Source organism: Streptomyces sp. KL116D (genome assembly GCF_030766975.1).
Taxonomy (GTDB): Bacteria; Actinomycetota; Actinomycetes; order Streptomycetales; family Streptomycetaceae; genus Streptomyces; species Streptomyces longispororuber_A.
The window spans coordinates 229,903-287,573 of the sequence record NZ_JASERH010000035.1 but is presented as its reverse complement, the minus strand read 5'-3'; the positions used below and the strand labels follow the sequence as shown (position 1 = coordinate 287,573).

General features: G+C 70.4%; 43 protein-coding genes (1 of these 43 running past the window's edge). 18 read left to right on the top strand and 25 right to left on the bottom strand.

Features of this window, described 5'->3' with window-relative positions; translation table 11 throughout:
* The first annotated feature begins 51 nt into the window (after positions 1–51).
* Positions 52–399: an NYN domain-containing protein gene (locus tag RBJ77_RS14435; protein WP_372345380.1), complete on the top strand. Its 348-nt coding sequence runs from the start codon at positions 52–54 to the stop codon at positions 397–399.
* On the top strand, positions 396–1,376 hold the full coding sequence (locus RBJ77_RS14430; protein ID WP_372345379.1) for an endonuclease/exonuclease/phosphatase family protein: 981 nt from the start codon (positions 396–398) through the stop codon (positions 1,374–1,376). The genes RBJ77_RS14435 and RBJ77_RS14430 overlap by 4 nt, the downstream gene beginning before the upstream one ends.
* A 10-nt stretch (positions 1,377–1,386) precedes the next feature.
* Here RBJ77_RS14430 and RBJ77_RS14425 read toward each other — a convergent pair whose 3' ends face one another.
* The 5 genes from RBJ77_RS14425 to RBJ77_RS14405 all read right to left on the bottom strand — a co-directional run bounded on the left by RBJ77_RS14425 (position 1,387) and on the right by RBJ77_RS14405 (position 11,691).
* Positions 1,387–4,128 (bottom strand): CDP-glycerol glycerophosphotransferase family protein, encoded by a 2,742-nt coding sequence (locus tag RBJ77_RS14425; protein ID WP_372345378.1) that lies wholly within the window; start codon positions 4,126–4,128, stop codon positions 1,387–1,389.
* Positions 4,129–4,178: 50 nt separating this feature from the next.
* On the bottom strand, positions 4,179–5,654 hold the full coding sequence (locus RBJ77_RS14420; protein WP_372345377.1) for a glycosyltransferase family 2 protein: 1,476 nt from the start codon (positions 5,652–5,654) through the stop codon (positions 4,179–4,181).
* 21 nt (positions 5,655–5,675) lie between these two features.
* A complete protein-coding gene (locus RBJ77_RS14415; protein ID WP_372345376.1) occupies positions 5,676–8,429 on the bottom strand; it encodes a glycosyltransferase in 2,754 nt (917 codons plus the stop codon).
* Positions 8,426–10,183 carry a stealth family protein gene (locus RBJ77_RS14410; RefSeq protein ID WP_372345375.1) on the bottom strand — a complete coding sequence of 586 codons (1,758 nt, stop codon included), beginning with the start codon at positions 10,181–10,183 and terminating at the stop codon, positions 8,426–8,428. The genes RBJ77_RS14415 and RBJ77_RS14410 overlap by 4 nt, the downstream gene beginning before the upstream one ends.
* 377 nt (positions 10,184–10,560) lie before the next feature.
* Positions 10,561–11,691, bottom strand: a complete 1,131-nt coding sequence (locus RBJ77_RS14405; protein WP_372345374.1) for a hypothetical protein — start codon at positions 11,689–11,691, stop codon at positions 10,561–10,563.
* Positions 11,692–12,018: 327 nt separating this feature from the next.
* Here RBJ77_RS14405 and RBJ77_RS14400 point away from each other — a divergent pair, with 327 nt between their 5' ends.
* Positions 12,019–13,113, top strand: coding sequence for an LCP family protein (locus tag RBJ77_RS14400; RefSeq protein WP_372345373.1), 1,095 nt, complete (start codon positions 12,019–12,021; stop codon positions 13,111–13,113).
* Here RBJ77_RS14400 and RBJ77_RS14395 read toward each other — a convergent pair.
* The 10 genes from RBJ77_RS14395 to ngcE all read right to left on the bottom strand — a co-directional run bounded on the left by RBJ77_RS14395 (position 13,093) and on the right by ngcE (position 26,832).
* Complete coding sequence (locus RBJ77_RS14395; RefSeq protein WP_372345372.1) at positions 13,093–14,619, bottom strand: ArnT family glycosyltransferase; 1,527 nt, start codon at positions 14,617–14,619, stop codon at positions 13,093–13,095. The genes RBJ77_RS14400 and RBJ77_RS14395 overlap by 21 nt on opposite strands.
* An 83-nt stretch (positions 14,620–14,702) precedes the next feature.
* On the bottom strand, positions 14,703–16,229 hold the full coding sequence (locus RBJ77_RS14390) for an amino acid permease (protein WP_372345371.1): 1,527 nt from the start codon (positions 16,227–16,229) through the stop codon (positions 14,703–14,705).
* A 131-nt stretch (positions 16,230–16,360) separates the two neighbouring features.
* A complete protein-coding gene (gene dxs, locus RBJ77_RS14385) occupies positions 16,361–18,283 on the bottom strand; it encodes a 1-deoxy-D-xylulose-5-phosphate synthase (RefSeq protein WP_372345370.1) in 1,923 nt (640 codons plus the stop codon).
* 201 nt (positions 18,284–18,484) lie between these two features.
* The gene (locus tag RBJ77_RS14380; protein WP_372345369.1) at positions 18,485–19,774 is read right to left on the bottom strand and encodes a sugar ABC transporter permease; all 1,290 of its coding nucleotides are present in this window, start codon (positions 19,772–19,774) and stop codon (positions 18,485–18,487) included.
* Positions 19,771–20,562, bottom strand: a complete 792-nt coding sequence (locus RBJ77_RS14375; protein WP_372345368.1) for an ATP-binding cassette domain-containing protein — start codon at positions 20,560–20,562, stop codon at positions 19,771–19,773. The genes RBJ77_RS14380 and RBJ77_RS14375 overlap by 4 nt, the downstream gene beginning before the upstream one ends.
* A 193-nt stretch (positions 20,563–20,755) precedes the next feature.
* Positions 20,756–21,880 (bottom strand): sugar ABC transporter substrate-binding protein, encoded by a 1,125-nt coding sequence (locus tag RBJ77_RS14370; protein WP_372345367.1) that lies wholly within the window; start codon positions 21,878–21,880, stop codon positions 20,756–20,758.
* Positions 21,881–22,001: 121 nt separating this feature from the next.
* Positions 22,002–23,201 (bottom strand): ROK family transcriptional regulator, encoded by a 1,200-nt coding sequence (locus RBJ77_RS14365; protein WP_372345366.1) that lies wholly within the window; start codon positions 23,199–23,201, stop codon positions 22,002–22,004.
* A 250-nt stretch (positions 23,202–23,451) separates the two neighbouring features.
* The gene (locus RBJ77_RS14360) at positions 23,452–24,360 is read right to left on the bottom strand and encodes a carbohydrate ABC transporter permease (RefSeq protein WP_372345365.1); all 909 of its coding nucleotides are present in this window, start codon (positions 24,358–24,360) and stop codon (positions 23,452–23,454) included.
* The gene (locus RBJ77_RS14355; protein ID WP_372345364.1) at positions 24,357–25,418 is read right to left on the bottom strand and encodes a carbohydrate ABC transporter permease; all 1,062 of its coding nucleotides are present in this window, start codon (positions 25,416–25,418) and stop codon (positions 24,357–24,359) included. Before RBJ77_RS14355 ends, RBJ77_RS14360 begins: the two co-directional genes overlap by 4 nt.
* Before the next feature lie 7 nt (positions 25,419–25,425).
* Entirely contained in the window at positions 25,426–26,832 is a 1,407-nt protein-coding gene (gene ngcE / locus RBJ77_RS14350; RefSeq protein ID WP_372345363.1) for an N-acetylglucosamine/diacetylchitobiose ABC transporter substrate-binding protein, read from the bottom strand.
* Positions 26,833–27,811: 979 nt separating this feature from the next.
* Here ngcE and RBJ77_RS14345 point away from each other — a divergent pair.
* Positions 27,812–31,675, top strand: a complete 3,864-nt coding sequence (locus RBJ77_RS14345; RefSeq protein ID WP_372345362.1) for a GH92 family glycosyl hydrolase — start codon at positions 27,812–27,814, stop codon at positions 31,673–31,675.
* Positions 31,676–31,689: 14 nt separating this feature from the next.
* Here RBJ77_RS14345 and RBJ77_RS14340 read toward each other — a convergent pair whose 3' ends face one another.
* Positions 31,690–33,132, bottom strand: coding sequence for an MFS transporter (locus RBJ77_RS14340; protein WP_372345361.1), 1,443 nt, complete (start codon positions 33,130–33,132; stop codon positions 31,690–31,692).
* Positions 33,133–33,282: 150 nt separating this feature from the next.
* Here RBJ77_RS14340 and RBJ77_RS14335 point away from each other — a divergent pair, with 150 nt between their 5' ends.
* Complete coding sequence (locus RBJ77_RS14335; protein ID WP_372345360.1) at positions 33,283–33,591, top strand: ArsR/SmtB family transcription factor; 309 nt, start codon at positions 33,283–33,285, stop codon at positions 33,589–33,591.
* Between the two features lie 141 nt (positions 33,592–33,732).
* On the opposite strand, the gene acnA is transcribed toward RBJ77_RS14335, so the two are convergent.
* A complete protein-coding gene (acnA, locus tag RBJ77_RS14330; RefSeq protein WP_372345359.1) occupies positions 33,733–36,447 on the bottom strand; it encodes an aconitate hydratase AcnA in 2,715 nt (904 codons plus the stop codon).
* A gap of 275 nt (positions 36,448–36,722) precedes the next feature.
* Here acnA and RBJ77_RS14325 point away from each other — a divergent pair, with 275 nt between their 5' ends.
* The 3 genes from RBJ77_RS14325 to RBJ77_RS14315 all read left to right on the top strand — a co-directional run bounded on the left by RBJ77_RS14325 (position 36,723) and on the right by RBJ77_RS14315 (position 39,346).
* Positions 36,723–37,496 (top strand): MBL fold metallo-hydrolase, encoded by a 774-nt coding sequence (locus RBJ77_RS14325; RefSeq protein ID WP_372345358.1) that lies wholly within the window; start codon positions 36,723–36,725, stop codon positions 37,494–37,496.
* Between the two features lie 49 nt (positions 37,497–37,545).
* Entirely contained in the window at positions 37,546–37,743 is a 198-nt protein-coding gene (locus RBJ77_RS14320; RefSeq protein ID WP_255973719.1) for a DUF4236 domain-containing protein, read from the top strand.
* 73 nt (positions 37,744–37,816) lie between these two features.
* Entirely contained in the window at positions 37,817–39,346 is a 1,530-nt protein-coding gene (locus RBJ77_RS14315; RefSeq protein WP_372345357.1) for a helix-turn-helix domain-containing protein, read from the top strand.
* A 95-nt stretch (positions 39,347–39,441) separates the two neighbouring features.
* On the opposite strand, the gene RBJ77_RS14310 is transcribed toward RBJ77_RS14315, so the two are convergent.
* On the bottom strand, positions 39,442–40,173 hold the full coding sequence (locus RBJ77_RS14310) for a cysteine hydrolase family protein (RefSeq protein ID WP_372345356.1): 732 nt from the start codon (positions 40,171–40,173) through the stop codon (positions 39,442–39,444).
* Positions 40,173–40,757, bottom strand: coding sequence for a cysteine hydrolase family protein (locus RBJ77_RS14305; protein ID WP_255973724.1), 585 nt, complete (start codon positions 40,755–40,757; stop codon positions 40,173–40,175). Before RBJ77_RS14305 ends, RBJ77_RS14310 begins: the two co-directional genes overlap by 1 nt.
* 203 nt (positions 40,758–40,960) lie before the next feature.
* Here RBJ77_RS14305 and RBJ77_RS14300 point away from each other — a divergent pair, with 203 nt between their 5' ends.
* On the top strand, positions 40,961–41,956 hold the full coding sequence (locus RBJ77_RS14300) for a GlxA family transcriptional regulator (protein ID WP_372345462.1): 996 nt from the start codon (positions 40,961–40,963) through the stop codon (positions 41,954–41,956).
* Between the two features lie 15 nt (positions 41,957–41,971).
* Here the strand turns inward: RBJ77_RS14300 and RBJ77_RS14295 are convergent, their stop codons facing one another.
* From RBJ77_RS14295 to RBJ77_RS14285, 3 genes are read right to left on the bottom strand one after another with little or no spacing between them, the layout of a single operon-like run.
* On the bottom strand, positions 41,972–42,820 hold the full coding sequence (locus tag RBJ77_RS14295; RefSeq protein WP_372345355.1) for an alpha/beta fold hydrolase: 849 nt from the start codon (positions 42,818–42,820) through the stop codon (positions 41,972–41,974).
* Positions 42,821–42,851: 31 nt separating this feature from the next.
* A complete protein-coding gene (locus RBJ77_RS14290; protein WP_372345354.1) occupies positions 42,852–43,256 on the bottom strand; it encodes a RidA family protein in 405 nt (134 codons plus the stop codon).
* Positions 43,246–44,373, bottom strand: coding sequence for an acyl-CoA dehydrogenase family protein (locus RBJ77_RS14285; protein ID WP_372345353.1), 1,128 nt, complete (start codon positions 44,371–44,373; stop codon positions 43,246–43,248). Before RBJ77_RS14285 ends, RBJ77_RS14290 begins: the two co-directional genes overlap by 11 nt.
* A 148-nt stretch (positions 44,374–44,521) precedes the next feature.
* Between RBJ77_RS14285 and RBJ77_RS14280 the strand changes: the two genes are divergently transcribed.
* The 8 genes from RBJ77_RS14280 to RBJ77_RS14245 all read left to right on the top strand — a co-directional run bounded on the left by RBJ77_RS14280 (position 44,522) and on the right by RBJ77_RS14245 (position 52,295).
* Positions 44,522–46,138, top strand: coding sequence for an AMP-binding protein (locus RBJ77_RS14280; RefSeq protein WP_372345352.1), 1,617 nt, complete (start codon positions 44,522–44,524; stop codon positions 46,136–46,138).
* Between the two features lie 4 nt (positions 46,139–46,142).
* Entirely contained in the window at positions 46,143–46,952 is an 810-nt protein-coding gene (locus RBJ77_RS14275; protein ID WP_372345351.1) for a PaaX family transcriptional regulator C-terminal domain-containing protein, read from the top strand.
* 110 nt (positions 46,953–47,062) lie between these two features.
* Positions 47,063–47,953 (top strand): sulfotransferase, encoded by an 891-nt coding sequence (locus tag RBJ77_RS14270; protein ID WP_372345350.1) that lies wholly within the window; start codon positions 47,063–47,065, stop codon positions 47,951–47,953.
* Complete coding sequence (locus tag RBJ77_RS14265) at positions 47,935–48,363, top strand: hypothetical protein (protein WP_372345349.1); 429 nt, start codon at positions 47,935–47,937, stop codon at positions 48,361–48,363. Before RBJ77_RS14270 ends, RBJ77_RS14265 begins: the two co-directional genes overlap by 19 nt.
* On the top strand, positions 48,360–49,589 hold the full coding sequence (locus RBJ77_RS14260; RefSeq protein ID WP_372345348.1) for a glycosyltransferase family 4 protein: 1,230 nt from the start codon (positions 48,360–48,362) through the stop codon (positions 49,587–49,589). Before RBJ77_RS14265 ends, RBJ77_RS14260 begins: the two co-directional genes overlap by 4 nt.
* On the top strand, positions 49,586–50,158 hold the full coding sequence (gene cysC, locus RBJ77_RS14255) for an adenylyl-sulfate kinase (RefSeq protein ID WP_372345347.1): 573 nt from the start codon (positions 49,586–49,588) through the stop codon (positions 50,156–50,158). The genes RBJ77_RS14260 and cysC overlap by 4 nt, the downstream gene beginning before the upstream one ends.
* Complete coding sequence (gene cysD / locus RBJ77_RS14250; protein WP_372345346.1) at positions 50,155–51,072, top strand: sulfate adenylyltransferase subunit CysD; 918 nt, start codon at positions 50,155–50,157, stop codon at positions 51,070–51,072. The genes cysC and cysD overlap by 4 nt, the downstream gene beginning before the upstream one ends.
* A gap of 2 nt (positions 51,073–51,074) precedes the next feature.
* Positions 51,075–52,295 carry a sulfate adenylyltransferase subunit 1 gene (locus RBJ77_RS14245; protein ID WP_372345345.1) on the top strand — a complete coding sequence of 407 codons (1,221 nt, stop codon included), beginning with the start codon at positions 51,075–51,077 and terminating at the stop codon, positions 52,293–52,295.
* A 454-nt stretch (positions 52,296–52,749) separates the two neighbouring features.
* On the opposite strand, the gene RBJ77_RS14240 is transcribed toward RBJ77_RS14245, so the two are convergent.
* Both RBJ77_RS14240 and RBJ77_RS14235 read right to left on the bottom strand, forming a co-directional pair.
* Positions 52,750–55,053 carry a bifunctional salicylyl-CoA 5-hydroxylase/oxidoreductase gene (locus tag RBJ77_RS14240; RefSeq protein WP_372345344.1) on the bottom strand — a complete coding sequence of 768 codons (2,304 nt, stop codon included), beginning with the start codon at positions 55,051–55,053 and terminating at the stop codon, positions 52,750–52,752.
* The gene (locus RBJ77_RS14235; RefSeq protein WP_372345343.1) at positions 55,038–55,868 is read right to left on the bottom strand and encodes an enoyl-CoA hydratase family protein; all 831 of its coding nucleotides are present in this window, start codon (positions 55,866–55,868) and stop codon (positions 55,038–55,040) included. Before RBJ77_RS14235 ends, RBJ77_RS14240 begins: the two co-directional genes overlap by 16 nt.
* Before the next feature lie 353 nt (positions 55,869–56,221).
* Here RBJ77_RS14235 and RBJ77_RS14230 point away from each other — a divergent pair, with 353 nt between their 5' ends.
* Positions 56,222–56,677, top strand: a complete 456-nt coding sequence (locus RBJ77_RS14230) for an ATP-binding protein (RefSeq protein ID WP_372345342.1) — start codon at positions 56,222–56,224, stop codon at positions 56,675–56,677.
* Here the strand turns inward: RBJ77_RS14230 and RBJ77_RS14225 are convergent.
* Positions 56,631–57,671, bottom strand: partial view of an amino acid permease gene (locus RBJ77_RS14225; RefSeq protein ID WP_372345341.1) — the 3' portion only. It continues 411 nt past the right edge of the window; only the last 1,041 of its 1,452 coding nucleotides appear in the window; its start codon lies beyond the right edge, outside the window — the gene reads right to left on this strand; it ends in the stop codon at positions 56,631–56,633. The two genes, RBJ77_RS14230 and RBJ77_RS14225, sit on opposite strands and share 47 nt — an antisense overlap.

Below are 57,671 nucleotides of genomic sequence, written 5' to 3'. Positions count from 1 at the left end.
GTACTCCACTCTAAGCGGAGGCGTCGGCGCGCCCCGTGGGACCCTGGAAGCATGGGTGAACTGCTGGTGGTCGACGGGGCCAATGTCGTCGGATCCGTCCCGGACGGGTGGTGGCGGGACCGGCGGGGCGCGGCGGAGCGGCTGCGGGACCGGCTGGTGGCGTACGCGGAGCGGACCGGGGCCGAGGTGATCCTCGTCGTCGAGGGCGCCGCGCGGGGTGTCGGGTCGGTGCCCGGGGTACGGGTGGAGTCGGCCGACGGCAGCGGTGACGATCACATCGTGGAGCTGGTGGCGCGGCTCGGGCGGCCCTGCACCGTGGTCACCGCCGATCGTGAACTCCGGCGCAGGGTCGGCGCGTTGGGGGCGTCGTGCGTCGGTCCCCGGACGGTCCGGCCGTGAATCCGGCCGGCCGGCCGTCGTGGAGCCGCCTGCGCACGGGGCGGATCGTCCTGCTGTCGTTCCTGCTCACCGCGTCCACGCTGCTGACCGCTGCCCCGCCCGCGTCCGCCGCGCTGCCCACGTACCGGCTGTGGCACTGGAACATCGCCGGGAACACCCTGCACCACGGCTCGGTGTCCGACGGGCTCGTCGACGCCCTGGTCTCCTCGGTCCGCAACCGCAGGGCCGATCTGGTCTCGCTCAACGAGGTCTGCCACGGCCAGTACGAGGCGGTTCGGGACCGGCTGCGCAGGGCCGGCTGGCCTGCCGACCGGGGCGACTTCGCCCGGTTCTCCCCCACGCTGAGCGCGCGCACGGGGCTGTGCCGGGGCTCGGAACCGTACGGCATCGCCCTGTTCAGCAAGTGGCCGCTCGGGCGGGCGACCGCTTACGTGCTGCCGTCGGACGGTACGGCGGAGCGCCGCGTGCTGCTGTGCGCACCGCTCGCCGCCCGGCCAGGCGTGACGTTCTGCACGACGCATCTGACGCCCCGGGCCGCTCCGAGGAACGGCCGGTCGCCGAACGAACGCCAGGTCGCCGCGGTGCGTGCCCGGCTCGACGCCTTCGCCGCGGCGCACCGTTCCTACCTGGTGGCCGGGGACTTCAACGCCCAGCCGCACCACCGCAGCCTGAACCAGATGTACGGGACGGCCGTCGACTCCGCGGTGAACGGCGGCAACCGGGGTGCGCATCGCGAGCTGGACGACGCCGACCGGGGCCACTGTGCGGGTCACGGCGAGCGGACCTTCACCGGGACCGCTTCCCCCGGCCCGTGCGGGACCGGCGTCAAGCTCGACCTCCTCTTCGCCCGCGCCGCGCAGATCACCGGGGCCCACTCGGCGGACTCATTGGCGCTGCCGACGTCGTGCGCCGGTCTGCGCCACTGCTCCGACCACCGTGCCCTGACCGGCGTGGTGACGCTGCGCGCCGGCCGGTGAGCCGTGCCGCTCAGCCGTCCGACGCCGCGAGCTCCGCGATGGCCGCCGTCGCACGGGCGCAGTTCTCGCGGTCCTCGAAGGCGAAGAAGGAACGCGCCCGGCGGTCGTACTCCGGCTCGCGGACGCATCCGTTGCCGAGGTAGCGGATCACTTCGGTCACCACGTCCTCGACGTTTCCGCACACCGGCCCGAAGCCGTCCTGCGACGCCTCGAAGTAGCCCTTCCTGGCGTGCTTGGCCCAGTACTCGTCCGGGTCGAACCGGGCGTAGACGAGCGGCGTGCCGAGATAGGCCATGTCGAAGTGGACCGAGGACCAGTCCGTGATGAACAGATCGCACTGGCGCAAGGCCGTCTGGACGCTGACCTTCGTCTGGTCCAGGCGCTGCACCCGCGGGTGGTCGGGGACGACTCCGTCGACCATGTTCCGCATCTCGTAGTGCGGCAGGAAGTCGAGTACGTAGTCGTAGTACTCCAGTGCCTCCATGAGCTTGGGGTGCCGCAGCAGCTGCACCATGAACGCCCGGTAGGTCGACTCCCGGAAGATCTCCTCGACGGCGTCCTGATCCGCGCCCTCCTGCTGGAGGTAGGAGGGGATCGTGAGGTACTTGCGCCAGGTCGGCATCAGCAGGACCCGGCGTCGGCCGCGGTCCGGCTGCAGCGCGTCGAAGCGCGGGAAGCCCAGCGCCCTGGCCCGGTCCCCGTAGTGCATGTGGTCGGCGAAGTACTGGGCCTCCCGGTCGCTGGTCGCGAACACGAGGTCCACACCGGTCCGGTTGCGGTGCAGGGCCTTGCTGCCGTCCTCGTCGGTGACCCCGTGCTGGAGGAAGACCCGCCGGGCACCCACGCGCCAGTTGAGGTGCTTGAGGTACTTGGTGCGGTCCCAGCCGTCGGGGAGCATGTACGAGTCGATGTCGTACGCGTTGATGAGCAGCGAGGCGTGCAGCATGAGCAGCTTGTGCTTCCACGAGCTGTGCGCCACCACGTTCCCCAGGCCCTTCAGTTTGGCCCGGTCCGCGCTGCCCTTCTCGATGACGTAGTAGGCCTTGCGTCGACGATCGTGCTTCCGCAGGTACGTGAACAGGTGCAGGCTGTTGTCCTGCGCGGTGTCCTTGCGCTCGCCTATCAGCCAGATCTCCTTGCGGCGGAAGAACCGGAGCGTGGCCCGCCGGATGGCCCGGGCGCGCCAGAAGGGGGCCTTCCGCTTCTTCTGCTCCCGGTCCAGCCCCTCGAGGAAGTCCTCCCAGTCCTTGTCGCCGCCCCGGCCGTCGGCCTGCCGGACGGTCAGAACGGCGTTGTCCTTGCCCTTCGACAGTGGCAGGACCCAGTGGTCCGCGACCTTCAAGGGCCGGGCGCCGCGCAGCATCGCCGTGGTGGTCATGCACGGCCGGGAGACGTCCCGGCCCGACGTGCAGAACACCAGCTTCAGCGGGAACTCGCCGTCCTTGACGGTGCGCACGGGGACGACCGCCTCGAAGCCGCCCCAGGCGAGATCGTCGCGCGTCGCGCTCAGGTCACTGCGCCACACCTGACGCGCCGACACCATCTGACCGCTCTTCTCCACCCACAGCTGCATGGCGTTGCGCATGGGCCGTGTCATCGGCAGGCCGTTGAGGACGAACCGGCCGGCGACCACGATTCCGTCGGAGGCCGGGTCGGCCTGGATGCGCTCCACGTGCACGCTGGTGGAGGAGACCTTCGTGAGCGGGAGCAGCGCGCTCGGCACGTTGAGGTCGAGGTAGAGGTCGCCACCGCGTCCGTACACTCCGGTGAGCACCTGGTCCGGGCGCGCGAACAGCTCGTACCAGTTCATGTACATCGCGAGGAACGGGACCCGGTGGCGGGTGTCGTGGGTGGACGCCACGATCGCGTCGGGTGTCACCTGCGTGTAGACGGCGCGGGCCCGCTGGAAGAGCTGGAAGAGCTCCGCCTCGGGCAGGGCCTGCGGTGCGCGCAGAGCGAAGCCCTGGTAGCTGCGCACCAGGAAGCGGTTGAGGACCTCCACCCGGTGACCGGAGAGCCGGGGGCGGAGCGTCATCAGGTACTCCTCCAGGAGGAGGTGGTCCCAATAGTTCGCCGTGCGCTCCCACAGCTTGTCCATGGTGGAGTCCTCGGCCGCGCGCTTGCGGTACCGGTAGACCGTGTTCGGCACCATCGCGATGCGGTCCGCGAGCAGCATCGCGGGGACCGAGAAGAACGCGTCCTCGAAGTGCACGCCCTCACGGAACCGGATGTTGTTCGCGCGGATGAACTCGACGTCGAAGAGCTTGTGACAGGCACTTCCGCCGTGGATCATCTCCGGGATGTTCTCGATGCCCGGGTGCACCTGGACCTGCGTGCCGAAGTAACGGAGCCAGGGCCAGCTGGTCTCCTCCGGGAACGTCTCCATCCGTCCGATGGTGAGCGGGACGCGTTCCTTGACCGCGGTCCGCCACATGTTCTCCAGGGCGTCGTCGGGCAGGACGTCGTCGGAGTCGCAGAACGTGATGTAGCGGGCGCTGACCAGGTCCATCCCCGCGTTCCTGGCGCCTCCGGCCTTCCCCTCGGGGTGCACGAACGCCCAGACGTTCTGGTGCAGCGCGGCGAAGGCCGCGGCGACGGCCGGCGAGCCGTCGCTGCTGCCGTTGTCGACCAGGATCACCTGGCAGCGGTCGAAGATCGTCTGGCGGGCCAGCGAGTCCAGGCACTCCTGGAGGTATCTCTCCACGTTGAAGATGGGCACGACGACGGCGACGTCGTAGATGGGGTCGTACACGTGTGACTCCTGATTTCTGCCGAATACCCCATTTCTGGAGCGGATCTCGATCAGTGCTGGGTGGACTCGATGACGAGCTGGGCGTTCCCGCCGTCGGCCGTGATGCGGGTGACCCCCTGGAACCCGCTGACCGGAGGCTGCTGCACCAGCCCCGGGGAGACGGTGCAGGGGCGCGAGACGTCCCTGCCCCGGGTGCACAGCACCAGCCGCACGGGGAAGGAGCCCGAGGGGAACTCCTGGGGGTCGACGGTGACGCTGAAGACGGCGCCCGTCTCACCCGGCCTGTCGTGCGTCTGCCCATGGTTGACCGCCGGGAGCGTCTTGCCGCTGCGTTCGAACCAGACCTGCAGTTCGAGCTTGGCCAGCAGTTCGTCGGGGACGCCGTTGACCGAGAACCGGCCGTGCACGACGGCCGTGCCTGCCTCGCCCGCCGTAACGCCCTCGATGCGGGCCGGTACGGAGGTGACCTTGGTGAGCGGCAGCCCCCAGGACGTCCCCGGGTAGTCGACGTAGAGATCCCCTTCGCGGCCGAAGACCGAGCCGAGGACGGCGGCCGGGCGGTAGAAGAGGTCGAAGTCCCCGAAGTGCAGCGCCAGGTAGGCGAGCCGGTGCCGGGTGTCGTTCGTGCTGCGGGCGAACTGCTCCGCGGTGATGCCCCAGTACAACTGCCTGCACCGCTCGAACAGCTGCCGGCAGTCGCCCTCCGACAGCACCCGGGGGGCCCTGAGCAGGAACCCCTGCATGCTGCGGACGAGGAACCGCTCCAGGGTCTCCTGCTGGTACGGGGAGAGGGTCTGGCGCATCCCCGCGAGGTACTCCAGCATCACGAGCTGGTCGACGTAGTTCCGCGGGAGGTCCCAGATGGTGTCCATGACGGAGGTGCCGTCGCCGCGCCTGCGGTACTCGTAGACGGGAGCGTCGACCATCGCGATGCGCTCGGACAGCAGCAGCGCGGGCAGGGAGACGTAGGCGTCCTCGAAGGCGGTGCCGGTCCCGAACCGGATCCCCTGGGAGCGCAGCAGGTCGAGATCGAAGATCTTGTTCCAGCAGGACGCCGAGTGGATCAGGTCGGGGACGTCGACGACGCTGCCGACCGTCTTGACGTTCTTGCCGAAGTACTTGTGCCACGGCGCCTTGACCGGCTTCGGGACGTGCTTCTCGCGGCCCACGACGATCGTGGCCCTGGTCTTCACGATGGTGTTGCGGAGCACTTCGAGGGACCGCTCGGGAACGATGTCGTCGGCGTCCCAGAAGACGATGTACGGCGTCGAGGCCATGTCCATGCCCGCGTTGCGCGCATCACCTGCCCTGCCCTGCGGCTGCTGGATCAGGTCGACGTTGGCGTGGCGGGAGGCGAAATCGCTCGCGATGGCCACCGACCCGTCGCTGCTGCCGTTGTCGACGAGGATCACCTGGGCACGCGCGAAGGCCGTCTGAGCGGCCACCGAGTCCAGGAACTCGACGAAGAAGTTCTGGACGTCGCGGAACGGTACGACGACGGTCACGTCACGACTGGCTTGGGACATACTTCCTCCTGGCACACCACATCACTGATTCAACCCCCGGACGAGACGGTCGATCGCCTCCGAAGCCCTCGCGTTGTTCTGCCGGTCCCGGTGCTCGAAGAACTTCTCCACGCGCCGCAGGTACTCGGACTCCCGTTCACACCCTCCCCGTAGGTAGCGGACCACTTCGCCCACCACTTCTCCGACCGTTTCGCCGACGGGACCGAAGCCGTCCCGGCGGGCGTCGAAGTAGCCCTTCTGGTAGTGGCCGTCCCAGTACTCCTCGGCGTCGAACTGCGCGTAGACCAGGGGAGTTCCGAGGTACGCGACGTCGAACGCGGTGGACGACCAGTCCGTGACGAAGAGATCGCAGCGCCGCATGGCCTCCTGCACGCTGATCTCGTTCTGGTCGATGATCCGGACCCGGTCGTGGCCCGGCACCATCTCCCCGACCATCGCGCGCATCTCGTAGTGCGGCAGGAAGTCGAGCGTGTAGTCGTATCTGTCCAGGGCCGCCAGGAGATCCGGGTCGTTCAGGAACCGCGTCATGAAGTCCCGATAGCCGGACGCGGCGAAGCGGTCGCGCATGGCCTGCCGTGCTTCGCTCCCGCCCCCGTCACGGCTGTACGAGGCCACGGTCAGGTAGGCGCGCCACGTCGGCATGAAGAGGATCCGGCGACCACCGCGGGCGGGGACCAGCGCGTCGAAGCGGGGGAAGCCGATGACCTCCACCTGCCCCTGGTAGCCGAGCTCCTCCGAGAGGAACCAGCCCTCGTGCCGGCTCACCGCGAGGATCAGGTCGACGCCGGTGCGGTTGCGGTGCAACCCCTTGCTGACGTCCTTGTCCGTCACACCGTGCTGGAGGAAGACCCGGCGGGCGCCCACCCGCCAGTTGAGGTGCTTGAGGTAGCGGGTCCGGTCCCAGCCGTCGGGCAGCATGTAGGTGTCGATGTCGTACGCGTTGATCAGCGCGGACGCGTGCAGCATCAGCAGCTTGTGCTTCCACGAGCTGTGCGCGATGACGTGTCCGAGGCCCGCCAGACGGTCGCGGTCGGGGCTGTCCGCCCGGATGACGTAGTAGGCCCCGCGCCGCTTGTCCACGGTGCGGACGTGCCGGAACAGGTGCCAGCCGTTGTCCTGGGCGGTGTCCCCCCGCTCCCCGAACAGCCAGACGTCCCGGCCGAGGAACAGCCGCTTCAGCGGCTTGGTGAGCAGCCGCAGCAGGCGCTGCTTCCAGAACGGCCGACGGCGCAGGACGTGCTTGGCGTCCTTGGCGAGCAGCCCGCCGAGGACCGCCCGCCGGCCGGGCCGCCGAGGGGTCCCGAGGACCATCAGGATCGCCCGGTTCTTCCCCTTCCAGTGGGGCACGACCCGGATGCCGCCGTGCCGGACGACGCGTGCCCCGCGCAGGTAGCCCGCGGCTACCAGGCACGGGGTGGCCGCCTGGCCGGTCTCGGTGTCCAGGACGAACTCGAGGGCGTGGACGCCCGGGCGCAGGGAGTCGAGGGGCAGGTCGACGTCGAAGCCGCCCCACTCGGTGTCGGGCCGGGTGTTGCGCAGGTCCCGTCGGCGCACCTGGGTGGCGGAGACGCTGAGCCGGCTCCCCCGCACGCGCAGACCGAGACGGGCGGGCAGCGGCCGGACCAGCGGCATGCCGCCGATCTCGAACCGTCCCGAGAGCCGCAGCGTCGCGGTCCCCGGCACCCTGCGGACGTGCTCCAGGTGTGCGGTGAAGGGGGTCGCCCCGGCCAGCGGTTCCAGCGGCTGCGGCAGCCCGTCGGTGAGGTACGGGCGCCCTTCTCGCACCACCACCGTGTCCAGCCGGGCGGCCCGGTCCGCGAAGAGTTCGAAGTCTCCCGTGAGGAAGGCGAGATAAGCCACCCGGTGACGGGCGTCGGCGGTGGCTTCGAGGACCACGTCGGGCGAGACGTTCCAGTAGACCGCGCGGCACCGCGTGAAGATGTCCGCCAGCTCCGCGCCCTGGAAGAGTTCGGGTGCCCGCAGGGCGAACCCCTGGTAGCTCCGCACCAGGAAGAGGTCGAGCACGGCGCGCGAGGGCGCGGGCAGCCCGGCTCCGAGCTGGTGCAGGTACTCCACCAGTCGCAGGTGGTCCCAGTAGTTCTGGCGTCTCGTCCAGATCGCGTCCATCGTCGAGTTGCCCGCGGCGCGCTTGCGGTACCGGTAGACGCACGCGTCCACCAGGGCGAGCCGGGTGGCGAGCACGAGCGCCGAGACGCCGACGTAGGCGTCCTCGAAGTGGACGCCCTCGGCGAAGCGGATGCCGTGGGACCGCAGGAAGGCAAGGTCGAACAGCTTGTTGCAGGCGCTCGCGCTGTGCACCAGCTCGGGCATCTCGGACACGCTGGTGAACGTCCGGTCGCCCTTGCCGAAGTGTTCCTTCCAGGCCCAGTTGGTCGGCTTGGGGAACGTCTCCATCGCGCCCACCACGACCTGCGCGCCCGTCGTCAGCGAGGCGTCCAGCATGCGTTCGAGCGCGGTGGGCGGCAGGACGTCGTCGGAGTCGAGGTAGGTGATCCGCGCGCCGCTCGCCCGGTCCGTCCCGAGGTTGCGCGCGGCTCCGGCGCCGCCGCCGTGACGGACGAGGACCGTCACGTTGGCGTGCCGACGGGCGAACTCGGCACAGAGCCGGTACGAGCCGTCCGTGCTCCCGTTGTCGACGAGCAGCACCTCACAGCGGTCGAACACCGTCTGCGCCTCGATGGAGTCCAGGCACTCCTGAAGGTACTGCTCCACGTTGTAGACCGGCACGACCAGGGTGACGTCATAAGGATTCATGCTCGGGGGGACTCACTCGCGAGGATCTGCTCCGGCTCCGCACGCCACTCGAGGAGATGCGCCTCGTCGTCGAGTTCATAGGGGCTGGGCACCGGGAAGTACGCATTGAGGAAACGTTCCAGCATGATCCGCTGCGCCTCCGGGTCGGTCGTCTCGACCGTGTCGTTGAGGCAGAAGGTGTCCATGTTCCGGTTGGCGAGGAGCGTGTTCAGGCGCCGCTCGGCAAGATCGGCCGAGAGGTCGATGTACCGGTACTGGATCTCACCCACCGTCGCGCGCGCTGAGTGGTACGCGAAGTAGTGGTGCAGCGACGAGGCGATCGGGACGTCCTCGGGGGAGCGGAAGCGGGAGTTCTGCGTGCCCGCGTGCTCGTCGGGGAAGGTCTCCTCGATCTCCTGGAGCACGCTCCTGCGCAGCGCGTGCGGCGTGTGCTTCATCTTCTGCGAGATGGCAGTGCCGAACTTCTGCGCGATGAGCCAGCGGCTGTTCTTCCCGGCCGCGTTGACCGGGAGGTCGGCGGACGACACACCGCCGCCGGGGATGAGCGCGGGCGACGTGAAGAACTTGGTGATGCCGTTCGGATGGAAGAAGTGCGCCGGTGTGACCGGACGGCCGAAGAAGACGTCGTCGTTCAGGTAGAGGAAGCACTCCGAGAGGCCCGGCACGTGGTGCAGCTGGCTCTCGATGGCGTGCGAGTTGAACGTGGGCAGCGCGGCAGGGTCGGAGAAGATCTCGCGGTGGTCCACCACCCGGAGGTTCGGGTGCTGCGTGTTGAGCCACGACGGAACCTGGCCTGCCGTCACGAGGTGGACGTTGCGCACCCACGGGGCGTTCTGGTGGAGCGAACGCAGCGAGTAGCGCAGCTCGTCACGGCTGGTGAACCGCGAGTCGTTCGCCGCCTGCTCGTGGAGCTCGTCCGGGCGGAACCACTTGCGCACGCGGTCGCGGGACTCCCGCCACACCGGGTCCGAGTCGTCGACCCACGTGTAGACGACGTCGATCGGGAACTGGTGGTCCTCGGGCAGCGGCACGGCGAACTCGGCGAGGGTCCGGGTCTCCCCGGTCTGGTATGCCGGGGGAATCGCGCTGAACAGGCCCTGCGGCACCGCCTTGCGCGGAGCCTCCACCGGAACGGCGTCGATGACCCGGTTGGGACGGGGGGCCTTCAGCTCCCCGTCGCGTTCGGTCCACACCTCGATGTCGCATCCGGTGGACGCTCCGAAGACGAGCTGCTGGGTCGGGTCGCACACGTACCAGGCGACCCGCAGCACCTTGTGCTTGCGCAGCTGCCGCCACGACCGTTCGTCGTCGCCGGGTTCCATCCGCGCCTCGTTGCCGCCGGCCGGGCCCACGTAGCCGGGCGCCTGAGAGAAGGCCAGCTGCAGCAGCTCCTCGACCTTCGGACGGGACTCGGCGGGGACGGCCACGGCGGGCAGTCCGCTGTTGGTGCCCCGCACGCAGAAGTAGTCGATGCCCGCGGTCTCCAGAACGGAGACCACGATGTTCAGGTTGCGGGCGCGGGCCGCCCAGTCCGTCGCGCCCTCGACCAGGAGGGCGCGCATGTGGCGGCGCCCCACGCGCACGACGCGCTGGCTGTAGGCGGCACTGTGCCGGGGGGCGTTGCGCTTGCCGCCCATCGCCCAGACGACCGCCGCGGAACGCACGGAGTCGGCGGCGGTGAGCGAGGACTTCACAACCTTGCGGACCGGGGTGGGCACCCCGCTGACGATCCGTCGCCTCGCGCCGGCCGGCACAGCAGAACGGTACGCGGAGACCAGCGCACCGGCTTCCGGGTTGTCCGAGCCACCCACGAGGCATCCACCATCCACACCTAGCAGCCCTGCCTACCAGGGGAGTCGCAGATCTCGCGATGTGCGCCCGTGGCCAGAGAAGCTCGCTTACCACAAATATGTGGCTATCGCCCATATTTCACTGAGAAACCCGGCACGCCGGGAATCCGTTAAACCTTCACATGAAGGTTTCTTAAAAGTACAGCTGGCGACAGACTCTGATCACCTTCGGATGCGTGAGAAGCATCACCAATCGCCAGTACAACCTTTTCCACCTCTTGATTCCCGGCAGAAATGGGTGTACTGGCGCCTCGCCAAACGGATCAGACGCAGGAGCCGACTCAGTTGGCCGGGAGACGGTCCCAGTCGGACAGCACGAGCCCGGCCTCCGGCCGCTGGCGGCTCACCAGCACGGTCCGGTCCGCGGTGACCGTCGCCATGACGACACACCCCCGCCCGTCCAGCGCCAGTGCGGGAGTGCCCGTGCACGCCACCCCGGTGTCGGTCCACCACAGCCCGGCGGCCTCCCCGCCGGTGCCGCAGAGCCCGAAGACGGCCGTCCCGGTCCGCCCCTGGTGGGCCAGGACCGTGCAGTCATAACCGTCGACGACCGCGCGAAGCGCGCAGTGCGGGCCCGCTCCCGGGGCTCCGCCCACGGGAAACGCCCATTCGCCGGGCCGCTGCGCGTAGACGCCCGTCCCGGTCTGCTCGGTCCAGTAGGCGGTGAAGACCCCGGGGGCGGCCTCCAGGAGCGCCGCCGATCCGGGGGCCGGAGCGGGCCCGAGGTCCTGCGCCCTGCGCAGGTCCGCCCCCTGCTCCGTCTGCACCCAGCGCATCACCGACCGGTGCCCCGGCGCCAGGAGCTCCACGCATCCGGTCGAGGTGGCCGAGGCCGCGAGACCGCCCGCCACCTCGCCGCCCCGCAGGTCCTTCCAGGCCTCCCACGCCCCGCTCTTTGACTCGCGGCGCAGCAGGATCCCACCGGGTCCACCGGAGACGAAGACGTGCACGGTTCCCTGCCCGTCGACCGCGCCGGTCGGCGCACCGAGCGTCTCGGCACCTCGCGCATCCCGGTAAGGGTTGCCCAGCGAACGCCACTCCCCCAGCGTCCGGCCCGACTGGTACTGGACCGCGTAGACCACGTCGGCCTTCGGCGCCCCCGCGCCCTGCCGCTTCTCCCTTCGACCGATGAAGTGCGCATAGCGATTGGTGCCCTGGACGACCGCGAGATCGGTCAGCCCGTCGAGGGGGAAGAAGTCCGGCCGGGTCCAGCGCCCACTGCCGACCGCGGTCTCCGTCCAGCGCTGCACACCGCCCTCGACCAGCGCGTACACCGCGAGACGGTCGTCGTTCCCGCGCAGCAGCCAGGAGCCGGAGGCCGCCGTCGCCGCGAGCGCCCTATGGGGCCGAACTGCCGCGTCGGCCTCGGGCCGGGACCGCCGGTCCACCGCCTGCGCACCTCTGCCGCGCATGTGTACCGTCCCTCCCACCGGGCCCGTTTTCACGGAAGACTCCAGAATCCGGCACATCATAAGCCTGTACGAACACGTGTCCCGTCGCGGCGAGGGTGCCGCACCAACCACAGGTCAACGCCGCCAGAACCGGTTCAGGAGCCCCTCGCCCAGGGGCCGCACGGGGCCTCCGGTCCGTGACCAACCGGGCACATCGCTCAAATGAGCTTTCGAGTACATGTCTATAGTTCTGCCATTCAAGCGTCAGCCGAGCAGCACCGACCCGGCCCCTCACGGGAGCGGCCTGCTGCCCTTGCCCTCTCTGGGCACGAGTTGCGAGGACCCGCCGTGAGCCACGACCTGAGCACCCCTGTGCCGCCTTCCCGCAGAGCTGATCCGGGGAAGCCGCGCAGCCGCAGGGCGACGAAGAAGAAGCGCCGCACCGGACGGATCGTGCTCCTGTCCCTGCTCGTTCTGGTGCTGGCGCTCGGCGGCACCGGCTACTGGCTCTACAGCAACCTCAACGGCAACATCAAGGGCGTCGACCTCGACAAGGCGATCGGCACCGACCGCCCCGAGAAGCTGCCGACCTCCGGTCAGAACGTCCTGGTGCTCGGCTCCGACTCGCGGTCCGGCGCCAACGCCGGCCTGGGCACGGGCAAGGTGGCGGGCGCCCGCTCCGACACGGCCCTCGTGATGCACATACCCGAGGGACGCACGCGGGCCACGGCGATCAGCATCCCGCGCGACACCCTGGTCACCCGGCCCGAGTGCACCAAGAAGGACGGTGGCACGCTGCCGTCGGCCAAGCGCGTCATGTTCAACTCCGTCTACTCCGTCGCCGGTCCGGCCTGTGTGGTCAAGACCGTCGAGGCCATGTCGGGTGTGCGCATGGACCACTTCATGGAGATCGACTTCTCCGGGTTCAAGGACTTGGTGGACGCGATCGGCGGCGTGGACGTGACCGTCGACAAGCCGATCCACGACAAGTCCAGCGGCCTCGATCTGACCGCCGGCACCCACAAGCTCGACGGCACCCAGTCCCTCGCCTTCGTCCGCACCCGGCACGGCATCGGTGACGGCAGCGACCTCGGCCGGATCGGCCTGCAGCAGCAGTTCATGATCGCTCTGCTCGGCGAGATCAAGAAGCAGGACCTGCTGGGCAGCCCCACCAAGACCTACAAGATCGCGGACAGCCTCACCACGTCGCTCACCACGGACTCCGGGCTCGCCTCGCTGACCTCGCTCGGCAAGTTCGCGCGCAGCATGAACGGCGTGGACCCGGCGACCATGGAGACGATCATGCTCCCGGTGGCCTACGACAAGATCGACCCGAACCGGGTCGTGGCGGCAGAACCCCAGGCGAGCACCCTGTGGAAGGCGATCCGCTCCGACTCCACGATCCCCGAGTCCGCGAAGAAGTCACCCGCGACCGGCGGCTGACCCTCCGCCGCCGAGGGGCCGGGCCCGCTCTGCCGGCCCCTCGGGCGCGTACACCACGGCGCCGTCGACGCGCGCCACTTCCCGGTAGCCGCCGAGCAGCCGGCGCAGCGAGGCCACCCGGCCGGGCCCGTACGCGGCGCCCCGGGAGTCGTCGACGACGAGCGCGGGCGGACCGGCCGCCAGCTCGGCGCGGAACACGGGCCACGTGCCCGCCACCGCGTACCGCTCCCCCACCTGCGGCCCCTCCCGCCCCCCGCTGTAGTTCGTCAACAGCCCCGCCGTGAGGAACCGGCTCGCCGGTGCGCGGTCCGCCAGCCAGTACGTCTCCGGGTGCATGCCCCAGATCAGGACGCGGTCGGACGGGGCCGAGTGGTCGCGGACCGCCGTCGCGACGCGCTGGGCGTGGGTGAGCTCGGGGCGGGGGGCGAGCAGGCCCCAGGCCAGGAAGAGGGCGCAGGCGCAGGCCGAGGCGAGGAGGGCGTCCACCAGGCGTTCGCGCGGCAGGATCTGCAGCGACGCCGTGGCCAACAGGGCCAGGGGCGGGACGAGTTGGAGGTAGTAGTGGCCGAAGAAGTGGAAGCCGGCCAGGACCGCGACCGCTGACGCGCCCAGCCACAGCCACAGTTCGGCCGATCCGGTGCGGGCCAGCCGCAGCACCCGGACGATCGGCGGCAGGATGCCCGCACAGGCCACCGCGAGGATCGCCGCGTTCGTCAACCCCCGCACCAGGACGTGGAGTTCGGAGCCGGTGAAGGAGGCGTAGGCGCCGGAGCCCGTCACCGTCCAGAACAGGAAGCCCGCCGGGTCCGTGGCGAGCGCCGCCGCGAGGACCGGCAGCGTCACCCCCACCGCGCACCGCAGCACGTCCGTTCGCGGTGCTCCGCCGCGCCACAGCAGCCAGACGACGGGGAGCAGCACCGCTGCCCCGGTCTGCTTGGCGAGGAACGCCCCGGCGACCGCGATCCCGCACCACCCCCAGCGGCGGCGGTCCGCGCACCACAGCGCCGCCGCGGTCCACGGCAGCATGAACACCTCGAACGTGGCGGCCTGCGCGTCCTCCGGGTTGAGCCCGACGGAGGCGAGGAGGTACAGGACCCCGGCGGTGCGGCCGGCCGCGTCGGTCCAGCGGCGGCGGGCGATCGAGGCGAGCAGGACGGCGGTACCGAGCTGGGCGGCGATCGCGGCGAGCCGCAGCGGGGTGAGCGAGCCGGAGCCGAAGACCGCGAACGCGGCCTCGTACAGCCAGGGCACGAGCGGCGGTTTGCGGTCGACGACGGTCTCGTAGAGCGTGCCGCCGTGCGCCAACATCCTTGCCTGGACCGCGAGATAGCCCTCGTCGGGGTTCCACAGCGGGTGGGCGAAGGACGGGACGCGCGTCACGCAGGCGAGGACGGCGAGGAGCGGGACGAGGCGGCGCCAGTAGTGCGGGGCGGACGGTCTGCGGGCCGAGGTGCTGCGGCGGTTCCCGGATACGTACGGTAGTGACGGCGGTGCCTCGGTGAGCATGGGCGTCAAACTATCCGGCCCCGCAGTTCCCGTCGAAGCGGGACATACGGGGCCGGGTGAAAGCCGGGTGAAAGCGGTGACGATTACCGGGAGTTGCCCCGTGCGGACGCCGCCGCGCGGCTGTGGCCGCGCCCGTACACGAAGTAGATGACGACGCCGACGACCATCCAGATCGCGAACCGCAGCCAGGTCTCCACCGACAGGTTGAGCATCAGCCAGACCGAGCAGGCCACCGAGGCGACGGGCAGGACCGGCACCCACGGCGCCCTGAAGCCGCGCGGCAGCTCGGGGCGGGTGCGGCGCAGGATCATGACGCCGAGCGCGACGACGACGAACGCGAAGAGCGTGCCGATGTTGACCAGCTTGGAGAGCTCCTCCAGGGAGATGAAGCCGGCGACCAGCGCGGTGACGAAGCCCAGGATGATCGTGGAGCGGTACGGCGTGCGGAACCGCGGGTGCACGGCGCTGAACACCGGCGGCAGCAGTCCGTCGCGGCTCATCGCGAAGAAGACCCGGCTCTGGCCCAGCAGCAGGATCATGCAGACGACGGTCAGGCCGACGACCGCGCCGAACGAGATGACGCCCGCCCAGAAGGGGTGGCCGACGGACTTGAAGGCCTCGGCGAGGGGGGCGCTCGGGTCGAGGTCCTTGTAGTTCTCCATGCCGGTGACGACGACCGCGACGGCGCAGTACAGCACGGTGCAGATGGCGAGGGAGCCGAGGATGCCGCGCGGGACGTCCTTCTGCGGGTTGCGGGTCTCCTCGGCGGCGGTGGCGACGACGTCGAAGCCGATGTACGCGAAGAAGACGACGGCCGCGGCGGTGAAGATGCCCATCACGCCGAAGTTGGACGGGGTGAAGCCCGCGATGGCTTCGAGGAGCGTCCTGCTCAGGCCGGAGCCGCCCTCGGTCGGCTTGCTCGGCGGGATGAACGGGGTGTAGTTGGAGCCGTTGATGAAGAAGGCGCCGACCGCGATCACGATGAGGACGACGGTGACCTTGATGGCGACCACCACGGAGGTGACCCAGGCCGACAGCTTCATGCCGATGACGACGACCGTCATCACGGCGAGCACCAGCAGGAACGCGGCGATGTTGAAGCTGAAGCCGCTCTGTCCCGAGCCGGGGCCCTGCAGCGCCGCGGGCAGCGGGACGCCCCAGCTGTCGAGCAGCGACTGGACGTAGCCCGCCCAGCCGACGGCGACCGTGGCGCACCCGAGGGCGAGTTCGAGGATCAGGTCCCAGCCGATGATCCAGGCGGGGAACTCGCCCAGCGAGGCGAAGGCGAAGGTGTACGCGGATCCGGCGACCGGCACCGTCGAGGCGAACTCGGCGTAGCACAGGGCGGCGAGCGCGCACACGACGGCGGCGACGGCGAAGGAGAGGGTGACGGCCGGGCCCGCGTACTCGGTGGCGGCCGTTCCGGTGATGACGAAGATGCCGGAGCCGATGACGACGCCGACGCCGAAGACCGTCAGGTCGAGGGCCGAGAGGGACTTCTTGAGCCGGTGCTCCGGCTCCTCGGTGTCCTGGATGGACTGCTCGATGGACTTGGTCCGGAACAGGCCGTTGCGGGTCCGTCCCTGGCCCGTGTCTGGCTGGGTGGTCACCGGTATACCTCCGTTGGCTGCGTCGTCCTCGACATGATCGAGACGAGTAGCCTCCGGCGTGCCGGTCAGTCCTGCAGGTTCACGCGAATGGGGCCGGTCGGACCCACCCGTTGGGTGAGTCCGACCCCCACTCAGTCGCGGGCCGGCTCCATCTCCTGGGCCGCCGAGCGCTCGACGCGGCCGTCCAGCTTCGCCACCAGGCCGGTGACCTGGCGGGCGATGTCGGGGGACGTCAGACCGATCTCCGCCATGACCTCCTTGCGGGAGGCGTGGTCGAGGAAGCGCGGCGGGATGCCGAAGTCGCGCAGCGGGACGTCGACGCCCGCGTCGCGCAGGGCCTGGGCGATCGCCGAGCCGACGCCGCCCACCCGGGAGTTGTCCTCGACCGTGACGACGACCCGGTGGCGCTCGGCGAGCGGGGCCATCGCCTCGTCGACCGGCTTGACCCAGCGGGGGTCGACGACGGTCGTGGTGATGCCCTGCTTGTCCAGCAGGTCGGCGATCTCCAGGCACATCGGCGCGAGGGCGCCGACCGAGACGAGGAGGACGTCCGGGGTGTCCGTGCCCGGCTCGCGCAGCACGTCCATGCCGCCGACCGTGCCGACCGCCTCGACGGCGGGGCCGACGGCGCCCTTGGAGTAGCGGACGACGGTCGGGGCGTCGTCGACCTGCACGGCCTCGCGCAGCTGGGCGCGGACCTGGTCGGCGTCGCGCGGGGCGGCGATCCGGATGCCGGGGACGACCTGGAGGATCGACATGTCCCACATGCCGTTGTGCGAGGCGCCGTCGGTGCCGGTGACGCCGGCCCGGTCCAGGACGAAGGTGACGCCGCACTTGTGCAGGGCCACGTCCATCAGGAGCTGGTCGAAGGCGCGGTTGAGGAACGTCGCGTAGACGGCGAAGACCGGGTGCAGGCCGCCGGCGGCCAGGCCCGCGGCCGACGTGGCGCCGTGCTGCTCGGCGATGCCGACGTCGTAGACGCGCTCGGGGAAGGCGTCGGCGAACTTCTTCAGGCCGACCGGCTGCAGCATGGCCGCCGTGATGGCGACGATGTCCTCGCGCTCCTTGCCCAGCTGCACCATCTCGTCGCCGAAGACGGAGGTCCAGTCGGCGCCGGACGCCTTGATCGGCAGGCCGGTGTCGGGGTGGATGGGGCCGATGCCGTGGAAGCGGTCGGCCTCGTCCTGGAGGGCCGGGGTGTAGCCGCGGCCCTTCTCGGTGAGGCAGTGCACGATGACCGGGCCGCCGAACCGCTTGGCGCGGGTCAGCGCGGACTCCAGGGCCTCGATGTCGTGGCCGTCGATCGGGCCGACGTACTTCAGGCCGAGGTCCTCGAACATGCCCTGCGGCGCGATGAAGTCCTTGAGGCCCTTCTTGGCGCCGTGCAGCGTCTCGTAGAGGGGCTTGCCGACGACCGGGGTGCGCTCCAGGAGGTCCTTGCCGCGGGCCAGGAAGCGCTCGTAGCCGTCGGTGGTGCGCAGGGTCGCCAGGTGGTTGGCGAGGCCGCCGATGGTGGGCGCGTACGAGCGCTCGTTGTCGTTGACCACGATGACCAGGGGGCGGTCCTTGGCGGCGGCGATGTTGTTCAGCGCCTCCCAGGCCATGCCGCCGGTGAGGGCGCCGTCACCGATGACCGCGACGACGTGGTCGTCCCGGTCCTGGATCTCGTTCGCCTTCGCCAGGCCGTCGGCCCAGCCGAGGACGGTGGAGGCGTGCGAGTTCTCGATCACGTCGTGGTCGGACTCGGCCTGCGAGGGGTAGCCGGACAGGCCGCCCTTCATCTTCAGCCGGGAGAAGTCCTGGCGGCCGGTGAGCAGCTTGTGCACGTAGGACTGGTGGCCGGTGTCCCACAGGACCTTGTCCTTGGGCGACTCGAAGACGCGGTGCAGGGCGATCGTCAGCTCGACGACGCCCAGGTTGGGGCCGAGGTGGCCGCCGGTCTTGGAAACGGCGTCGACAAGGAAGGTCCGGATCTCTCCTGCCAGCTGGTCCAGCTGCTCCAGGCTGAGCCGGTCCAGATCGCGCGGTCCCGTGATGCGGGTCAGCAGCGGCACCCGTGCCTCCTTGCAGTAGAGCTGTGAGTAGCTGGTTGAGCTGTTCGAGCTTGCCGGGCTCGTCGAGTCTAATGTTCCGCCGCCGCGGGCGGCGGGCGGGCCGGGCGTTCGGAGCATGACTGTGCCCGGCGTCACCGTTGACGCCGGGCACAGTCAGTCCAGGTGGCCCCGGTCAGGACCGGTCAGGACGGCTGGGCGCGGTCAGGCGCGGCCGGCCGACTTCTGGGTCTTGCGGGTGATCGAGTCGATGACGACCGTGGCGAGCAGCACACCGCCGGTGATCATGTACTGGATCGGGGTGGCGATGCCCTGGAGGGCGAGGCCGTACTGGATCGACGTGATGACCAGCACACCGAGCAGCGCGTTCCAGGTGCGGCCCCGGCCGCCGAAGAGGCTGGTGCCGCCGATGACGGCCGCCGCGATGACGTTCATCAGGAGGTCGCCGGCGCCGGCGCTCTGGTTGGCCGCCGCGATCTTGGAGGCCCAGAAGAGGCCGCCGACCGCCGCGAACAGACCCGCGACGGCGAAGACCGAGACGCGGACCGCGGTGACGTTGATACCGGCACGGCGGGACGCCTCGACGCTGCCGCCGAGCGCGAAGATCTTGCGGCCGTACGAGGTGCGGCGCAGCACGAAGTCGCTGCCGACCAGGACGATCGCGAAGAGCAGCACCGCGAGCGGCAGGCCCTTGTACTGGTTGAAGATGACCGCGACGCCGAAGACGGCGACGGCCAGCAGCACCGTGCGCATCACGATGTCGCTCAGCGGGCGGGACGGGATGCCCGCGGCCTCGCGGCGGCGGTTGCCGAGGAAGGCCGGGACGAAGTAGCCGAGGATCGCGACGACGGCCAGGGCGTACGCGGCGGCGACGTCGGAGAAGTAGTAGCTGGTCAGCTTGCCGACCACGCCGTCGCTGTCGATGTTGATCGTGCCGTTGGAGCCCAGGATCTGGAGCATGAAGCCGTTCCAGAACAGCAGGCCCGCCAGGGTCACGGCGAACGCGGGCGCGCCGATCCGGGCGAAGAAGAAGCCGTGCAGGGCGCCGATGACCGCGCCGGCGGCGAGCGAGGCCAGGACGGCGACCCACTCGTTGACGCCGTGCGTGACGCTCAGTACCGCGGTGATCGCGGAGGAGACACCGGAGACGGAGCCGACCGACAGGTCGATCTCGCCGAGCAGCAGCACGAAGATGATGCCGACCGACATCATGCCCGTGGCCACCATGGCGACGAAGATGTTGTTCAGGTTCTCCGCGCCCAGGAACGCCGAGTTGAGGCTCTGGAAGATCGCGCAGATGACGATCAGGCCGATGACGACGGGGATGGCCCCGAGGTCGCCGCCCTTGATCTTGCGCTTGAACTCGCTCACGTACCCCGCGAAGCCCTGCTCGCGGACGAGGAGGCGGGGGTCGACGGCGGTCACGGACGCGCCCGCCGCGGCGGGGGCGGCGTCGACGGCGGTCTGCGGCTTGTCGGTCTTTTCGATGCTCACTTCTGAGCCTCCGCGTTGGTGCGCGCCGCACGACGGGTCACGGCGTTGTCCGTGGCACCGGTGATGGCGGAGATGATCTCTTCCTGGGAGGTCGTCTTGACCTCGAACACGCCGTTGTTGCGGCCGAGGCGCAGCACGGCGACCTTGTCGGCGACGGCCTTCACATCGGCCATGTTGTGGCTGATGAGGATGACCGCGTGCCCGCGCTCGCGCAGTCGCTCGACGAGGTCGAGGACCTGCGCGGTCTGCTCGACGCCGAGGGCCGCGGTGGGCTCGTCGAGGATGACCAGCTTGGGCTCGCCGAGCATGGAGCGGGCGATGGCCACGACCTGGCGCTGACCGCCGGAGAGCGAGGCGATCGGGATGCGCACGCTGGGGATGCGGATCGACAGGGTCTCGAGCAGCTCGCGCGAGCGGCGCTCCATCTCGACCTCGTCGAGGACGCCGCGCCGCTTGATCTCGCGGCCCAGGAACAGGTTGCCGACGACATCGATGTTGTCGCACAGCGCGAGGTCCTGGTAGACGGTCGCGATGCCCAGGTTCTGGGCGTCGTGCGGCTTGTTGACCGCGACGGCCTTGCCGTCCCACTCGATGACACCGTCATCGATGGGGTGGACGCCGGCGATCGTCTTGACGAGCGTGGACTTTCCGGCGCCGTTGTCGCCGACCAGGGCGACCACCTCACCAGCGTGGACTTCAAGCTCTACGTCGGTGAGCGCCTGCACGGCACCGAATCGCTTGGAGACCCCGCGCAACGCCAGCACGGGCGTAGCGGACACGTGAACCATCTCCTTCGCCGCCAAAGGCCTGACCCGGCGGGAGGTTGAACAGAGAGAAGACTGAGGGGGGTGTTCCGTCCGGCGCCCCGCCGTTGAGCTTGCGGGGCTGTCGGCGGCGGGGCGCCGGACGTGCTTACACAGGAGCGCTACCGGAGCCGGCGCGCAAGTCCCGTGTGGGAGAGGGGAGTTGCCCCTGGAGGAGTTACTTCAGACCGATCTTGTCGCAGGCCGCCTTGTACTTGGCGGTGCAGATCTCGTCGAGGGTGTAGTAACCCTCCTTGATGACCGTGTCCTTGATGTTGTCCTGGGTCAGGGAGACGACCGGGACGATGACCGCGGGGATGCCCTTGTCGGTGTCGCTGTCGACGGTGCCCGTGGCGATGGAGCTGTCGAGCTTGCCGGTCTTGGCGATCGAGACGGCCATCTTGGCGACGGTCTCGGCCTCCTGCGGGTACGACTTGAACACGCTCATGTTCTGGTCGCCGGTGACGATGCGCTGCACGCCGGCGAGCTCGGCGTCCTGGCCGGTGACCGGCGGGAGCTTGCTCAGGCCCGCGCTCTTGAGCGCGGTGATGATGCCGCCCGCCATGCCGTCGTTGGCGGAGTAGACGCCCTTGATCTTGTCCTTGCCGATCGCGGAGATCGCGCCTTCCATGTTGGTGTTGGCGTTCTCCGGCTTCCACTCCTTGGTGTCGTAGGACTTGGCGATGTCCACCTTGCCCTTGAGGACGGAGAGGGCGCCCTTCTTGAAGTCGGCGGCGTTCGGGTCGGTGATCGCGCCGTTCATCATGACGATCTTGCTGCTGGCCTTGGCGTCCGAGCCCATGGCCTTCAGCAGGGCCTCACCCTGCGTCTTGCCGACCTCCTGGTTGTCGAAGGAGGTGTAGGCGGCGATCGGGCCCTGCGCGAGGCGGTCGTACGCGACGACCGGGATGCCCGCGTCCTTGGCCTTCTTCACACCGCTGGCGACGGCCTTGTAGTCGACCGCGTCCAGGATCAGCACGTCGACCTTCTTGGTGATCATCGTGTCGATCTGCTGCGACTGGAGGGTCGCGTCCTGCTTGGCGTTGAGGTACTCGACCTTGCCCTTGCCGTTGGTCAGCGTGGATATCTGCTTCGAGATGATCGGCTTGTCGAACTTCTCGTAGCGGGCGGTCTGGTTCTCCGGCAGCAGCAGGCCGACGGTGATCGCGTCGCCCTTCTTCGCGGAGCTCTCCTTGTCGCCGCCCTTGTCGCCGGACTCCTTGGCGGAGCCGCAGGCGGCGAGAGAGACAGCCATACCGGTGGCACAGAACGCAATGGCGGCACGACGCATACGCGTGTTCACTTCACAAACCTCCCTGACGAGGCCGCGTCGTTGCGGCCGAGGTGGCTGGAAGTCAACTCGGCCGCAACCCCAGCGTCAAGGAGTAAATCCTTAACGAGATGGCAACGGTGTCATGCGTTCTCTAAGTGAAGGCAGGTGTGGGAGCGGGAACGGATCCGTCCAAAAGGGTCGAATCGCCCATCTCGCTGAGGGCCAGCGCGAGCGCCCCGAGCACCTCGGCGCGGCCGCCCAACGCCCCAGGAAGGACGGAGAGTTGACGGGCGGCGCTGGGGATCGCGTAGCGGCTCACGGACTCCCTGATGGGCCCCAGGACCAGCTCTCCGGCCTCCGCCAGATCGCCCCCGAGGACGACCCGGCTGGGGTTCAGCAGGTTGCACAGGTTCGCGACGCCGGAGCCGATGTGCCGGCCCACGTCCGCGATCACCCGGCGGCAGCCCGGATCGCCGTCGCGCGCGAGCCGCACGACGCCCTCCATGGTCAGATCGGTGCCGTGGGAGGACTGCAGCAGGGGCAGGACGTACCGGGCCGCCGTGAAGGTCTCCAGGCAGCCCCGGTTGCCGCAGCGGCACACAGGGCCCGATTCGTCGAGCGTGATGTGCCCGATCTCCCCCGCCGTGCCGCCCGGGCCCCGGTAGATCTTCCCGTCGATCACCAGACCGGCGCCGACACCGCTGGCGACCTTGATGTACGCGAGGTCCTTCACGCCCCGCCCGCTGCCCCAGACGAGCTCGCCGAGCGCGCCCAGGTTCGCGTCGTTGTCGACGTGCACGGGGACGCCCAGGCGGCGACTGAGCTCCTCGGCGGGCCTGGTGCCGGTCCAGCCCGGCAGGATCGACGTCGACCCGAGGGTGCCGCTCTCCACGTCGATGGGCCCCGGCACGCCGAGCCCCACGCCCGCGACCTTGGACCGGTCGACCCCGGTGGCCGCGACGAGGCGCTCGACCAGCTCCTCCGCCCGGTCGAAGCCCTGCGCGGCGCTCGCGTCCACGTCGAGCGGCTCGGACTCCTCGGCGAGCACCTGGTGCGCCAGGTTGCCGATCGCCACCCGCAGGTGGGTGTGGCCGAAGTCGACGCCGATCACGATGCCGGCGTCGCCGCTCAGCGACACGCTGCGGGCCCGGCGGCCGCCGGCCGAGGTGGGCGTGACCTCGACGGTCCCGCCGTCCTTGAGCTCCCGGACGATGTTGGAGACCGTCGCCGCGGACAGGCCCGTCGTCCTCGCGATCTCCGCCTGCGTGAGCGAACCGGCGAGCCGCACGGCGCGTACGACCCGCTCCAGATTGGCCCGGTGCAGCGACGACTGCGACCCCGGAGTCTCCATTGACCCACCCTTATCCGTGGTCCGCGTCACCCAGGGTGACCGAACCTTGTACAAGTTATGAACTCCAAACTCCGCCGAACCGCCCAGTGGCGTCAAGCCCTTGACAGAAATCGGTTCCAGGCCGTGTCCACCCGGGACTACCGGCGGTACGCACAGGGGTCCGGCCCCGGAGAGGGAGCTCTCCGGGGCCGGACCCCTGTGCGTACCGGGTGAAGCAACGGGTGAAACAGCGACTACGCGCCGCCGGACGTCAGCGGAAGGTGCCCTGCGACACCGACCCGGCGATCCGGCGCTGGAAAATGACGTAGACGACCAGCACGGGCACGACCGTGACCACGATCGCCGCGAACAGTGCGCCGTAGTCGATGTCGTAGACCTGCGAGGACGCGTAGGCGGCCATTCCCTGGGTCAGCACCCATTTGTCCTGATCCGTATTGAGCGCCACCGGCAGCAGGAACTGGTTCCACAGCCCCAGGAAATTGAAGATCGCCACGGCCGCCATGCCCGGCCGCGCCATCGGCAGCATCACCTGGAAGAACGCCCGCCAGTCCCCGGCACCGTCGATCAACGCGGCCTCGTAGACGTCGTGCGGCAGTGACCGGAAGAACGAATAGAGGAAGAACATCGTGAACGGCAGCGCGAACGCGACATAGGTCAGGATCAGTCCCGGACGCGTGTTCAGCAGCCCGAAGTTCTGCAGCTGGAAGAAGAGCGGGACGATCGCCAGGAAGACGGGGAAGGTCAGCCCGGCCAGCATCACGTAGTAGATCAGCCGGCGCCCGGGGAATTCGAACCTGGCCAGGATGTAGGCGCACATCGCGCCCAGCAGCATCACCAGGAACAACGCGGAGACGACGACGATCACGGAATTCAGGAAGTACTTCCCGATGTTCGCGTCGGTCCACGCGTGCGCGTAGTTCTCGAACCGCCAGTGGTCCGGCAGCGCGAAAGGCGACGAGAGGATCTCGCCGGTCGACTTGAACGACGACACGAGCACCCACAGCATGGGCACGATCACGATCACGGACCACAGGATCAGCATGGTGTGCGCGATCGCCGCGAACCTGCGGTCGCTGCTCGCGACGGCTCTCGTCAGCTTCCGGTCGCTCGCCGGCTTCCGGTCGCTCGCGGACTTCCGGTCGGCAGCTACGGCGCTCACAGGGCACCTCCCTTGGCTCCGGCACGCCGAGCCTTCAACCCACGCGCTTTCTTGTTGCCCTCGCCCTCGCCGCCGCCGGTGAGGCGGTTGACGAGGAACACCAGCGCCGCGAACACCAGGGTGACGACGGCGAGGACGACTCCCATCGCGGTGGCGTATCCGAACTGCTGCTTGGCGAAGGCGACGTTGAACAACCGCTGGCTGATCGTCAGGGTCGAGTTGTCGGGACCGCCGTTCGGCAGCATGGCCTGTACGTAGACGAACGAGTCCAGAGCGGCGATGCCCAGGTAGATGTACGCCGTCTGCACGCTGTCCCGGATCGCCGGCAGGGTGATCGAGATCGTGGTCCGGAACCGGCCGGCTCCGTCGATCTTGGCCGCCTCGTACAGCTCGCCGGGAACTCCCTTGATCGCGGCGATGAAGAGCACCGCGTAGAACCCGACGAGCCCCCAGACGATGACGAACATCAGGGCCGGCATCGCGCTCGACGTCTCGCCCAGCCAGGCGAACGTGTCGAACTGGTCGAGGCCGAGCGCCGTGAGGACGCCGTTCACCAGGCCGGCGTTCGGGTCGTACATCTGCGCCCAGATCAGGCCGACGATGATCGCCGGCACGACGTAGGGGAAGAACGAGACGATCCGGTAGAACGACGCTCCCTTGATGCCCCGGACGGGGCCCTTGCTGGGCCCGCCCAGGGTGATGGCCACCGCGACCCCGAGGGCGAGCGTCAACGTCACCAACGGCACGCAGACCGCCAGCAACGCGACGTTTCTCAACGCCTTCATGAAGATGTCGTCCTGGAACATCTTGGTGAAGTTGTCGAAGCCGACGAAGGTGTAGTCCGGGCTGAAGCCGCGCCAGTCCGTCATCCCCCAGTAGATCGCCTGGACGAAGGGGATCAGGACGAAGGTCACGAAGATGGCCAGCGGGACACCGAGGAACGCGAGGAAGAACGTCACCCGGTCGAAGGTGAGCTTGCGGCGTCGGGGCCGCCCGCCGCGAGCGGCCGGCGTGGGCCGGCGGCTCGCGGTGTCGGAGGTGGTGGTCTTTTCTTTCATCGCAGTGCTAGCTGACCTTGATCTTGTCGACGGAGTCGTCTTCCCGGATCTTGTCGGAGATCTTCTGGAGGGCCGAGGTCAGCGCCTTGGCGTCGATGTCACCGGCGAGGAACGAGTTCCACGGCACCAGCATGTCGGTGTTCATGCCGTAGGCGGAGACGAAGTTCCAGGTGAAGATGTTCTCGCCGGCGTCGGCGAGCATCTTCGACTGCGAGACCAGCGCGGAGGATCCGTAACCGTCCGAGGGCACGGTGTCCTTGACGATGGTCGGGGCCAGCTTCGTCTTGGAGAAGTTGGCGGCCGCGTCCTTGGACAGCATCGCCCGCAGGACTTCCTTGCCGCCGGCCGGGTTCTTGCCCTGCTTGGGCACGATGAACGGCTCGCCGGCGGCCGCGTGCACGGCCTCGTACGGCATCTTCGGCTTGGCGCTGAGCGTCATCTCCGGGATGCCGGTCATCTGGAAGTCTTCCTTGGTGGCCTTCTTCATCTCGTTCTCGATCCAGCCACCGGTCGGGTAGAGCAGCGCCTTCTGGTCGTTGCTCCAGATCGCCTGCGCCTTCTGGAACTGGGTGCCGGAGCCACCGGGGACGAACATCTTCTCCTTGACCATGGTCTCCATGATCTTGAGAATGCCCTGGATGGCCGGGTGCGACCAGGAGTCCTTCTCCAGGTTCTCGAGGGCGATGCGGACCTCGTCGCCGCCCTCCTTGATCGCTCCGCCGATGAGCAGCGTCTGGTAGTAGGTCGCCGCTTCCTTGCCGTGGACGAAGAGGTACTTGCCCTTCTTCTTCGCCTTCTGGCCGAGGTCGAGCGCCTCGTCCCACGTCTTCGGCGGGGTCCAGCCGTTCTTCTCGAACAGGGTCTTGGAGTACCAGACGCCGTAGACCGTCATCACGTAGTTCAGCGCGACGAACTTGTCCTTGAACGTACCGGGGTCCTTGACGCCGGCGTAGACCGTGTCGGCGATCTTCTTGCCCTCGTAGTTCTGGGCCTCGAAGACGTCGTCGAGCTCCTCGAGCTGGTCGAGGATGCCGAGGAAGCCGATCTGGTCCTCACCGGAGTTGTCGATGAGGTCCGGCGGGTTGCCGCCGACGAAGCGGGGCTGGAGCTCGGGGGCGATGTCGACGACCGGCTTGACCTTGACCGTGACGCCCTTGACCTGCTTGCCCATGACCTGGTTCGCGTAGTCGACGTAGTCGGTGCCGTAGCCGCCGTCGAAGATGGCCGCGTCGACCTTGGAGTTCGCGGCGACGCCGAACGGGTTCTTGGCGCTCGTCTTGCCCTTCGGGGTGTCGCTGTCGCTGTCCTTGCTGGAGGGAGAGCCACACGCAACCGCGAACGAGCCCATGGCTGCCGTTGCGATCGCCCCGCGCAGGAGCGTCCGCCTGTCAAGAGAGCCGGCACGAATGGTCATCTCTGCATCCTCACTGATCGATTGGATCTGTACGGGTTTGCTGCGTGTTCGGCTGCCGGGCCCGGGTGGCCCCGTGCGTGCCGCACTTCTCGTTGAGCGCGTCCTGGTGCGGGTCTCCGCCTGCGATGTCGGCGGAGCTGCGCACCGGGGCGTTTCGCCGTCGTCCCGGTGCCGTTCGGCGGCACCGAGGGTGATCAGCTGAGCGATGCAGGAAAAGCAGTCGCCGCGGCCGGAGCTGCTTGCGCGCTCCGCTCGATCGGATCGCGATGGCCTACGCCGGGTGTGGATCCCATGCTCAAGTCCTCGCCTTCTCCAGGACTCAGGCGGTGAACCGGATCCTCCCCGGCACCGCGGTGATGTGCTGTGTCGTGCCCCGCAGAGGGGAACGAAGGTGGAGCGGTGAAGCTGAATGGAGCTGTGGTGGAGCGAGTGGAGCCGAATGACGCTGCGTGGTGCGAATGACCGGGATCGCGGAGGGGACACGGATACGGGGACGCATGCTCCGCCCCCTGCCGATTTCCCCCGTCCCCCGTGCCCGACCTCGGCTTGCGTACGTTCCGGGCCGGACGCCGACAGGTATAGTCCACTCCCTGTGAGCTGGGCAAGATCGAATGCAGGTTTGGGCGTCGGTCTTTTCCGAGTTGAGACCTCCCGGAAATAAGCCGCACCACGGGCGATGTTGATCTTCCCAACTCCACTGCCTACAAAGGGTGGAGAGATATACGGGGGAACCGCCCCGGATTTTCCGTTCAGTTGTTGAAGGGTGCGGGGGATCCATCAGGACACCGGCGGCAAATCCGGCGAAGCATGGGGAGCCGGGCGTCCCGCCCCGGGCGCGCGTGCCGACCCGCGCATTCCGGGGCCTTGCGGACGCTCCTCCAACACCCTTGACACCACAGCTCACTTACAGCCCTACTGGACCCTGTACTGCGAACTGACAACGTTGTCTGATTCTTGGCCGCCGGGAGGGTGCACACCCATGCAAGGCTCGATGCAGGGAAGATCCAGCCGACACAGATACGGACTCGGCACCACCGCGGCCCTGGGGGCGGCCGCGCTGGTGCTCACGGCGGCGGGCCAGGGACCCGCGGTCGCCCAGCCCGACCGGAAGGCAGGTGCGGAACGGGAGTTCAGCTCCTCCTTCGAAGCGGGCCAGCCCGCACCGGACTGGCTCAACACCGTCGACACCGCCCCGGACGGCGGCAAGCGGTCCAGCGGCGTCGACGGCGGCTACACCGGCGGCATCCCGGGGAACGTCAACGGGCACGTCACCGACGTCCGCGCCAGCGACGAGAACACCGGCGGCGGCGAGACCAAGGAGAACCTCCTCGACGGCGAGTCCAGCACCAAGTGGCTGGCGTTCACGCCGACCGCCTGGGTCGAGTACGACCTCGACGGACCCGTCGAGATCGCCAAGTACGCGCTGACGTCGGCCAACGACCACGCCGAGCGCGACCCGAAGGACTGGACCCTCAAGGGCTCGACGGACGGCAAGGAGTGGACGACGCTCGACAGCCGCTCCGGCGAGACGTTCGGCCAGCGGTTCCAGACGAAGACGTACGCGATCCAGAAGCCGGCCGCCTACAGCCACTTCCGGATCGAGTTCACGGCGAACAACGGCGCGGACGACGCCACGCAGCTCGCCGACTTCCAGCTGTCGACCGGCGACGAGCAGGCGCCCGCGCCCGAGGACATGCTGTCGCTCGTCGACAAGGGCCCCAGCGGCTCGCCGACGGCCAAGGCGGGCGCGGGCTTCACCGGGATCCGCGCGCTGCGTTACGCCGGTACGCACAAGGCGGACGGCCGCGCCTACTCGTACAACAAGGTCTTCGACGTCGACGTGGCGGTCGCGAAGGACACCGAGCTGTCGTACAAGGTCTTCCCGCAGATGGCGGACGGCGACCGCGACTACGACGCCACGAACGTCTCCGTGGACCTCGCCTTCACCGACGGCACGTACCTGAGCGACCTGAAGGCCGTCGACTCGCACGGCGGGCTGCTGACCCCGCAGGGCCAAGGCGCCGCCAAGCGGCTGTACGTGAACCAGTGGAACGCGGTGGAGTCCGGGATCGGTTCGGTCGCGGCCGGCAAGACGGTCGACCGGATCCTCGTCGCGTACGACTCCCCGAAGGGTCCGGCGAAGTTCCGCGGCTGGCTGGACGACATCAGCCTCGCCAAGGCCGAACCGGCCCGCCCCAAGGCGCACTTGAGCGACTACGCGTCGACGACGCGCGGCACGAACTCCAGCGGCGGCTTCTCGCGCGGCAACACCTTCCCGGCGACGGCCGTCCCGCACGGCTTCAACTTCTGGACGCCGGTGACCAACGCGGGCTCGCTGAGCTGGCTGTACGACTACGCGCGCGACAACAACAAGGACAACCTGCCCACGATGGAGGCGCTGGCCGCGAGCCACGAGCCGAGTCCGTGGATGGGTGACCGCCAGACGTTCCAGATGATGCCGTCGGCGACGACGGGCGACGCGGTGGACACCTCGCGCGCCGGCCGCGCGCTGCCGTTCCGGCACGAGAACGAGACGGACCGGCCGTACTACTACGGCGTGAAGTTCGAGAACGGCGTGCGAGCCGAGATGACGCCCACCGACCACGCGGCCGCGCTGCGCTTCACCTACCCCGGTGACGACGCGAGCGTGATCTTCGACAACGTCTCCGAGCAGGGCGGTCTCACGCTCGACAAGGAGACCGGTGTCGTCACCGGCTACTCCGACGTGAAGTCGGGCCTGTCGACGGGCGCCACCCGGCTGTTCGTCTACGGCGTCTTCGACAAGCCGGTGAAGGAGGCCGAGTCCTCCGGCGTGAAGGGGCACTTCTCGTTCGACGCGGGCAAGGACCGCACGGTCACCCTGCGCCTGGCGACGTCCCTCATCGGCCTCGACCAGGCCGAGGACAACCTGGCGCAGGAGCTGCCGCGGAGCCGCTCCTTCACGGACGTCAGGGACGCGGCGCGCGCCCAGTGGGACGCGCTGATGAAGAAGGTGGAGGTCGAGGGCGCGACGGAGGACCAGCGCACGACGCTGTACTCGTCGCTGTACCGCCTGTACCTGTACCCCAACTCGGGCTTCGAGAAGGTCCGTTCGGCCGGCGGCAAGGGCACGTACAAGTACGCGTCGCCGTTCTCGCCGATGCCGGGTCCCGACACCCCGACGCACACCGGCGCGAAGATCGTCGAGGGCAAGCCGTACGTCAACAACGGCTTCTGGGACACGTACCGGACGACCTGGCCCGCGTACTCGCTCCTGACGCCGAAGAAGGCCGGTGAGCTGGTCGACGGGTTCGTGCAGCAGTACCGGGACGGCGGCTGGATCTCCCGCTGGTCCTCGCCGGGCTACGCGGACCTGATGACGGGCACGTCGTCGGACGTCGCGTTCGCCGACGCGTACGTGAAGGGCGTGGACGACTTCGACGTGGAGTCCGCGTACAAGGCGGCGGTCAAGAACGCCACGGTGGTCCCGCCGCAGTCGGGCGTCGGCCGCAAGGGCATGGAGACCTCGCCCTTCCTCGGCTACACGTCGACGGACACGCACGAGGGCCTGTCCTGGGCCCTTGAGGGATACCTGAACGACTACGGCATCGCGCAGATGGGTCAGGCGCTCTACAAGAAGACCGGCAAGAAGCAGTACAAGGAGGAGTCGGAGTACTTCCTCAACCGCGCCCGTGACTACGTCAACATGTTCGACGACAAGGCGGCCGGTACAGGCTTCTTCCAGGGCAAGGACGCCAAGGGCGACTGGCGGGTGAAGTCGGCCGACTTCGACCCGGCGATCTGGGGCTACGACTACACGGAGACCAACGCCTGGGGCTACGCCTTCACCGCCCCGCAGGACAGCCGCGGCCTCGCCAACCTGTACGGCGGCAAGGACGGCCTGGCCAAGAAGCTGGACACGTTCTTCTCGACGCCCGAGACGGCGACGAGCGAGGTGGCCGGTTCGTACGGCGGAGTCATCCACGAGATGACGGAGGCGCGGGACGTGCGGATGGGCATGTACGGCCACTCGAACCAGGTCGCGCACCACATCACGTACATGTACGACGCGGCCGGTCAGCCGTGGAAGACGCAGGAGAAGGTCCGCGAGGTGCTGTCGCGCCTGTACACGGGCAGCGAGATCGGCCAGGGCTACCACGGCGACGAGGACAACGGCGAGCAGTCGGCCTGGTACCTGTTCTCCTCGATGGGCTTCTACCCGCTCGTCATGGGCAGCGGCGAGTACGCCATCGGCTCCCCGCAGTTCACGAAGATGACGCTGCACCTGGAGAACGGCAAGGACCTGGTGGTCAAGGCGCCGAGGAACAGCGCCAAGAACATCTACGTCCAGGGCGTGAAGGTCAACGGCCGCACGTGGTCGAAGACGTCGCTCCCCCACTCGGTCGTCGCCGAGGGCGGGGTCATCGAGTTCGCGATGGGCGACAAGCCGTCGGCGTGGGGCACGGGCAAGGACGCGGCGCCGACGTCCATCACGAAGGACGACAAGGTGCCGTCGCCGCGCAAGGACGCGATCACCGGCTCGGGCCCGCTGTTCGACAACTCCTCGGCGACGAGCGCGAGTCCGTCGGAGCCGGTGGACCTGCCGGTCGGCGCGGAGGGCACGAAGGCCGTCCAGTACACGCTGACGTCGGCCGAGGCCGCGAAGGCGCCGACGGGCTGGAAGCTGGAGGCGTCGGACGACGGCTCCACGTGGAAGACGCTCGACGAACGCTCCGGCGAGTCGTTCACGTGGAACCAGCAGACCAGGGCCTTCTCGGTCGCGTCCCCCGGCTCGTACCAGCACTACCGGCTGGTGTTCGCGGGCGGGTCGGCGACGGTGGCGGAGGTGGAGCTGCTGTCGTGATCCGCGCCTGAGGGCTAGGTGAGGGGCGGGCGTGGAGAGTTCACGCCCGCCCCTCGCGCGTACGGGCGCAGCAGCCACGCCACCGTCGCGCCGAGCACCAGGCACACCCCTGCGAGGCCCTGGAGCAGGCCGTGGAACGCCGCGTCGTAGGCGTGCCCCGCGCCGACCAGGCTCGCCGTCGCCGAGCCGTACACGGCGACCGCGACGGCCTCGCTGCCCAGCCGGAGCGTGTTCACGAACCCGGCCGCCATGCCCGCCTGTCCGGGCGGCACGAGGGCGAGGGCCTGGCCGTCGACGAGACCGGCCGAGAGGCCCATCCCGGCGCCGGTGACGAGCATCGGCACGGCGACGACGGCCACGGCCGCGTGCGGCGAGAAGAGGAGGAGGCCGAGGTCGCCGGCGACCAGGCAGCCGAGGCTCGCGAGGATCAGCACCCGGGCGGGCACGCCACGCCGGACGAGGCGCGCGGCGAGCACCGGCGCGGCCAGCACCGGCAGGGTGAGCAGCAGCATGAGCCGGCCGGCCGCGGAGCTGTCGCGGCCGGTGACGGCGGTGAGGTAGCTCGGCAGGTACGTGAGGAGCGTGACGAAGCCGACCGAGGCCGCGACCGGGACGAGGGCGAGCCCGACGAAGCGGCGCCGCCGCAGCAGGCCGAGGTCGAGGACCGGGTGCGGGCTGCGCCGCTCGACGCGGACGAACCCGGCGAACGCGGCCACGGCCCCCGCGAACAGCGCGAGCACCCCGCCGCTCCCCCAGCCCCACTGGGAGCCCTGCACGATGCCCGTGGTCAGCAGCACCGTCGCCACGACGAGGACGAGGCTGCCCGGTACGTCGAGGCGCGCCGCGCCCCGTGCGGTGGCGGGCAGCGCGCGGGCGGCCGCCGGCAGCGCGAGCAGCGCGAGGACCAGGGCGGCGGCGTGCAGGGCGAACACCCAGCGCCAGCCGACCGACGCCACCAGCTGGCCCGCGAAGGTCGGGCCGAGCGAGACGCCGACGCCGGCGACGGTGCCGAAGAGCGCGAACGCCCGGGCCCGCGCGTGCCCTTCGTACGCCGTGGAGAGGATCGCGGCGCCGGCCGAGAAGATCGCGGCGCCGCCGATCCCGGCGAGCGCGCGGGCGGCGTCGAGGAGGTACGCGTTGCCCGCGAGGGCGCTCACGGTCGCCGCCGCCGCGAACAGGGCGGCGCCCGTCGCGAAGACCCGCACCCGCCCCACGACGTCGGCGACGGAGCCCCAGACGAGGGTGCAGCAGGCGAAGGCGACGTTGAAGGCGTTCACGACCCACTGGAGCGCGGCGCCCGACGCGTGCAGATCGGCGCCGATGCCGGGCAGCGCGACGGCCGTGCCGGAGATCGACATGGGGACGACGAAGACGGCGAGGAGGACGGCGGCGAGGGCGAGCCCCGGGCGCCTGGCGCCTTCAACGGGCGGGACAGGGACGGACGTTGTGGTGGACATGCGTGAGGGACCCCCGATGCGGTTGGGCAGGCACATTCAGGTTCGGAATTGATCGAACCTTGGGCTCCGACTGTCACACGATCGCGAGGTACGATGCAAGTAGAACCTATGGGGAATCCATGGAGCGGCTGCGACGAGAGGCGGAACCCCGTGCCGGACGAGGAAGGCCACCCCACACCCGAGGAGATGGACCTGCGCACGGTCCTGCACGCCCTCTCCGACCCCCACCGCTACCGGGTGGTCGCCCGGTTCCTGCGCGAGCCCGACGGCACCGAACGCACCTGCGCCTCCTTCCAGTTGCCGGTGTCGAAGTCGACGACCTCGCACCACTTCAAGGTGATGCGCGAGGCGGGCCTGCTGCGCATGGTCGACCACGGCAACAGCCGCACGGCGGTGCTGCGCCGCGCCGAGCTGGACGCGCGTTTTCCCGGGCTCCTCGATCTGGTGAGCAAGGGCTGACCGCGGCCACGACGCCCTTCCCGTGAGCGGGGAAGCACCTGGTCAGGAGTGGCCGATGTCGCCCGTACCGCCGCCCGTGACGCACGAGGGCCGCACCCCCGTCACCGGGGATGCGGCCCTCGAACTGCCCTGCCCTGCCGCTTACTTGCGGATCAGGTTGCGCAGCACGTACTGCATGATGCCGCCGTTGCGGTAGTAGTCCGCCTCACCGGGGGTGTCGATGCGGACGACCGCGTCGAACTCGACGCCGGTGTCGGTGGTGACCTTCACCGTGGCCGGGGTGCGGCCCTCGTTCAGCTCGGTGACGCCGGAGATCGCGAAGGTCTCCTCACCGGTCAGGCCGAGCGAGTCGGCCGACTGGCCCGCCGGGAACTGCAGCGGCAGGACGCCCATGCCGATGAGGTTCGAGCGGTGGATGCGCTCGTACGACTCGGTGATGACGGCCTTGACGCCGAGGAGCGCGGTGCCCTTGGCGGCCCAGTCGCGGGACGAGCCGGAGCCGTACTCCTTGCCGCCCAGGATGACCAGCGGGGTGCCCTGCGCCTGGTAGTTCTGCGAGGCGTCGTAGATGAACGAGACCGGGGCGTCGGCCTGCGTGAAGTCACGCGTGTAGCCGCCCTCGGTGCCCGGCGCGATCTGGTTGCGCAGGCGGATGTTGGCGAAGGTGCCGCGGATCATGACCTCGTGGTTGCCACGGCGCGAGCCGTAGGAGTTGAAGTCACGACGCTCGACGCCGTGCTCGCTCAGGTACTTGCCGGCCGGGGTGTCGGCCTTGATCGCACCGGCGGGCGAGATGTGGTCGGTGGTGACCGAGTCGCCGAGCTTGGCGAGCACGCGGGCGCCCTCGAAGTCGACGACCGGGGTCGTCTCCATCGTCATGCCCTCGAAGTACGGGGGCTTGCGGACGTAGGTCGACTCGCTGTCCCACTCGAAGGTGTTGCCGGTGGGGACGGAGAGGGCCTGCCACTGGGCGTCGCCGGCGAACACGTCCTCGTAGGACTTCGAGAACATGTCCTCGCCGATGGAGTTGGCGACGACGTCGTTGACCTCGGCCTCCGTCGGCCAGATGTCGGCCAGGTAGACGGGCTTGCCGTCCTGGTCGACGCCGAGGGCGTCCTTGGTGATGTCCACCTTCATCGAACCGGCGATGGCGTACGCGACGACCAGCGGCGGGGAGGCGAGGTAGTTCATCTTGACGTCGGGGTTGATGCGGCCCTCGAAGTTCCGGTTGCCGGAGAGGACCGACGTCACGGCCAGGTCGTGGTCGTTGACGGCCTTCGAGACCTCCTCGGGCAGCGGGCCCGAGTTGCCGATGCAGGTGGTGCAGCCGTAGCCGACGAGGTTGAAGCCGACCTTGTCCAGGTACGGGGTCAGACCCGACTTGTCGAAGTAGTCGGTGACGACCTTCGAGCCCGGGGCGAGGGTGGTCTTGACCCACGGCTTGCGGGTCAGGCCCTTCTCGACGGCCTTCTTCGCGACGAGGGCCGCGGCCACCATCACGTACGGGTTCGAGGTGTTGGTGCAGGAGGTGATCGCGGCGACGGTGACGGCGCCGTGGTCGATCTCGTACGTCGAGCCGTCGGGGGCGGTCACGGTGACCGGGTTCGACGGGGTGCCGTTGGAGACGGCCGGGGCGTCGGAGGCCGGGAAGGACTCCTTGCCCGCCTCGGAGTCGTCCGAGACGTAGTTGCGCACGTCCTGGGCGAACTGCTGGGCGGCGTTCGCGAGGACGATGCGGTCCTGCGGGCGCTTCGGACCGGCGATCGACGGGACGACCGTGGAGAGGTCGAGCTCCAGCTTCTCGGAGAAGTCGGGCTCGGCGGCCGGGTCGAGCCAGAGGCCCTGCTCCTTGGCGTACGCCTCGACGAGCGCGACCTGCTGGGCGTCACGGCCGGTCAGACGCAGGTAGTTCAGGGTCTCGTCGTCGATCGGGAAGATCGCGGCGGTGGAGCCGAACTCCGGCGACATGTTGCCGATGGTGGCGCGGTTGGCCAGCGAGGTGGCGGCGACGCCCTCGCCGTAGAACTCGACGAACTTGCCGACGACGCCGTGCTTGCGCAGCATCTCGGTGATCGTGAGGACCAGGTCGGTGGCGGTGGTGCCGGCCGGCAGCTCGCCGGTCAGCTTGAAGCCGACGACGCGCGGGATCAGCATGGAGACCGGCTGGCCGAGCATCGCGGCCTCGGCCTCGATGCCGCCGACGCCCCAGCCCAGGACGCCCAGGCCGTTGACCATCGTGGTGTGCGAGTCGGTGCCGACCAGGGTGTCGGGGTAGGCCTGGCCGTTACGGACCATGACCGTACGGGCCAGCTTCTCGATGTTGACCTGGTGCACGATGCCGGTGCCCGGCGGGACGACCTTGAAGTCGTCGAACGCGGTCTGGCCCCAGCGCAGGAACTGGTAGCGCTCCTTGTTGCGGCCGTACTCCAGGTCGACGTTCTGCTTGAACGCGTCCGAGGTGCCGAACTTGTCGGCGATGACGGAGTGGTCGATGACCATCTCGGCCGGGGACAGCGGGTTGATCTTCGCCGGGTCGCCGCCGAGGGCCTTCACGGCCTCACGCATGGTGGCGAGGTCGACGACGCAGGGCACGCCGGTGAAGTCCTGCATGATCACGCGGGCCGGCGTGAACTGGATCTCCTGCGAGGGCTGCGCCTGCGAGTCCCAGTTGCCGAGCGCACGGATGTGGTCGGCGGTGATGTTCGCGCCGTCCTCGGTGCGGAGCAGGTTCTCAAGGAGAACCTTCAGGCTGTAGGGAAGGCGCGCGGAGCCCTCGACCTTGTCCAGCTTGAAGATCTCGTAGGACTCGTCGCCCACGCTCAGCGTGCTACGGGCGTCGAAGCTGTTCGCCGACACGACAGTCTCCTTCATATATGTGCGCGTTCCACCACATCCTGCCGCCACGCCACGTTGCCGAACTGCTGAGGTAAGGCTAAGTTAGGTAACCCTTACCGACAGATCGGCGGTGCCGTGAGGCCGCGGTGCGCCTCGGCAGATATCTCGATGTCGAGATAACTCTAGTACATGGCTCGGCGCTGCCGTCGAGCCCCTCCCTGGCGTTCCCGCTCCCCCCATGGTCGTACGGTGCCCCCGGGACGGCGAGGCGACAGGCGGTCCGATAGCGTCCCGCAATGGCCAGTGACCTTCGTCTCACCGTGCTCGGCAGCGCCACCCCGTACCCGGAGGCCGGGAACCCCTGTTCCGGGTACCTCGTCAGCGGCGGCGGAACCCGGGTGTGGGTGGATGCCGGGAGCGGGACCCTCGGAGCGCTGCAGAAGCACGTACGACTCGACGAGATCGACGCGATCTGGGTGTCGCACCTGCACGCCGACCACACCGCCGACCTGCTCACCGCGTACTACGGACTGCTCTACGCGGACGTCAGACTCGACGCGCCCCTCCCCCTGTACGGGCCGCCCGGCACCGCCGACCGGCTGGCCGGCTTCCTCACCAACGGGGAGCGGCGCAGCCCGGTCGAGGAGGCGTTCGCCGTGCGGGAGCTCGACGACGGACACCGGGCGCGGGTCGGGGCGCTGGACCTGACCTCGCGCGAGGTGGCCCACGGCATGCCCGCGTTCGCGCTGCGCGTCGAGCACGAAGGTCGCTCGCTCGTGTACTCCGGCGACACCGCGCCCTGCGCCGGACTCACCGAACTCGCGGCGGGGTGCGGCACGTTGCTGTGCGAGGCGGACGGGGACTCCGGGGACGGCGTGCACCACTCGCCGGAGGACGCCGGGGACACCGCCACCGCGGCGGACGTGCGGCGCCTGGTCGTGACCCACGTGGGGCGTGCGGTGGCGCCTGGGGACGCCGTGACGCGGGCGGGCGCACGGTTCGCGGGGCCGGTGGCGTACGCGGCGCCGGGCGCCGTGTTCCCGGTGGACGAGGGCGCGGCGCACGACTGATCGGGGCGGGCCGGGGTACGCGTACGGCACCGAACGCAAGGGAGCCCTCATGCCGCTCACGTTCCGCAAGAGCTTCCGGATCCTGCCGGGAGTGCGCCTCAACATCAACCGGCGGTCCTGGTCCGTCACGACGGGCGGCCGGCACGGCCCGCGTCGTACGCACAGCAGCACCGGACGCCGCACGACGTCGATGGATCTGCCGGGCCCCTTCGGCTGGCGGCGCACCCGCAGCACCCGGCGTCACTGAAACCCCGTCAGGGTCCGTCACCCGTACGGACCCCACGGAATGCGTCATCTCATATCTGAGATAGCCTGCCGCTATGGCAGACGACTACCTCGTACGCATCGGCAAGCTCATCCGCGACGCCCGCCAGCACCGGGGCTGGACGCAGACGCAGCTTGCCGAGGCGCTCGGCACCAGCCAGAGCGCCGTCAACCGCATCGAGCGCGGCAACCAAAACATCAGCCTTGAGATGATCGCCCGAATTGGCGAAGCCCTGGACAGTGAGATCGTGTCGCTCGGGTACGCGGGTCCGATGCATCTGCGGGTGGTCGGCGGACGCCGGCTGTCCGGCTCGATCGACGTCAAGACGAGCAAGAACGCGTGTGTGGCGCTGCTGTGCGCGTCGCTGCTCAACAAGGGCCGGACGGTGCTCCGCCGGGTGGCCCGCATCGAGGAGGTCTACCGCCTTCTGGAGGTACTGAACTCCATCGGCGTGCGCACCCGCTGGGTGAACGACGGGGTGGACCTGGAGATCGTCCCGCCCGCCAAGCTGGACATGGGCGCCATCGACGCGGACGCGGCCCGCCGCACCCGCTCGATCATCATGTTCCTCGGCCCGCTGCTGCACCGCATGGACCGCTTCAAGTTGCCCTACGCGGGCGGCTGCGACCTCGGCACGCGCACGATCGAGCCGCACATGATCGCGCTGCGCCGCTTCGGTCTCGACATCACGGCGACCGAGGGGCTCTACCACGCCGAGGTGCAGCCGGACATCGCGCCGGACCGCCCGATCGTGCTGACCGAGCGCGGCGACACCGTGACGGAGAACGCGCTGCTCGCGGCCGCCCGGCACGCCGGCACGACGATCATCCGCAACGCGTCGTCGAACTACATGGTCCAGGACCTGTGCTTCTTCCTGGAGGCGCTCGGCGTCAAGGTCGAGGGCATCGGCACCACGACGCTGACCGTGCACGGCGTGCCGCACATCGACGTCGACGTGGACTACTCGCCGTCCGAGGACCCGGTCGAGGCGATGAGCCTGCTGGCCGCGGCCGTCGTCACGGAGTCCGAACTCACCGTCAAGCGCGTGCCGATCGAGTTCCTGGAGATCGAGCTGGCCGTGCTGGAGGAGATGGGGCTCGACCACGACCGTTCGGCGGAGTACTTCGCCGACAACGGCCGCACCCGGCTCATCGACCTCACCGTGCGCCCCTCCAAACTGGAGGCGCCGATCGACAAGATCCACCCGATGCCGTTCCCGGGCCTGAACATCGACAACGTCCCGTTCTTCGCGGCGATCGCGGCGGCGGCCCAGGGCAAGACCCTCATCCACGACTGGGTCTACGACAACCGGGCGATCTACCTGACCGACCTCAACCGCCTCGGCGGCCGCCTCCAGCTCCTCGACCCGCACCGGGTGCTGGTCGAGGGCCCGACCCGCTGGCGGGCCGCCGAGATGATGTGCCCGCCCGCGCTGCGCCCCGCCGTGGTCGTGCTCCTCGCGATGATGGCGGCCGAGGGCACCTCGGTGCTGCGCAACGTGTACGTCATCAACCGCGGTTACGAGGACCTGGCGGAGCGGCTCAACTCCGTGGGCGCGCAGATCGAGACGTTCCGGGACATCTGACCGGGCCGTGGGCCGGTGACTGATGGCCGATGGCCGATGGCTGACGGCTGACGGCCGATGCGACAGGCGCCGCCGGGTTCCGGCGGCGCCTGCGGTCATCTGATGTCCCGCTGCTTCGGGACGACGACACCGAACCGGTCCTGGATCGTGGCGAGCGCGGCCTCGTGGACCTGGCGGGCCGGGATGCCGCGCGGATTGCCGTTCACCGGCAGCGGCCGGGTCGCGGAGGCGTCGCCGACCACGGTCGGCCGATAGCCCGCGTAGACCGCGCCCTCGGTGGTGAACAGGGTGCACATGTGGGTCATGAAGCCGGCGATGATGACGTTCTTGCGGCCGGTCTTCTTGAGTTCCGCGTCGAGGTCCGTCTCGTGGAACCCGTTCGGGACGGCCTTCTCGACGACGGCCTCGCCCTTGGCGGGCTTGAGGTCCGCAATGATCTGTCCGGCCTTCGACCTGAGGTCGTAACCCTTCTCCACGATGTGCACGACCGGCGTGTGCGCCTTGCGGGCCCGGTCGAGGAGCGTCTTCGTCTCCTTCACCGCGTCGCGCCAGCCGGTGAGTTCCATCGGGCCGCCGGTGTAGACGTTCTGGTAGTCGACGAGGACCAGCGTCGCGTCCGACAGCTTCGCCGGGGTCTCGTCCAGCTTCATGAGCTGACGCAGCGTCGTCGTGTCCTTCGCGTGGTTCTTCGCCCCGTCCTTCGCCCCGTCCTTCGCGTGGCTCCCGGTGCGCGTGGCGGCCTGGGAGTCGCCGCCGCAGCCCGCGACCGTGGCGGCGAGCAGGGCGGCCGTGCCGAGCGCGACGGCCGAGCGGATCAGCTTCCCCATCAGACGATCTCCTTCTGCGACGCGACGACGACCCCGTACAGGTCGGCGACGGTGGCCAGGGCGCTGCGGTGCACCTGGTCGGCGGGGACGTCGTCGCCGGCGACCGGGAGCGAGCGGGTCGCGCAGGCGTCGGCGACGACGGTCGGGCGGTTGCCGTTCAGGAACGCGCCCTGCGCCGTGAACGCCACGCACATGTGGGTCATCCAGCCCGCGACGACGACGTCCTGGCCCTCCGTGAGGTGCGTCGCCAGATCGGTGCCGACGAACGCGTTCGGGACCTGCTTCACGACGACCGGCTCGCCGTCGAGGGGCGCGACCTTCGGGTGGATGGCGCCGATCTCCGCGCGGATGTCGTACGGGGTGCCCTCGCCGCCGTCGTTGACGACGTGCACGACCTTCGTGCCCTGCGCGCGGGCCCGCTCAAGCAGCAGCGCCGCGGCGTCGAGGGACTCCGCCCAGCCGTCGAGCTCCATGACGCCGCGCGTGTAGGTGTTCTGGAAGTCGATCAGGATCAGCGTCGAACCGGCCAGCTTCGCGGGCGTCGGGTCGAAGCCGTTGAGCTCGCGCAGCGTGGTCCTGGACATGGGTGTACCTGCCTTCGGGTGAGGTGGGAGAGGCGCGGCCCGCGCCGTCCGCCGGGCCACGTCCACCACGCTAGGACCGCACCCGGATGTCGGCAATGACGTCTAACATGCAGATACCGACATGCCGCCGACCGGCGGACCGACCGACCGGAGGGCCCGTGCAGAGCGCGAAGGACACCGCGGAGAACGTCGCGAAGGAGGTCGTGAAGGACGCCGCCGGGCGCCTCATCGTGATCGTGCTCTTCGACGGCGTCGACCTGCTGGACGTGACCGGGCCGCCGGAGGTGTTCTCGCTGGCCCTGCGCGAGACCGAGGAGGCGGCGGGCTATCAGGTGGTGCTCGCCGCGCGGACCATGGACCCGGTCACCACCGGCGCGGGGGTCCGCATCCTGCCGGACGTGACGTTCGAGGAGGCCGCGGCCCGGAGCATCGACACGCTCCTGGTGCCGGGCGCCGTGGAGATCGACGCGGAGCGCCGGGTGCATCCGCTGGTCGACCCCGCGCTCGTGGCGTGGGTGAAGGTGCTCGCCGGCCGCTCGCACCGGATCACCTCCGTGTGCGTGGGCGCCCATCTGCTGGCCGCCGCGGGCCTGCTCGACGGCAAGCGCGCCACCACGCACTGGTCCACCGCGCAGCAGCTCGCCGCCGACCACCCGGCCGTACGGGTGGACGCCGACCCGATCTTCATCCGCGAGGGCGACGTGTGGACCGGCGCGGGGATCAGCGCCTGTCTGGACCTGTCGCTCGCGCTGATCGCGGACGACCTCGGCGAGGCGGTCGCCCTGCGCGTCGCCCGGCAGCTCGTGATGTACCTCAAACGCCCCAGCGGCCAGAGCCAGTTCAGCGTCCCGCTGGAGCAGGTCTCCACGACGCGGCGGATCGAGGACCTGCGCCATCACGTCCTGCGGCACCTCGACGAACCGCTGACCGTCGCCGACCTCGCCGCGTACGCGCACGTCAGCGACCGGCACCTGACCCGGCTCTTCAAGACGGAGCTGGGCACGACCCCGTACGCGTACATCGAGTCCGTGCGGGTCGAGAAGGCCCGGCACGAGCTGGAGTCCTCCGACGCGACCCTCGAACGGATCGCGTCGCTCTGCGGGTTCGGCACGACGGACACACTGGTACGGGCGTTCCGCCGCCGCCTGAGCACGACGCCGACGGAGTACCGGCGCCGGTTCAGGACCACGGCCCACTGACTCCGCGGGGCGGGGTCAGGCGCTGTCGCGGGTGAAGTCGCCGATCGCCGAGGCCAGCGCCTTCGGCCGGTCGAGCGGGATGAGCGTGCCGCACTCGTCGAGCTCCACCAGCCGTCCCTGCGGCAGCAGTTCGGCGAGCCGGCGGCCGTGGGCCGGGGGCATCATCCGGTCCTGCTTGCCCCAGACGACCAGTGCGGGCCGGTCGTACGTGCGCAGCGCGTCCGCCGCCTCCATCATCTCCGTGCGCACGGTCGACCTGAGGTAGTGGTGGAGGAGGGCGCGGGCCGTCGGGTCGGTGCGCAGCGGCTCGACCCAGCGGTCGATCAGGTCGTGCGGGACGGGACGGTGCGACATCACCGCGTATCCGGTGCCGGGCACCCGGCGCAGCGGCCGTACGGACAGCACGTGCGCGAGGAACGCGAGGCCACCGGGGACCCGGGAGGCCACGTCGAGGAGCTTGCCGCCGGGACCCGGCGGATAGTTGTCGAAGGCCTCGCAGCCCGCGACGACCATCCGGCCGACCCGGTCGGGCCGCAGCGCGGCGAGCTGCTGGATGCGGCCCGCGTCGTTCTCCACGAAGACCGTGTCGTCACCGAGCTCCAGCGCGTCGGCGAACTCGCCGATGAGCAATGCCATGGTGTGCGGGGAGAGTTGGGCCCCGGGCCGCAGGGGTGTGCGGTGGCTGCCGTACGGCAGGGTGGGGACGATGCACCGGACGGACGTGCCCAGTTCGTCCACGACGTGCCGCCACACCGTGCCGTCCTGGGCGAGCCCGTGGAGGAGGACGACGGGGGTGCCGTCGCCCCCGGTGTCGTCGTACGCGATCGGACCTACGGAGAGTTCGGTCTGCTGCGTCGTCGTCATGGGGCGAGCCTATGCCGCCCCCCGTCCGCCGTTACCGCAGGACCGCCGTGCCGTCCAGTTCCACGAGGGCCTGCTCGTCCCAGAGCCGGGTCACTCCGATCACCGCCATCGCCGGGTAGTCGCGGCCGGCCAACTCCTTCCAGATGCGGCCGAGTTCGCGGGCGTGGGCGCGGTAGTCGGCGATGTCGGTGGCGTAGACGGTGACGCGGGCCAGGTCCGCGGGGGTGCCGCCCGCGTGCCGCAGGGCGGTGAGCAGGTTCGTGAGGGCCCGGGTGAACTGCTCGGGCAGGGTGTTGCCGGTGATCTTGCCGTCGCCGTCCAGGGACGTCTGGCCGGCCAGCATCACCAGCCGGCTGCCGGTGGCGACCACGGCGTGCGAGAAGCCGGTGGGCGGGGAGAGTTCGGGCGGGTTGATCCGGTCCAGGTCACTGCTCACCGGGGGCCTCCTTGTACAACTCGCGGGCGATGATGGTGCGTTGGACCTCGCTGGCGCCCTCGTAGATCCGCGGCGCCCGGACCTCGCGGTACAGGTGCTCCAGGAGGTGGCCGCGGCGCAGGGCCCGTGCGCCGTGCAACTGCACGGCGGCGTCGACGACCTGCTGGGCGGTCTCCGTGGCGAGGAGCTTGGCCATGGCCGCGCGCCGGGGCACCCCGTCGGCCCCCGCGTCGTACGCGGACGCCGCCGCGTGGACCATGAGGCGGGCGGACTCCACGCGCAGCGCCATGTTGGCCACCGCGTGGTTCACCGCCTGGAGGTCCTTCAGCTTGCCGCCGAACGCGTCGCGCCGGGCGGTGTGCGCGAGGGTCGCGTCGAGTGCGGCCTGCGCCATGCCGACGGCGAAGGCGCCGACACTCGGCCGGAACAGGTTCAGGGTGTTCATGGCGACCCGGAAGCCGCCGCCCGCCTCGCCCAGCACGTCGGCCGCGGTCACCGGCACGTCGTCGAAGGCGAGGGCGCCGATGGGGTGCGGCGAGAGCATGTCGAGGGCGGAGCCGGTGAGGCCGGGGCGGTCCGCGGGCACCAGGAAGGCGGTCACGCCGCGGGCCCCCGCGTCGGGTCCCGTGCGGGCGAAGACGGTGTAGAAGTCGGCCTCCGGCGCGTTCGAGATCCAGCACTTCTCGCCGGTCAGCCGCCAGCCGGCCCCGTCGGGGCGGGCCGCGAGGGCGAGTGCGGCGGCGTCGGAGCCGGCGCCCGGCTCGCTCAGCGCGAACGCGGCCACGGCCCGGCCCGCACCCACCTCGGGCAGCCAGCGCGCCCGCTGCTCCGCGGTGCCGTACGCGTGCACGGGGTGTGCGCCGAGCCCCTGGAGGGCGAGCGCGGTCTCGGCCTCGGTGCAGACCCGGGCGAGGGACTCGCGCATCAGGCAGAGGTCCAGCGCGCCGGACGTGAACAGGCGCTCCAGCAGCCCGAGTTGACCGAGCTCGGCGACGAGGGGGCGGTTGACGTGGCCCGGCTCGCCCTTCTCGGCGAGGGGGGCGAGCCGGGTCCGCGCCTGCTCGCGCAGCTCCGCACACCAGGCGACTTGTTCGGGTTCGAGGGAGAATGTGCCCATGCGCCGATGCTCCTCTCGGATCGTCGGGCGAGGGCCGGGCGGCCCGCCCCCAGGAACCGTATCGCGCCCCGTTGACTGTCGTCACCATCACGATACGCTCGATGCGCGACGACCTCGCGACCATGCGAAGGCAAGGGGGCATCCGGTCATGACCCACCCGCTCAGCCCGTCCGCCCATGTCGACACGTTCGCGCGCGACCATCTGCCGCCCGCGGAGCTGTGGCCCGGCCTGCTCCTCGACCCGTCGGGGCCCGAGGTGCTCAACTGCGGCGCCGAGCTGCTCGACACGACGATCGAGCGGTTCGGCGCGGACCGGCCCGCCTTCCACTCCCCCGGCGAACCTCCCTGGTCGTACGGGGAGTTGCGGGCGAGAGTGGACCGGATCGCGCACGTCCTGACCGACGACCTCGGCGTGGTGCCCGGCAACCGGGTGCTGCTGCGCGGCCCCACCACCCGCCATCTCGCGGCCTGCTGGCTGGCCGTGATGAAGGTGGGCGCGGTCGCCGTGACGGTGCTCGCGCAACAGCGGGCGGCCGAACTGGCGACGATGTGCGAGATCGGCCGGGTCGGGCACGCCCTGTGCGACGTGCGGTCGGTCGACGACCTGGCGAAGGCGGAGGTGCCGGGGCTGCGGATCACCACGTTCGGCGGCGACGGCCCGGACGACCTGCTGCACCGGGCCGCCGCGAAGCCGTCGTCGTACGAGGCCGTGCCGACCGCCGCCGACGACGTCGCCCTGATCGCGTTCACCTCGGGGACGACCGGGCGGCCCAAGGGGTGCATGCACTTCCACCGGGACGTGCTCGCGATCGCCGACACGTTCTCGCGGCACGTGCTGCGGCCGGTGCCGGACGACGTGTTCGCGGGGAGTCCGCCGCTGGGCTTCACGTTCGGCCTCGGCGGTCTGGTGGTCTTCCCGCTGCGGGCCGGGGCCAGCGCGCTGCTGCTCGAACAGGCGGGCCCGCGGCAGCTGCTGCCCGCGCTCGCCGGGCACCGGGTGTCGGTCCTGTTCACCGCGCCGACGGCGTACCGCGCGATGCTCGCGGACCCGGACCGGGACGCGTACGACCTGTCCGCGCTGCGCCGCTGCGTCTCCGCGGGCGAGAACCTGCCCGCCGCCACCTGGCAGGCCTGGCACGACGCGACGGGGCTGCGGATCATCAACGGGATCGGCGCGACCGAGCTGCTGCACATCTTCGTCTCGGCGGCCGACGACGCGATCCGGCCGGGGACGACAGGGGTGCCCGTGCCCGGCTGGGAGGCCCGGATCGTCGACGACGCGGGGACCGAACTCCCGGACGGGAAGCCCGGGTTGCTCGCGGTGCGCGGCCCGGTGGGCTGCCGGTACCTGGCCGACGAGCGGCAGACGGTGTACGTCCGGCACGGCTGGAACATCACGGGCGACACCTACGTCCGCGAGCCCGACGGCTACTTCCGGTACGTCGCCCGCGCCGACGACATGATCATCTCCGCCGGGTACAACATCGCGGGCCCCGAGGTCGAGGACGCGCTGCTGCGCCACCCGGACGTGACCGAGGCGGCCGTCGTGGGCCGGCCGGACGCCTCGCGCGGCCAGATCGCGGTCGCGTACGTGGTGCTGCGGGCGGGCGCGCGCCAACAGCCGGACGCGTTGCGGGAGTTCGTGAAGGCGGAGCTCGTGCCGTACAAATGCCCGCGCGAGATCGTGTTCCTGGACGCGCTGCCGCGCACGGCCACGGGAAAGCTCCAGCGGTTCCGGCTGCGCGAGCCCGGAACCGTAAAGTGATCACGTGTCCGAGCACTCCACCCACACCCCCCGCTCCCTCATCGTCACGCTGTACGGCGCGTACGGGCGCGGCTTCCCCGGCCCCGTCCCGGTCGCCGAGCTGATCCGGCTGCTCGGCGCGGCCGGGGTCGACGCGCCGTCCGTGCGCTCGGCCGTGTCCCGGCTCAAGCGGCGCGGCCTGCTCGTCCCGGCCCGCACACCGGCCGGGGCCGCCGGGTACGCGCTGTCGGACGACGCGCGCCAGCTCCTCGACGACGGCGACCGCCGCGTGTACGGGACCCGGGGCGCGCAGGACGGCTGGGTGCTCGCGGTCTTCTCGGTCCCGGAGTCCGAGCGCGCCAAGCGGCACGTCCTGCGCTCGACGCTCGCGGGTCTCGGCTTCGGCACGGCCGCCCCCGGGGTCTGGCTGGCACCCGCGGGACTGTACGAGGAGACCCGGCACACCCTGGAGCGGATCGGCTGCGCCGCCTACGTGGACCTGTTCCGCGGCGACCACCTCGGCTTCGCGGCGACGGCCGACGCGGTGGCCCGCTGGTGGGACCTGGCGTCCCTGGCCAAGCTCCACGAGGCGTTCCTCGACGAGCACGAGCCGGTGCTGCGCGGCTGGGAGGGGCGCACGGACACCCCGCCGCGCGACGCCTACCGCGACTATCTGCTCGCCCTCGACTCCTGGCGGCACCTGCCCTACGCCGACCCGGGCCTGCCCGCCGCGCTGCTGCCGCGGGACTGGCCGGGGGCGCGGTCGGCCGCGGTGTTCCAGGGCCTGCACGAGCGGCTGCGGGATGCGGGTCTCGGCTTCGTGAACGCTCCGTGACACCAGTGACGGGAGCGGCGGGAGTGAGGCCCGTCACCTGAAGGGGTGCTAAGGGAACCCTCAGCTTTCTCCGGCCCTCTTCTCAGAATGCGCGCTTAGCGTCGGGACGCATGAGCCTCAAGCGCAATCTGAACCGGGCCCTGTCCGCGGCCACGGGACTGGAGGTCCGGCGGGCCGGGAGCGCACCGCGGGTGACGCCGTCGGTCGTCCAGGGCCCGAAACCCGTGAAGCGGCCGGCCCCCGAGTACCGATGTACCGACGACCTGGCGACCGACCGGCTGCTGCGCAGGCCGGTCTTCATCATGTCCCCGGTGCGCTCGGGCTCGACGCTGCTGCGGATGCTGCTGAACGCGCACTCGCGGCTGCACGCGCCGCACGAGCTGCACATCCGACGCCTGGAGGTCGGCTACGGCAGCAAGCTGTCGGAGCGGGCCATGGACGCCCTCGACCTGAGCCGCGGCGATCTGGAACACCTGCTGTGGGACCGGGTCCTGCACCGGGAACTCGTGCGGTCCGGCAAGGACGTCGTCGTCGAGAAGACCCCCAGCAACGCCTTCGTCTACCGGCGCATCCGGGACTGCTGGCCGGACGCCCGGTTCGTCTTCCTACTGCGGCACCCCGTCTCCATCGCCCGGTCCTGGCACGAGGGCGACCCGGAGAAGCGGACCTACGAGGAGGCGTGCGCCGACGCGCTGCGCTACATGACGGCCGTGGACCACGCCCGCAAGGGGATCACCGGCGGCCACACCCTGCGCTACGAGGAACTCACCGCCGACCCCGAGGGGCGGCTGCGCGCGCTGTGCGGGTTCCTCGGCGTCGACTTCGAACCGTCGATGCTCGCGTACGGCGAGCAGGACGGGACGCAGCTCCAGAAGGGGCTCGGCGACTGGCGCGACAAGATCCGCACGGGCAGCGTGCAGGCGGGCCGCCCGCTGCCGGACGACGACGAGATACCCGAGGTCCTGCGGCCCATCAGCACGGCATGGGGGTACCTCAAGTGAAGCCGCAGGCCGAGGTCGAGCAGGTGTGGCCGCGCGACGGGCGGATCCGGGTCGTCGGGCGGCTGCACGGCGTGGACGCGGGCGCCGGGGCGCGCTGGCGGCTCCAGCTCACCCGCCGCTCGCGCACGGACCACGTGCTGCGCTACGACGCGGACCTGGACGGCGCGCGGTTCGCGTGCGGCTGGGACGTGGTCGATCTCGCCGCGTACGACGGGTTCGGCGCGGCCGACCAGTGGGACCTCCACCTCACGGACGGGGCGCGGACGCTGCGGGTCGGGCGCAAGCTCGACGACATCCGCGGCAAGAAGGCCGTCATGGTCTACCCGGAACAGCGGGTGCCGGGCGCGGACTTCGGCGTACGGCCGTACTTCACGGTCGAGGACAACCTGTCGCTGGAGTGCCGCTCGTGAACCACCCCAGGATCAGGTATCTGCTGCTGCACGCCTACGGGCGCGGCGGCACCATCCGCACCGTCTTCAACCAGGCCAACTCCCTCGCCGCCGCGGGCTGGGACGTCGAGATCGTCAGTGCCGTGCGGCGCCGCGACGACGTGCAGTTCCCGCTGGACGACCGGGTGCCGGTGACGACCGTCGTCGACCTGCGCGAGGGCGCCGCCGCCGACCGGGAGCGCGGGCTCGCCGGCTGGTGGCGGGCCCGGCGGCGGGAGCGGCTGAGCGGGGCGCCCGCGCGGGAGGTGCCGCGTGGCGAGTTCGGCCACCGGTACTTCGACCGGAGCCTCGAACTGGCCCTCGGCGCCTACCTGCGGTCGCTGACGGACGGGGTGCTCGTCACCACCCGGCCCGCCCTGAACTTCCTCGCCGCCGCGCATGCCACGCACGGTGTGGTGCGGGTGGCGCAGGAGCACATGAACCACGGGACGCACCGGCCCGACGTGCAGCGGCGCATCGTCGAGACGTACCCGCGCTTCGACGCGGTCGCCGTGCTGACCGAGCGGGACCGCGTCGAGTACGCGCGGCTGCTGCCCGGCACGCGGGTCGTGCGCATTCCCAACGCCGTGCACTCGCTCGACCAGGTGCCCGCGCACCACGACGCGAAGATCGTCGTCGCGGCCGGCCGGCTGTTCCCGCAGAAGGGCTTCGACCTGCTGATCCCGGCGTGGGCGAAGCTCGTCGGGACCCACCCCGACTGGCAGTTGCGGATCTACGGCAGCGGCGAGAAGAAGGCCCAGCTGCGCGCCCTCATCGAGGAGCACCACCTCTACAACCACGTGCTCCTGATGGGCCACACCGACCGGCTCGACGACGAGCTCGCCAAGTCCTCGGTGTACGTGCTGAGTTCACGCTTCGAGGGACTGCCGATGGTGATGATCGAGGCGATGAGCCACGCACTGCCGGTGGTCTCCTTCGACTGTCCCACGGGCCCCGCCGACGTGCTCACGCACGGCGTGGACGGGCTGCTCGTGCCGGAGCAGGACCCGGACGCGCTCGCCGACGCGCTCGGCCGCCTGATGGGCGACCGGGACCTGCGCGCGCAGATGGGCACGGCGGCCCTGCTCACGGCCGCGGCCTACGGCCCCGACGCGGTGCACCCGCGCTGGGAGGCCCTGTTCTCCTCTCTGACGACCCCCGATGGCACACGGCGCGGCACCGGCGCCCCGGAAGGACTTCACGTATGACTACGGCCAACCCGGCCCGCACCCCAGGAGCCCGCGCCCAGGGAGCCACGATCTGGCTCACCGGTCTGCCGAGCTCCGGCAAGACCACCGTGGCGCGCGCCCTCGCCGGACGCCTGCGCGCGGAGGGCCACCGCGTCGAGGTGCTCGACGGCGACGAGATCCGCCGCTTCCTGTCCGCGGGGCTCGGCTTCAGCCGCGCCGACCGGCACACGAACGTGCAGCGCATCGGTCTGGTCGCGGAGATCCTCGCGCGCAACGGCATCCTCGCCGTCGTGCCTGTCATCGCGCCGTACGCCGACAGCCGCGAGGCCGTCCGCAAGCGGCACGCGGCGAGCGGCACCCCGTACCTGGAGGTGCACGTGGCGACGCCGGTCGAGGTGTGCAGCGAGCGCGACGTGAAGGGTCTGTACGCCCGGCAGGCCGCCGGTCAGCTCAAGGGGCTCACCGGCGTCGACGACCCGTACGAGCCGCCGGCCGACCCCGATCTGCTCCTGGAGACGCAGCACCAGACTCCGGCCGAGTCGGTGGGATCGGTGCACGCGGTGCTGACGGCGAGGGGGCTGCTGTGACGACGGCCTCCGAAACCCCTTACGGACTGGGCCACTTGGACGCCCTGGAGTCCGAGGCGGTGCACATCTTCCGCGAGGTGGCGGGCGAGTTCGAGCGGCCGGTGATCCTGTTCTCCGGCGGCAAGGACTCGATCCTCATGCTGCACCTGGCGCTGAAGGCGTTCGCGCCCGCGCCGGTGCCGTTCCCGCTGCTGCACGTCGACACCGGGCACAACTTCCCCGAGGTCATCGCGTACCGGGACCGTGCGGTGGCGGCCCATGGGCTCACGCTCCATGTGGCCTCGGTACAGGAGTACATCGACCGGGGTGTGCTGCGCGAACGCCCGGACGGGACCCGCAATCCGCTGCAGACCGTGCCGCTGACGGAGGCCATCCAGCACGAGCGCTTCGACGCCGTGTTCGGCGGCGGCCGCCGCGACGAGGAGAAGGCCCGCGCCAAGGAGCGCGTCTTCTCCCTGCGCGACGAGTTCTCGCAGTGGGACCCGCGGCGCCAGCGCCCCGAACTGTGGCAGCTCTACAACGGCCGGCACGCCCCCGGCGAACACGTCCGGGTCTTTCCCCTCTCCAACTGGACCGAGCTGGACGTCTGGCAGTACATCGCCCGCGAAGGCATCGACCTTCCCGAGATCTACTTCGCCCACCGGCGCGAAGTGTTCGACCGCGGTGGCATGTGGCTGACCGCCGGCGACTGGGGCGGGCCCAAGGAGAGCGAGACGGTGGAGAAGCGGCAGGTCCGCTACCGCACCGTCGGCGACATGTCCTGCACCGGCGCCGTCGACTCCGACGCCGAGACGCTCGACCAGGTGATCGCCGAGATCGCCGCGTCCCGCCTCACCGAGCGCGGGGCCACCCGCGCCGACGACAAGCTGTCCGAGGCGGCGATGGAAGACCGCAAGCGCGAAGGGTACTTCTAGTCATGTCTGCTGCCACTGCTGCCACTGCTGCCACTGCTGCCGCTGAAGTCGGCACGCTGCGCCTGGCCACGGCCGGTTCGGTCGACGACGGCAAGTCCACGCTGGTGGGCCGCCTGCTGCACGACTCCAAGTCGGTCCTCGCCGACCAGCTGGAGTCGATCTCCCGCACCGGGACGCCCGACCTCGCGCTCCTCACGGACGGGCTGCGGGCCGAACGCGAGCAGGGCATCACCATCGACGTCGCCCACCGCTACTTCGCCACGCCCCGGCGTCGCTTCATCCTCGCCGACACCCCCGGGCACGTGCAGTACACCCGGAACATGGTCACCGGCGCGTCCACCGCAGAGCTCACGATCATCCTCGTCAACGCGCGCAACGGCGTCGTCGAGCAGACCCGCCGGCACGCGGCCATCGCGGCGCTGCTGCGGGTGCCGCATGTGGTGCTGGCCGTGAACAAGATGGATCTCGTGGGCTACGACGAGTCCGCCTTCACGGCGATCGCCGCGCAATTCGACGCTCTGGCACCCGAGTTGGGGATTCCCCGCGTCACGGCGGTGCCGGTCTCGGCGCTCGCCGGAGACAACGTCGTCGAGCCGTCGGCGCGGATGGACTGGTACGGCGGGCCGACGGTCCTGGAGCACCTGGAGACGGTCGAGGTGACGGCCGAGTCGCCGGACGCGCCCGCCCGCTTCCCCGTCCAGTACGTCATCCGGCACGACGGAACCCGCTCCTACGCGGGCCAGTTGGTGTCCGGGACGCTCCGGGTCGGCGACGCCGTCACCGTGCACCCGTCGGGGCGTACGTCGACGGTGACGGCGCTCGACGTCCTGGGCGCGGCGGTCGACGAGGTGCCCGCCGGGGCGTCGCTCACGGTGCGGCTCGCCGACGAACTCGACGTCGCGCGCGGCGACTTGATCGCTCCGGGCGAGCGGGCGCCCACGGTCACGCGGGATCTGCGGGGCGCCGTGTGCCACCTCGCCGACCGGCCGCTGGTGGTCGGGCAGCGGGTGCTGGTGCGGCACACCACGCGTACGGTGCGGGCCGTCGTGCGGTCGCTGGGCCCCGCGGAGCGGTTGACCGCGAACGATCTCGGGGAGGTCGTGCTGCGCACGGCTGAGCCGGTTGTCGTCGACGACTATGCGGCGATTCGGCGGACCGGGGCGTTCCTGCTGGTCGACCCGGTCGACGGGATGACGCTGACGGCCGGGATGGCGGCCTGTTAGGCGCGGCTGAGTGGGAGCTTCTCGCGCAGTTCCCCGCGCCCCTAAGAGCCGACTTCGCCCGCGGCTCCGGTGGGGGCTGGTCGCGCAGTTCCCCGCGCCCCTAAGAGCCGGCTACTCGCCGCGGACGGGACTGTTCGTTCGCCGAGTGCGGCTCTCGTCGTGGTTGCTCGCGCAGTTCCCCGCGCCCCTGGCGGGGCGCCCCTGAGATGGCGCACGGAGTGCGCCTCTCAGGGGCGCGGGGAACTGCGCGAGAAGCCCCACGCACCCGCAGCCCGCGACAAAAGCTCAGCCCGGCAGACGCAGTCGGCATGTAAGGGGCGCGGGGAACTGCGCGAGCAAGCACGACGCACCCGCAGCCCGCGACAAAAGCTCAGCCCGGCAGACGCAGTCGGCATGTAAGGGGCGCGGGGAACTGCGCGAGCAGCCCCCGCCGGGCCGCAGGCGGGCGCGTGGCTCAAGCCGGTAGGACCAACCTCGGCTTCGGTGCGTCCAGGCGGCCCGTCTGGGGGCGGCGGCTCCCGGCCAGATACGGATCCGGCCACACCACACCCGGCCCCGCATACCCTTGCTCCGCCGCCGCGTGCAACGTCCAGTGCGGGTCGTACAGATGCGGCCGCGCCAACGCACACAGATCCGTCCGCCCCGCCAGGACGAGCGAGTTGACGTCGTCCCACGACGAGATCGCACCGACCGAGATGACCGGAACCCCGGCCTCGTGCCGGATCCGGTCCGCGTACGGCACCTGATACGAACGCCCGTACGCGGGCCGCTCCTCCGCCACCACCTGCCCGGTCGACACGTCGATCGCATCGGCCCCGTGCGCGGCGAAGGCGCGCGCGACGACCACCGCGTCCTCCGCGGTCGTCCCGCCCTCGGCCCAGTCGGTCGCGGAGATGCGGACGGTCATGGGCCGGTCGTCCGGCCACACGCCGCGCACCGCGTCGAAGACCTCCAGCGGGAACCGCAGCCGGTTCTCCAGCGACCCCCCGTACGCGTCGGTCCGCAGGTTCGTCAGCGGCGAGAGGAAGCCGGACAGCAAGTAGCCGTGCGCGCAGTGCAGTTCGAGCAGGTCGAAGCCGGCGCGCGCCGCCCGCCACGCGGCGGACGTGAACTGCTCCTTGACCTCCTCCAGTTGAGCGGTCGTCAACTCGGCCGGCGTCTGACTGTCCGCCTTGTACGGGAGCGGGGAGGCGGCCACCAGCGGCCAGTTGGCCTCGGGGTCGGGCAGCGGTTCGTCGATGCCCTCCCACATCAGCCGGGTCGAGCCCTTGCGGCCCGAGTGGCCGAGCTGGAGACCGATCGCCGTGCCGGGCGCACGGGTGTGCACGAACTCGGTGATCCGGCGCCAGGCGGCGGCCTGTTCGGGGGTGTAGAGGCCGGCGCAGCCGGGGGTGATGCGGCCTTCTGGGCTGACGCAGACCATCTCCGTCATGACCAGCCCGGCGCCGCCCATGGCCCGCGCCCCGAGGTGCACCAGGTGGAAGTCGCCGGGCACCCCGTCCACCGCCGAGTACATGTCCATCGGCGAGACGACGACCCGGTTGCGCAGCCGCAGCCCGCCCAGCCGGAACGGCGTGAACATGGGCGGCGTGCCCTCCGGGCAGCCGAACTCCCGCTCCACCGACTCCGTGAACCGGGCGTCGCGCAGTCGCAGGTTGTCGTGCGTGACCCGGCGCGAGCGCGTCAGCAGGTTGAACGCGAACTGCCGCGGCGGCTGGTCCAGATAGCGGCCGAGCTCCTCGAACCAGGCGAGGCTGGCCCGCGCGGCGCGCTGCGTGGAGGCGACGACGGGCCGCCGCTCGGCCTCGTACGCCTTCAGCGCCGCGCCCGTCGTGGGGTTCTCGTGCAGGCAGGCGGCGAGCGCGAGCGCGTCCTCCACGGCGAGTTTGGTGCCGGAGCCGATGGAGAAGTGCGCGGTGTGCGCGGCGTCCCCGATGAGCACGCAATTGCCGTGCGACCAGCGGTCGTTGACGACGGTGCGGAAGGTGAGCCAGGAGGAGTTGTTGGACTTCAGGGCACGGCCGCCGAGCGCCTCCGTGAAGACCTTGGCGCTGCGCTCGACCGACTCGCGCACGTCCATGTCGGCGAAGCCCGCCGCCTGCCACACCTCCTCGCGCATCTCGACGATGACGGTCGACTCGTGGTCGCTGAAGGGGTAGCCGTGCAGCTGCATCACGCCGTGCTCGGTCTCGGCGATCTCGAAGCGGAACGCGTCGAAGGCGAAGTCGGCGGCGAGCCAGATGTAGCGGTTGCGGTGCTCCTCGACGCGCGGGCGGAACGCGTCGGCGTACGCCTCGCGGGTGCGGCTGCGCACGCCGTCGGCGGCGATCACCAGGTCGTACGCCGCGCAGAGCTCGACGGCCGGGGGCGCCTCGGTGCGGAACCGGAGCTCGACGCCGAGCTGGCGGCAGCGGCCCTGCAGTATCTCCAGGAGGCGGCGCCGGCCGAGGGCGGCGAAGCCGTGGCCGCCCGAGGTGTGCCGGGTGCCTCGGTGCACGATGTCGATGTCGTCCCAGCGCACGAACTCGTCCTGCAGCGCCGCGTACACGACCGGGTCCGCGTGCTCGATGCCGCCGAGCGTCTCGTCGGAGAGGACGACGCCGAAGCCGAAGGTGTCGTGCGGGGCGTTCCGCTCCCACACGGTGATCTCGCGCTCCGGGTCGAGGCGTTTGAGCAGGGCGGCCGCGTACAGGCCGCCGGGGCCACCGCCGACGACGGCGATCCGCTGGGGGCGCACCGCGGTCACCTCCCCTGCCACTTGGGCGGGCGCTTCTCGGTGAAGGCCGCGTGGAACTCGGCGTAGTCCTCGCCGTTCATGAGCAGCGCCTGGGTGGCCGCGTCCATCTCGACGGCCGCGGCGAGGGGCATGTCGAGCTCGGCGGTGAGCAGTGCCTTCGTCTGCGCGTACGCGAGGGCGGGGCCTTCGGCGAGGCGGCGGGCGAGGGCGAGCGCGGCCGGGTCGGCGGCGCCCTCGTCCGTCAACTCGCTGATCAGGCCGATCCGTTCGGCCTCCGGAGCGCGGACGGGGTCGCCGAGCATCAGCAGCCGGGTGGCGTGGCCGAGGCCGACGACGCGCGGCAGCAGATAGGCGGCGCCCATGTCGCCGCCGGACAGGCCGACCTTCGTGAACAGGAACGCGAAGCGGGCGCTGGGATCGGCGACCCGGAAGTCGGCGGCGAGCGCGAGGACCGCGCCGGCGCCCGCGGCGACCCCGTGCACCGCCGCGATCACCGGGAACGGGGCCTCGCGCACCGCCCGTACGACCTGCCCGGTCATCCGGTTGAAGTCGAGCAGCTGGGCCGTGTCCATGCCGAGGGTGGCGCCGATGATCTCGTCGACGTCACCGCCGGAGCAGAAGCCGCGCCCCTCCCCGGTCAGGACGAGGGCGCGGACGGACTTCTCCCGGGACAGCTCGGCGAGCAGGTCGCGCAGATCGGCGTACGCGCCGAAGGTGAGGGCGTTGAGCTTCTCGGGCCTGGCGAGCGTGACGGTCGCGACGCCGTGCGCGTCCACGGCGTACGCGAGGTGGTGCCAGGTGTCGGTGCGGGGGACGGAGCCGGTGAAGGGACTCATGCGCGTGCGGCCTCCTACGGACGGGGCGTGCTCCTACGGACAGGCGGTTCCCGGCGGCTACTCCCCGAAGTTATCACCGCTTTGTGACTGCCGTCAGCAGGGCGCGATAAACCGTTCGACAGTATGTGACGAAACACTGACGGAAGCGACATAAGCGCCAGGTCTGGTCATAGAGCCCAATGTCCCGAGGAACACCACCGGGAGCCTCTATCGGCACACGCCGTACCATTCATAAGGTTGAAAGCAGGACAGTCACCCCCAGTCACCCCCACGACGTCCCGCCCGCACCGTCCCCGAGCCCTCTGCCTGCCGTCCCCGAGCCACCCCGCAGCCGCCCCCCTCAGGACCCCGCCTTGACTCCACCTCCCGGGCCCGCCACGCCCACCTCGTGGCGCATAGCCCTGCCGCACACGGTCGCCGCCGTGCCGGTGGCGCGTGCCCTCGTCCGTACCGCCCTGAACGACATCGAGTCGCCGGCGGCCGACACGGACACCGCCGAGCTGCTCACGGCGGAGCTGGTGGCGAACGCGGTGGAGCACACGACGGGCGACGCCCCGATCGAGCTGGTGGTGGAGCTGATGGAGACCGGCTGCCAGGTCGAGGTGCACGACACGGACCCGGCGCCGCCCGCGGACCTCACGAATCCGGACGACGCCGAGGAGCCCGACCCCTGGCAGGAGCACGGCCGTGGCCTGCTGCTGATCCGCACGCTCTCCGCGTCCTGCGGGCACCGCCCCACCGAGTCCGGCAAGGCGGTCTGGTTCACCCTTCCCGCGGTGCCGGCCCAGCGTCCGCCGTCGGAGGCGTGAGCACCCCGAGCCGCGAGTTCCGGCGGCCGTAGAAGGCGTAGACGAGCGCGCCCACGACGAGGAACACGGCGAACTGCAGCCACGTCGTCCAGCCCGTCCCCCAGATCAGGTAGAGGCACATCGCGATCCCGAGGACCGGGCTGAGCGGATACAGGGGCACCCGGAAGGACCGCTTCAGGCCCGGGTGGGAGCGGCGCAGGGCGACGACCGCGACGTTGACGGCGACCATGGTGGCGAGCGTGCCGATCGTCGTCAGGTTCACGACGGCGTCGAGCGAGGAGAAGGCCGCGGGGACCGCGAAGACGACCGCGACGATCCAGGTGTTGGTGACGGGCGTCGACGTCTTCGGGGAGACGCGCTCGAAGACCCGCGGGATCAGCCCGTCGCGGGACATCGACATCAGGATCCGGGTCTGCCCGTACATCACCGTGAGCACCACCGACGCGATGGCGACGACGGCGCCGAACGCGATGATGCCGCCGCCGACCGTCGAGTCGGTGACCTGGTCGACGACGAGCGAGAGCGCGGCGGGCTTGTCGCCGACGGCGTCCGCGCCGAGCGCGCCGATGGCCGCGACGGCGACGGCGCAGTACAGCACGGTGACGATGCCGATGCAGACCATGATCGCGATCGGGATGTTCCGCCGCGGGTTCTTGACCTCCTCGCCCGCCGTGGTGATGGCGTCGAAGCCGATGTACGAGAAGAACGCGAGCGAGGCACCGGACGTGACGCCGCCGATGCCGTCCCGGAGGAACGGCGTCAGGTTGTCGTGCTGGAAGGCGGTGAAGGCGATGGCGCAGAACGCGATCAGGATGCCGATCTTGAGGACCGCCATGGCGGCGGTGGCCCGCGCGCTCTCCCGGATGCCGCGCACCAGCAGTGCGGCCGCCATCAGCATGACGATCACGGCGGGCAGGTTGACGACGCCGCCGTCGGCGGGTCCCGCGGACAGCGCGGCCGGGATCTGGTGGCCGAAGAGGCTGTCGAGGAGCTC

Excerpts from the sequence above, each read along its gene's own strand:
- RBJ77_RS14340 (WP_372345361.1), bottom strand. The coding sequence starts at position 33,132 with ATGTCCACCACAACGTCCGTCCCTGTCCCGCCCGTTGAAGGCGCCAGG.
- RBJ77_RS14310 (WP_372345356.1), bottom strand. The coding sequence starts at position 40,173 with ATGGGGAAGCTGATCCGCTCGGCCGTCGCGCTCGGCACGGCCGCCCTG.
- ngcE (WP_372345363.1), bottom strand. The coding sequence starts at position 26,832 with ATGACCATTCGTGCCGGCTCTCTTGACAGGCGGACGCTCCTGCGCGGG.
- RBJ77_RS14435 (WP_372345380.1), top strand. The coding sequence starts at position 52 with ATGGGTGAACTGCTGGTGGTCGACGGGGCCAATGTCGTCGGATCCGTC.
- RBJ77_RS14405 (WP_372345374.1), bottom strand. The coding sequence starts at position 11,691 with ATGCGCGGCAGAGGTGCGCAGGCGGTGGACCGGCGGTCCCGGCCCGAG.
- cysC (WP_372345347.1), top strand. The coding sequence starts at position 49,586 with ATGACTACGGCCAACCCGGCCCGCACCCCAGGAGCCCGCGCCCAGGGA.
- RBJ77_RS14235 (WP_372345343.1), bottom strand. The coding sequence starts at position 55,868 with ATGAGTCCCTTCACCGGCTCCGTCCCCCGCACCGACACCTGGCACCAC.
- RBJ77_RS14305 (WP_255973724.1), bottom strand. The coding sequence starts at position 40,757 with ATGTCCAGGACCACGCTGCGCGAGCTCAACGGCTTCGACCCGACGCCC.
- RBJ77_RS14285 (WP_372345353.1), bottom strand. The coding sequence starts at position 44,373 with ATGGGCACATTCTCCCTCGAACCCGAACAAGTCGCCTGGTGTGCGGAG.
- RBJ77_RS14320 (WP_255973719.1), top strand. The coding sequence starts at position 37,546 with ATGCCGCTCACGTTCCGCAAGAGCTTCCGGATCCTGCCGGGAGTGCGC.
- RBJ77_RS14325 (WP_372345358.1), top strand. The coding sequence starts at position 36,723 with ATGGCCAGTGACCTTCGTCTCACCGTGCTCGGCAGCGCCACCCCGTAC.
- RBJ77_RS14395 (WP_372345372.1), bottom strand. The coding sequence starts at position 14,619 with ATGCTCACCGAGGCACCGCCGTCACTACCGTACGTATCCGGGAACCGC.
- RBJ77_RS14270 (WP_372345350.1), top strand. The coding sequence starts at position 47,063 with ATGAGCCTCAAGCGCAATCTGAACCGGGCCCTGTCCGCGGCCACGGGA.
- RBJ77_RS14355 (WP_372345364.1), bottom strand. The coding sequence starts at position 25,418 with ATGAAAGAAAAGACCACCACCTCCGACACCGCGAGCCGCCGGCCCACG.
- RBJ77_RS14295 (WP_372345355.1), bottom strand. The coding sequence starts at position 42,820 with ATGACGACGACGCAGCAGACCGAACTCTCCGTAGGTCCGATCGCGTAC.
- RBJ77_RS14420 (WP_372345377.1), bottom strand. The coding sequence starts at position 5,654 with ATGTCCCAAGCCAGTCGTGACGTGACCGTCGTCGTACCGTTCCGCGAC.
- RBJ77_RS14245 (WP_372345345.1), top strand. The coding sequence starts at position 51,075 with ATGTCTGCTGCCACTGCTGCCACTGCTGCCACTGCTGCCGCTGAAGTC.
- RBJ77_RS14345 (WP_372345362.1), top strand. The coding sequence starts at position 27,812 with ATGCAAGGCTCGATGCAGGGAAGATCCAGCCGACACAGATACGGACTC.
- RBJ77_RS14365 (WP_372345366.1), bottom strand. The coding sequence starts at position 23,201 with ATGGAGACTCCGGGGTCGCAGTCGTCGCTGCACCGGGCCAATCTGGAG.
- RBJ77_RS14375 (WP_372345368.1), bottom strand. The coding sequence starts at position 20,562 with ATGGTTCACGTGTCCGCTACGCCCGTGCTGGCGTTGCGCGGGGTCTCC.
- RBJ77_RS14280 (WP_372345352.1), top strand. The coding sequence starts at position 44,522 with ATGACCCACCCGCTCAGCCCGTCCGCCCATGTCGACACGTTCGCGCGC.
- RBJ77_RS14265 (WP_372345349.1), top strand. The coding sequence starts at position 47,935 with ATGGGGGTACCTCAAGTGAAGCCGCAGGCCGAGGTCGAGCAGGTGTGG.
- RBJ77_RS14315 (WP_372345357.1), top strand. The coding sequence starts at position 37,817 with ATGGCAGACGACTACCTCGTACGCATCGGCAAGCTCATCCGCGACGCC.
- RBJ77_RS14415 (WP_372345376.1), bottom strand. The coding sequence starts at position 8,429 with ATGAATCCTTATGACGTCACCCTGGTCGTGCCGGTCTACAACGTGGAG.